Genomic DNA, 57671 nt, shown 5'->3' on the forward strand with positions numbered 1-57671 from the left:
GAAAAAACCAAACTCATTATACCCACCTACAAAAATTTTTCCACTTGCATCAATCTTAACCGATCGAATCGCCTCAGAATTCTTCATCCTGAATCTTCTCCAAGTCGTACCGTCAAATTGAAACAAACCATCATTATTGGCAAAGTAAAGATTTCCGTTTTTATCTTGATCTATACCCCAATTTTGAGTGCCTCCTTTATAATCAGCTCGGGTATAATTTTTAATATCGGGTAATCCTATGTTTTTTATTTGCCCTAATAAAGACGAAACGTAAAATAAGAGTAAAATGGCATAAAGGGTAGATTTTAAATGTCTCATAAAAGTAAGCGTAGGTAAAAATTGTTTATAAAAACGAAAACGTTTTCATTTTCTTAAAAAAAATACTCAAACTGGGTTATACATTATTTATATTTTGTTAAAATTACAAAAATGTAGCTTTTAAGACAAATGTAGTGTTTATTTTAGTTTTTATAATTTTTAAAAATATCAATAAAACATATTTAAAATACATATAATCAATATTTTAAAATAAAATTGATGTGTTTTTATAAAGTTTATTTATTTAAATTGATGTGTTTTTGTAAGGAATTTTTATTGAGAATATCAAAAAAATAGCCTTAGTATTGCTGAAAATTAAATAAATAATTAACCTAAATTTTAGAAAAATGAAATTCACAAAAACATTTATTCTCTGTTTTTCGTCACTCTTATTTTCTTTATATGGCTTTGCACAAGAGGCCATAATAAACGGTAAAGTAATGGACGAAAATGGACTATTTGTACCAGGGGCAACAATAGCTGTAAAAGGCACAAAAGTAGCCACTAGTACCGATTTTGATGGTAGTTTTAAAATCAAAGCCCCATCTAATGGAACACTAGTAGTTAGCTTTATTGGGTACAGTACCATTCAAGAATTGATTAACGGTAGAACCAAAATTGATTTCAAATTAAAAACTCAGTCTCAAGATTTACATGAAGTGGTAATTAATGTTGGTTATGGAACTCAGAGAATGAAAAATTCAACAAATGCAGTTGTTAAAGTTAAGTCGGAAGCATTTGAAAATCGCCCTATCATATCTGTTGCTCAAGCAATACAGGGTAATGCGGCAGGAATTAATGTTGTCCAAACTTCGGGAAAACCAGGTTCAAGTTTTGATGTAAGAATTAGAGGGCTTAGTTCTATAAATTCAGAAAACTCACCTTTGTACGTTGTTGATGGAATCCAAACTAAAGATATTTCTGGCATAAATGCAGAAGACATTGTAGATTTATCCATATTAAAAGACGCAACTGCAACAGCTATATATGGTGTGAATGGTTCTTCTGGAGTAGTAATTATAACCACTAAAAAAGGAAAATCAAATAAAAATGATTTTCAATTTAGCTCCTACTTAGGGTTTTCAAAAGCGGTAAGTAACGTAGACGTTCTAAATTTAACAGATTATAAAACATTAATAACTGAAATTAATCCCAATTATTTAACAACTGCAAATGATGCAAAATATGCAGGAAAAAACACAAATTGGCAAGATGAAATTTTGAAGACAGGTATTGATCAAAATTATAACTTTTCCTATGCAGGAGGTACAGATAAAATAAAATTTTATGGAGCTCTAGGATATCAAAAAGTAGAAGGTATAATAAAACCATCAAAGTATAATCGATTTTCAGGCAAGATAAATATAAATGCAAATCTGTATTCTTGGCTAAAAACAGATGTAAGCATGAATATCATTCAATCGGATGGTTCTTTTATTAGTGATAACAATAGTGTAGGACAAGGTGGTGCTATTATGAGTGCTTTAGTAACCCCTTCATTTTTACCTATCTGGGGATCTGAACTAAATATTAGAGAAACAAATACTGATGGATCTTATAAAGACGGATACAAAAATGGTCAATATGCCGAAAACCCCTATCAATCAGGATGGGAAAATCCAGTGTCTTTATTATCTAGACAAAACAAAACAGCTGTAAATAGATATTTAAGCAGTATTAGTTTTGATGTTAACATTATGAATAACCTGATTTGGAAACCAATGGTATCATTAGATTTAACAAGATCCGATAATGTTCAGTTTGTAGACCCTTATAGTAATGTTTGGGGACGAAATGGAAATGACAATCCTTTGTCTATCAAAGGAAGAGGTAGCAACACAATTGATAATAATAATAATTGGAATTTTGAAAACACTTTAAACTATCAATTGAAATTTAGTAATTCAGATTTAAATTTATTAGGAGGTGTATCAATGCAAAAAAACAAATATACTAAAGAAGCAAATTCTGGAACTGGTTTTTCTGTTGATCAAACTCATTACGATATTAATGCTGCAAAAAATCAATCTTTCGAAATAAGAGAAAACGAAGTAAGGAGCCTATCCTATTTTGGGAGAGCAACCTATACCATTAACAACAAATACATCTTGAATGGAGTATTTAGACAAAGTGGTGCTTCTCAATTATCAAAAGGTAATAAATGGGGTTTCTTTCCAGCAATTTCAGCAGCATGGATTGTTTCTAATGAAGATTACTTGAAAGAGTCAAATTCTATTAGTGAATTAAAACTTAGAGGTGGTTGGGGAAAAACAGGTAATTTATCAGGTTTACCAGCTTATTCTAGCTTCGATTTGAATTATACTAATCCTTTAACGAATACGACAACATTAGATCAAATAGGTAATCCTGATTTAAAATGGGAAACAACAACTGATATTAACTTCGGTGTAGATCTTGGATTATTTAAAAATAGAATAAAATTTACAGCAGATATCTATAAAAAAGCCACCAAAGACTTACTTCAAATTATCTATTTCCCAGGGTTTTCAAAACCGTATTACTACAATTCCGGTGAAATTGAAAATAAAGGACTTGAGTTAAGTATAAACACAATAAACTTTACAGGTGATTTTAAATGGAATACTAACTTTAATATTTCTTTCAATGATAATAAAGTAGTAAAATTAGGTTTACTTAAAAAATTACCATTCCAAAATTTATCATCTATTGGAGAAAGCATAATTCTATTGACTGAAGGAAGCGCTTTAGGAACTTTCTATGGGTATAAAGTAGACAAAGTAGATCCTGCTACAGGTTCGTTATTATATCAAGACATTAATAGGGACGGAAATATTACACCAGATGATAGAACAAATATTGGAAACCCCAATCCAAATTTTACATTTGGTTTAAGTAATAATTTTAGCTATAAAGGATTTAGCTTAGATGCATTAATTACAGGATCACAAGGAGGAGATATTTACAATGCTTCCAGAATGGATTTAACATTAATGAATAACTACAACAATCAATCAACTGAAGTGTTAAATAGATGGACTACTTCGGGTCAAATTACTGATGTTCCAAAAGCCAATGACCCAAGTACCTTGCACGTTTCGGACCGATTCATTGAAGACGGATCATATATAAGATTAAAAGCTATCACACTAGGATATCAATTTAAATTAGAAAATTGGAAATTAAATTCAATAAAATTATATCTAACAGGACAAAACCTATATACAATAACTAATTACAAAGGTTTTGATCCAGAAGTTGGAGCTTTTAATAATGCTACAGGAATTGGTCAAGGTATCGATCTTGGTACATATCCTCAAGTTAAGACATTTATTTTTGGGTTAAAAGCCAATTTTTAGAACTAAAATATAAATACTATATAGTTATGAAATTATTTAAAAATTATTTAAAAATATTCACAGCATTGATGCTGATTTTTTTAACATCATGTTCAGATTATTTGGATACAGAACCTATTACTGAAGAAGCAACTTCTCTAAATGGTGGGATAGTAATAAAAAATGCCGTTGATGCGGAAAAAAGAATGAACGCAGTATATGGAACTTTTGGTTCTGGTTATTGGCAATTGGATTATTTCTTGATTGGAGACGGACAATCTGATAATGCTTATATTGGTGCAGATAATCCTGCTGTTTTACAGTATGAAGCTTACCAAATGTTATCAACTAATTCACAAATGAAAGGCGACTGGAATGATCTTTACAACAATATCAATACTTGTAATATTGTAATCAATTACGTTGATCAAGCTACAGATTTAAACGCAACCAGAAAAAACGAAATGATTGGTGAAGCTTCACTAATTAGAGCACTGAATCATTTTCAAGCAGTTCAACTGTGGGGTGACTGTCCGATAGCAAAAGAAGCTATATTTTCAATTTCAAGTGATAACTTTGATGAAGCATTTAATGCTCTATTCCCAGCAAGAAAACCTATTGTCGAAGTATATGCACAAATCATCGCTGATTGCCAAGTTGCAATTCAAAAAGCTCCAGATGCTTCTAATAAATTTAAAGCCAACAAAATGGCTGCCAACGCCCTTCTTGCTAAAGTATATGCAACTATGCCAAATCCTGATTGGACAAAAGTAAACCAATACTGTGATATAGTTATTGGTGGTGGTTACACTCTATTACCTACTTTTGATCATCTTTTTGACAACGCTCACGAAGGAAATTCGGAATCAATTTGGGAAATTAACGGAGATGGATGGGGTAGTCCTATCGGTGCTTGGAATACTTTTATGTTTTTAGGAACAGATTGGAAAAAATTTAATGCTCCTTCCCATACTTTAGTTAAAGCTTATGCAAATAATAACGATAAACAAAGAGTAGCATCAACTATAACAAGAGCAAACGTAGGTTGGGCTGACACCTATTGGCCTTCAACTAACTATCCTTTTTGTTATAAAATGAGAGATACTAATGGTAATCAAAATTTTTATATTGCTCGCTTAGCTGATATTTTATTACTGAAAGCTGCTGCATTAGCTAATAAAGGAGATATTACTGGAGCAATGTCTCAAGTTAATATAATAAGAACAAGAGCAGGAATTGCTTCAATTAGTGCTTCAAACCAATCAGATGCATTTAATAAAATTCTTGAAGAAAGATTAATGGAATTAGCTTTCGAAGGCGATCGTTGGTTTGATTTAAAAAGAATGGGGAAAGCAATAGAATTTCTATCTAAACAAAAAGATGGCAATGGAAATTTATTACCACATGCTAGTAATATCAACCAAAATAGACTTTTATGGCCTATCCCTCAAGATAAATTAGATGCTAATGCACTGTTAGCCCAAAATCCTGGATATTAACATTGTATTTAATCCATCAATAAGCACTAATTAAAAGTTTATGAAATTAAATTTAGTACTTATTGATGGATTACATTTATAATAAATTAGTATTAAAAGAACTAGAATTGTAATCATTTTTTTTTATCCATTTATGCTCGAACTTACAAAATCACACACATTGCTGCAAGAAGAGGTGCTGCCGAAAACGTAACGACCAAAGAAATTTTTGTAGCTACTTCAGATCCATTAAAAGGGAATTCGGTAAAAGGAGGCAACTTTGACAACGCAGCTGATCATACATAATTGAGCAGTTGGCTGTGTAAAAATGCCGTTGGTGTGATTTCTAATACCGTTAAGTTTAATCAAACGGGTAAAATATATTTTGTCATCCGAAGTGGTGGAAACACCTTTACTCCTAGCGGAATCACTATTTCTAAAGTGGAGTTTAGAGGAAAATAAAAATTGTTAGTTATGCTTTGATTTTGGTTAAAATAGCTCATTTTCATATGATTATGGGCTATTTTTTAATAAAAAAAGCACAACTTAGACAACTGATTACTAAATACGTACAACAAGACACAGTAAAACGGAATCGCCATCAAAAACAAGTTTGTCCAAGCAAACACCAAATGCATAAAAGGCGATAACCGATATGCCTCATAATAAATAAAATTTATACCTATGAATAAATCAGCTATATCTCTATTCTGTTTGCTTCTTATGGGAACCCTTTTTGCACAACAAAAGGAAACCAAAGAAAAACAAGTGTTTACAACAGCTGGAAAAAAAGTGACCGTTTACACCACAGCAGCCAATACCAACTTGCGATTAAGTCCTACAGCCCATTTGGTCTTTGCAAAAGCATCACAACCGCTAGAAACAGAAATTTCCATTTTTGTGGAACCTCAACGCAAATTCCAATCCTTGATGGGAATTGGTGGTGCCATTACCGATGCAAGTGCCGAAGTTTTTGCCAAATTGTCAAAAGAAAAACAACAAGAATTTTTAACCGCTTACTACGATACACAAAAAGGCATAGGCTATTCATTGCTAAGAACAACAATTCATAGCTCTGATTTTAGCAGTGGAAGCTATACTTATATCGAAGAAGGCGATAAGGATTTGAAAACATTTTCTATTGCGCATGACAAACAATTCCGAATCCCAATGATCAAGCAAGCCACTCAAGCTGCAGGCGGAAAAATAGTGACCTACGTTTCTCCTTGGAGTCCACCAGCCTTTATGAAAAGCAACAAGCAAATGCTAAAAGGCGGAACACTCTTGCCAGAATATTACCAAGCTTGGGCGAATTATTACGCTAAGTTTATCAAAGCCTACGAAAAAGAAGGAATGCCTATTTGGGGATTGACCATTCAAAACGAACCTATGGCAGTACAAACTTGGGAATCCTGTGTTTTCTCTGCCGAAGCCGAAAGAGACTTCTTGAAAAATTACCTAGGACCAACTTTGAAAAAAGAGGGGCTAGGCAGCAAAAAAATCATTGTTTGGGACCACAACCGCGATTTGATGAACCAAAGAGCCAATGTCATTTTTACCGACCCGAAGCCTCTAAGTACGCTTGGGGAATGGGATTTCACTGGTACGAATCTTGGTCTGGCGGCAACTCCATGTATGAAAATGTAGGCAAAGTACACGAAGCCTTTCCTGACAAAAACCTCATATTTACCGAAGGTTGTATCGAAAAATTCGATACCCAAAAATACCAGTTTTGGCCCAACGCCGAACGATATGGAGCTTCAATGATTCATGATTTTAATAACGGAACCGTCGCTTGGACCGATTGGAATATTCTCCTCGACGACAAAGGAGGACCTAATCACGTGGGGAATTTTTGCTTCTCGCCCATCCATGCCGACTCTCAATCGGGAGCCTTAATCTACACGCCGTCTTATTATTATATTGGTCATTTTGCCAAATTCATTCGCCCGCAAGCGCGCAGAGTAGCCACCGCCTCTAGCCGCAGTAGTCTAATCAGCACTTCATTTCAAAATGCAGATGGCTCTATGGTCACCGTGGTCATGAACCAAAGCGACAAAGAAGTCACCTACAATTTGATGATTGCTTCCGAGAAAACCGTAACCACAATACCACCACATAGTATCCAGACCTTGCTGTATTAATATCAGCAAAACAGGAATAGGAAAAAAAAGAGCGAAACCAATGTTATTAAGTTAAGGGTTAAATGATAAAATGATTGCTGATTTTTGAGTAACGATTTTTGATTGCTGATGTATAACATACTGAAAAGCATTTAATTTTTATTCACTTACTCTAAAATCAAAAATCAAAAATCGTTAATCTTCAATCAAAAATCACTTAACTTAATGACATTGGGAGCGAAACATCAGGCAGTACCTGTAGGCAACGTTCCCGCCATCCTTCCTAAGCAGCCGAGCCGAACCCCGGCTCAGCTGCTTATCCCTCCTGTCGGGGCTAGGCAGCTATCAATTGTGAATTTTTGGAACATTATAGGACCCTCTATTTTTCCAAAAAGTAATCATAACCCATAAAAAACAGTACTAATGAAATCTAAATGTATAAAAATTATCCGTTACCTTCTTTTTGCTTTGGCTATCTCCATGCAAATCAGTTGCTCATCACCTAGCGATGGCGGAGATCCTACTCCCACTCCTACCCCAACTCCCACTCCACCAGTAGGCAAAAACGAGGTCGATTACTGGCTCACCAAAGGCGATCAATCCGTACGATTAGCCAAACAAAACAAAGTGCTTACATTCGGTACTTTACCCAATACTTATCCTTCTATCGAAGTAAACGACGCCCAAACTTTTCAAATCATCGACGGATTTGGGTATACACTAACGGGCGGGAGTGCCGATGTCATCAACCAGCTGACTCCTGCCAAGAAGAAAGAAGTATTGCAAGAGCTATATGGTGCTTCCGAAACTAGTATCGGCGTGAGCTACATTCGTATCAGTATTGGAGCGTCAGACATGAATGCTACTCCATTCACTTACAATGATCTTCCTGCAGGCGACACAGATTTGGCTTTGTCAAAATTCAGTTTGGCCCCAGATAAAAATGGCGTGATTGCTCTTTTAAAAGAAATCCTAGCGATCAATCCAGCCATCAAAATTTTAGCAACGCCATGGTCAGCGCCACTTTGGATGAAAGACAAAGCAAGTTTCGTTGGTGGCAATTTGCAAACAAAATATTATGAAGTATACGCAAACTATTTTGTAAAATACATCCAACTCATGAAAGCTGAGGGCATCATCATAGATGCGATTACGCCACAAAACGAACCTTTACACGGAGGTAATAATCCAAGTATGGTAATGACAGCGCAAGAACAAGCTAATTTTATCAAAAACAATTTAGGTCCTGCTTTTAAAACAGCTGGAATCACGACTAAGATCATTGCTTATGACCACAATTGCGATAACATTCAATATGCCACTACTATTTTTAATGATGCAGGAGCAGCTCCATTTGTAGACGGATCTGCGTATCATTTGTATGCTGGAAACATCAATGCACTTTCTTCAATTTACAATGCTTTTCCTACCAAGAATGTATATTTCACAGAACAATATACTTCTTCAGATGGTAATTTCGGAGAGGATTTAAAATGGCATTTAAAAAATGTAATCATTGGCTCTATGCGTAATTGGAGTAAAAATGCATTGGAATGGAACCTAGCCAATAACAGTTCTTTCGGACCACACACTAATGGCGGATGTACTACTTGCAAAGGTGCTTTAACGATAAATTCTAGCGAATCTTTCGATCGAAATGTTGCCTATTATATCATTGCCCATGCTTCTAAATTTGTACCTGCAGGTTCCGTTCGAATTGGCAGTAATATAATAGGAAACTTAAACAATGTGGCTTTCAAAACACCAGCAGGAAAAAAAGTTTTGATTGTAGAAAACGATGGCAATACTAACGAAGTTTTTAATATAAAAAACAATGGAAAATGGGTGACCACCACACTTGATGCGGGTGCTGTAGCTACATTTGTTTGGTAATTTTTCTTCGCAACCCTTTTAGAGTATCAAACTTTAAAAGGGTTATTTAAAACAGAATAAAAATGAAAAAAGTAATTTTTATACTTCTTGCTTGGCTACCAACAGTCGGATGGGCTCAAGGCTTTTTGCATAGAGACCATCAAAAAATTGTGGATGGAAAAGGACAAAATATAGTGCTTCGAGGCTTAGGTCTAGGAGGTTGGATGGTGCAAGAAGGGTACATGCTCAAAACGGGCAATTTTGCTGGACCACAATATAAGATTAAGGAAAAAATTTTAGATGTAATTGGCGCAGAGGCCACCGAAAAATTTTACCAAACCTACAAAGACAATGGCATCACCAAAAAGGATATTGATTCCTTGGCTGCTTGGGGATTCAATTCGGTGCGATTGCCCATGCATTACAATTTGTATACACCCGCAATTGAAAATGAAAAAAATGGTGAAATCACCTGGCTTGAAGAAGGTTTCAAACGCACCGATGCTTTACTAAAATGGTGCGAAGCCAATAAAATATATTTGATTTTAGATTTGCATGCTGCTCCCGGAGGTCAAGGAAAAGATGCTGCAATATCAGACTATGATGAGTCAAAACCATCGCTCTGGGAGAGTGCTACTAATCGCAATAAAATGATAGCTTTTTGGAAAAAAATAGCCGAACGCTACAAGGACAATCCTTGGGTGGGCGCCTATGATATTATCAATGAGCCCAATTGGAATTTTACTGGAACCAATGCCAATGGCTGTGACGAAGCTTCGAATGGTCCTTTGCGCTCTTTGCTAATGGAGACTACTCAGGCCATTAGAGCCATTGATAAAAACCATTTGATTTTTATCGAAGGCAACTGTTGGGGCAATAACTACAACGGAATTTTCCCGCTTTGGGATGATAACTTGGCTTTGAGTTTTCATAAATATTGGAATACCAATGACCAAGCTTCCATTCAAACGATGTTGGATTACAGAACCCAATACGACGTGCCTATTTGGTTAGGTGAAAGTGGTGAAAACTCTAATGTTTGGTTCAAAGAAGCCATTAGTCTAGTAGAGCAAAACAATATTGGTTGGGCTTTTTGGCCAATGAAAAAAATAGAAAGTATCGCTGGAGTAACTTCGGTAATTCAGCCGCAAGGCTACCAGCAATTACTGGAGTATTGGAAAGATGGAAAATCAAAACCAAGTCCAGCTTTTGCCAAAAAAGTCCTAATGGAATTAGCAGATAATTACAAGCTCGAGCACGTAACTATTAGACCAGATGTGGTAGATGCTATGTTTAGACAAGTACAAGATCCTAGTGCAAAAGCTTTCAAAAAACACCTACTTCCAGCTCGTGTTCCTGCCACGCATTATGACTTGGGCACACAAGGAGTAGCTTATTATGATACCGATTTTCAAAATATCGATGGGACAAAGTTTACTCCGTACAACAAAGGTTTCATAGGAAGAAATGATGGCGTTGATATTGTTTCTTCAAACAATAAAGAAAGCAACGGTTTTCAAGTAGGATTTATTGAAGCGGGCGAATGGTTACAATACACTGTAACTTCCAAAAAGAAAGCTACGTATTCAGTTAGTATTACTTATGCGAGTGCCACAACAGAGGGGCAAGTGCATTTGGTTTTTGGGAACAACAAAAAAACAGAAAGTGTTCTGCTTCCCGCTACAGGGAATAATGAAAAGTATAGCTCAGTTAGGATTTCTAATATTGCTTTAGAAAAAGGGGAAACACCCGTACGGGTCGTTTTTGAAAAAGGAGGAATCCATTTTACGTATTTACAATTTAAAATAATGAACTAATGATGAAAATACACACTTTTAATGCAAAAATAGGTTTCGTTTTGGGCTTGTTTTTATTGGTTTTTCTTTCTTGTAGTGGCTCGGGTAGCGGTTCTGAAGAGCCTGTTATTCCAACACCTTCCAATCTTTCGGTTACCGCAACTATTGTGGGTGCCGATGCGCAAAATCCTGCCGGTGACGGAAGCGGAAAAGTTAATTTCAAAATCAAAGCGACCAATGCTACTTCATACAAACTATTGATTGAAGGCAAAGTGATTGATGTAACCACTACCGATTATGCTTATGCTTTTAAAACTGTAGGCACGAATAGTTATACAATTTTAGCTTCGGCTTATAATGGTGCGCAATACATCAATACTACTATTTCGGTAACGGTAAAAGTTGAATCAAAATTGGTTTGGTCTGATGAGTTCAACGCAAACGGAGCTCCTGATCCTTCAAAATGGAACACTCAAGTTTGGGATCCAGGGCACGTAAACAACGAATTGCAATCGTATACCAATCGTTCTAAAAATCTAATCGTTGAAAATGGCGTTTTAAAAGTTACGGCTTATAGAGAAGATTATGGCAAAGGTAAATTTACTTCAGGTAGAATCGAGAGCAATGGCAAATTTGAGTTTACCTATGGAACGATTGTCATCAGAGCCAAAGTGCCAGTTGGTGTTGGAACTTGGCCAGCAGTTTGGATGCTTGGCGCCAATATTGGAACAGTAGGATGGCCAGCTTGTGGAGAAATAGACATTCTAGAATCGGTTGGAAAGAATTTGGATCAAAATCATTCCTCACTGCATTCGCCTGGACGTTCTGGAGCGACTCCTGATACCGGAACCATAAAAGTACCGAACAGCAGCACCGAGTTTCATATTTACAAAGCCAATTGGTCTGCTTCCGAAATCAAATTTTATGTAGATGATGTGTTGTTTTACACGTTTCAAAATTCAGATAAATTTCCATTCAATAAAAATTTCTACTTGATTGTCAATTTGGCAATGGGAGGCGTTTGGGGTGGAGACGTAGATCCTAATTTTACTTCATCTACTTTCGAAATTGATTATATTAGAGTTTACAATTAATTGATTAAAGAAACTGGATATTACTTGTATACGTAACATTTTTGTTAGAAAGAAGAAGTGTAATCTCAAATAAATATAAAAATGAGAAAAATTAAAAAAAAAAAAAATAGGATTAGCCACATTACTTGGGCTTAATCTATTTGGAATTGGTCAAATGTCGACAAGCAATTACCAAAAAAAGGTAAACCAACTAATTGATTCCTAAAAAAATGCAAAACTTGCATATCGCCTTGGAGTTGGTACATTTTGGCAAGGTGCTGTTGGTGCAGCAGGTTGGATTATTAGCGGTGCTGTGGGTACTTGGATTGGGTGGTCCTTGGGGTGGTTATGTAGGTTGTGTACTAGGTACAGAGGCGTGTACATACTAACTCATTAACCATTTAACACATTAATAGAGTAAATATTGCAAAAAAATAACTGCATTATTTAGTCTGTTAATTATTTATAAAAAAAAATAAAAAAATGAATGAATCAATATCATTTCTTATTATAAAAGCATTAAAAATCAGTATCATTTTTACCTTATTACAAGCTATAATACTATATATCCCATATTTATTTATAGGGAAAATCAAAAAGAAAATTATAAATAAACTATTGTTTTTCAATTTATTTGACTTTATATTATCTGGAATATATTTATTTAGCATTGTATTATTCTTTGAGGGACTAGATAGTATTGACGACAACAATACGTTTGCGTTAGAGTATCCGTATATAAGTTTTATAATCAAAGTAATTGCTATGGTATTGGCGAATAGTTTTTTCGTACTCATCTTTCCTACAATACTAAAAAATCAAAATAGAAGATTAGAACCATTACCAAAATATAGTAATCAATTATTGGAAAAATTTGGAGTTAACATTCCAGTATATACAACTAAAAAAAAATGTATAAATGCTTTTGCAGTAGGAATAATCCCAACGAATAAGGTTATTGTTTTAGGTAGTGAAATTATTGCCAAATGTAGTGATGACGAGATTGATGCTATTTTATATCATGAATATGCACATCATAAAAACAATGATTTATTGCACTTTTATTTACTTCTTACATTTTCCTGCTTGTTTTTCTTATTGTTTAGAGAAAATTTCATTTTATTTATTAAAAACATAATACCAAGGATTAGTGAGGGTAGTGCAATTGCAATTTTTGGTGGTCTAAATGGATTGATTTTTGGTGCTATACTTTTTTCTAAGTTAAGCCATAATGCTGAATATAAAGCAGATATATTTAGTGCTAAAAACACTAAAAGCACTACAATGATTGACGCTTTAAAAAAAATATCAATACTCACAGACCATCTTATTGATAAAGGAGGTATGACACATCCAAGTATAGAAAAACGAATTAACAACATTATTAAATACCAAAATTTATAATGAAATATCTTACTTGTCTTGTTTTTTGGTTATTAGGAATATTTTTAGCATTATCATTACATTATTCGTTTCTTACAAACAATAAGAATACTCAAACTCATAAACCTAAAACACATATCACACAAGTTATAAAAAATATAAATCTAAAAACAGGTACTTATTATAAAAGAGCAACAGATTTATTTTTACACAATCTTTTTGTTGCTTTTCTTTTGTCTATTGGAGGACTTATAACTGCTGGTAGTTTAAGTTTAATTGTACTCTCTTATAACGGTTTTATAAATCAATTAATACAAACAAATTCTTTTATCTGATGAAAAGCAAAGCAAACATTATCCTTGGACTTTTAGTACTGTTGATTGGAACAACAGTTTCGGCACAATCTTTAAAAGTGATGACTTATAATATCCGTTTGGATATAGCCAGTGATGGGCTCAATGATTGGTCGCACCGAAAGGACTTTTGGATTGCGCAAATACAGTTTTATGCCCCAGATGTTTTTGGGGTACAAGAAGCAACACCCAATCAAGTAACCGATTTGACGCAAGTTTTTGCTGAGTATACCAAGGTAGGAATTGGTAGAGAATTGGAAGGAAAAGGAGAAGCCTCTTGTGTGTTTTTTAAAAAAGACCGATTTGATCTCCTACAATCCAATACCTTCTGGTTGTCTGAAACGCCTAATCAGGTTTCTTTGGGATGGGATGCTGCGTGCAACCGAGTATGTACTTATGTTTTATTGAAAGACAAAAAAAGTAAGCAATTCCTTTGGGTATTCAACACGCATTTGGATCACAAAGGTCAGGAAGCTCGTACCAAAGGGATTCAGCTTATTTCAAAAACCATAGCCGAGCTAAATACTAAAAATTACCCCGTTATTTTTATGGGCGATTTCAATACGACTCCCAACGAGAGTAGAATTTTGGAATTGAAAAAAGTGATGGAAGATGCCAGAGAACTATCCCAAGAAAAACCTTTTGGACCCGAGGGAACTTTTAATGGATTTCGTTATGATGTGGCGGTGAAAGACCGAATTGATTATATCTTTTTGTCAAAAAATAGCGGGTTGACGGTTCAAAAATATGCGGTTTTGACTGATGCTAAAGACTTGCGCTATCCTTCGGATCATTTTCCAGTTTATGTAGAATTAGTAGCTAACAAGAAAAAACAGAAATGAAGTACCCCATTACTATAATTGTTTTTCTTTTGTTTTGGAGTGTTTCCTTAAACAGTCAAAATCAAAAAGAAACTAAAAAAAGAAAATCTCTAGTTTCAATGATTCAGCCTAAAGCTACTGATTTGGTCATTTCCCGAAGTGACTATAAGGACAAACTTTATGGTTTTTGGTTAGGACAATGCATTGCCAATTGGACAGGTTTGGTTACCGAGATGGACAAAATAGGCGATATCGGGGAGATCAAAACGGGTAAATTTTATACCCGATTGGATTGGGGAAAACCAGATCAGCCAAGTATTTGGGGACAAGGTGTGCCGAGCGATTTGTCTAAAAACATCGATTTTGTTTTTGTAGGTCCTGAGGGCATTTGGGGTTCCGATGATGATACCGACATCGAGTATATCTACCAAGAACTTCTTTATACCAAGCAAAAATCAATCCTTTCAGGCGAAGATATAAGAGAGGGATGGTTGCGGCATATTAAAAAAGAAGAGGAAAATTATTTGTGGGTTTCCAACCAAAAAGCATTTGATTTAATGCAACTTGGAATGATTCCTCCCGCTACTGGAGATCCAAAGAATAATCCTGAATACGAAATGATTGACGCACAATTGACCACCGAAATTTTTGGTTTTTTTGCGCCATCAAGACCAGACATTGCTCTAAAAATGGCCAAACTTCCCATTCAAAATACCGCTAGATACGACTCCGAATGGATTGCTAATTTTTATGTGTCTATGTATGCTTTGGCTTCTGTTGCTGATACCAAAAAATCAAATAAGGACAGTATTCTTTGGATGGCTGAGGTTTCGAAAAAGCAACTTCCTAAAGATTCGTATGCTAGCAAAATGTATGATTTTGTAAAAAGCAGGTATTTGGAAAACATACCTTGGGAACAAACCCGAGATGAGATATACCAACGCTATCAAGTCGAACAAAAAGACGGGTACGATATGACTTCAAAGAATCGGTATTGCAATGGCTGCTTTGCTTCTGGAATTAATTTCGCCTCGAGTTTAATCAGCCTTTTTTATGGAGAAGGCAATATCGTCGAAACAATCAAGATAGGAACATTAGCAGGTTGGGATTCTGATAATCCTACAGCTACTTGGGGAGGTTTATTAGGATTTATGTTGGGTAAAGAAGGTATTGAAAAAGCCTTTAATCGAAAGTTTTCAAATCAATTTAATATTCACAGAACCCGAATGGGATTCCCAAACAACGGCATCGACACTTTTGAAAATATGGCTCAAAAAGGAATTGAAATTATCGATAGAGTTGTTCAAGAAGAAAGTAAAGGAAGCGTCGATTATAAAAAGAATGTGTGGATTATTCCACAACTAAATAAGTACTAAAAAAATGAAAAAGGTAATACTACTGCTATTTTTGGGGTGCAATGTGCTGGTTTTTGCACAATCCAAGAATATCGATCAAAAAGTCGAGGCGTTATTGCGACAAATGACTTTGGAAGAAAAAATAGGACAGCTCAATCAATATACAGGTGATAATGCTGCTACTGGCCCTATCACCATTAATCCCAACAAAAAAGCCGAAATCAAACAAGGACTAATCGGTTCTATGTTGAATATTTTGGGAACCAAATATACGCGTCAATACCAAGAATTGGCCATGCAATCGCGTTTGAAAATTCCGTTGTTATTTGGTCAAGACGTCATTCACGGATACAAAACCACCTTCCCTATTCCTTTGGCTGAAGCCGCTTCATGGGATTTAGAAGCCATGGAACTTTCGGCAAGAATTGCGGCTATAGAAACAGCGGCTGCTGGAATTCACTGGACGTTTGCGCCTATGGTCGATATTTCTAGAGATCCAAGATGGGGTCGTGTGATGGAAGGTGCTGGAGAAGATACGTATTTGGGTTCTAAAATTGCTTATGCAAGAGTTAAAGGTTTTCAAGGAAATTTAGGAGACGTTACTTCGGTGATGGCTTGTGTAAAACACTTTGCGGCCTATGGTGCTGCGGTGGGCGGACGCGACTATAATTCGGTAGATATGAGTGATCGAATGTTGTGGGAAACCTACTTGCCTCCTTTCAAAGCGGCTTTAGATGCGGGTGCAGCTACATTTATGAATTCGTTTAATGACTTGAACGGAATTCCAGCCACTGGCAATGCCTATTTGCAACGCGATATCCTTAAAGGGAAGTGGAATTTTAAAGGTTTCGTAGTTTCAGACTGGGGCTCTATTGGCGAAATGGTCAATCACGGTTATGCAAAAGATAATAAAGAAGCAGCATTGGCAGCGATTACAGCGGGTAGCGATATGGATATGGAAAGCAATGCCTATCGTTATCATTTAGCACAATTGGTAAAAGAGAAAAAAGTGCCAATGGCTTTGATTGATGATGCGGTAAAACGGATACTGCGCAAGAAATTTGAGTTGGGATTGTTCGATGATCCGTTCAAATTCAATAATGAAGAACGCGAACAAAAAGCTTTAAACAATCCAGAACATCGAAAAGTGGCTAGAGCAATGGCGGCCAAAAGTATTGTTTTGTTGAAAAACGAAAAAGGAATTTTACCACTTTCAAAATCGACCAAAACCATTGCATTCATTGGTCCTTTGGTGAAAGAATACAAACAAAATATGGGCTTTTGGTCCGTAGAATTACCCGAATTGGATTATACCAAAGAGATTGTTTCGCAGTGGGATGGATTGCAAAATAAAGTTGGTAAAGAGACACAACTCTTGTATGCCAAAGGTTGCGACATCGAAGGTGACAATACAAAAGGTTTTGCAGAGGCTATTGCCGTGGCCAATCAAGCAGATGTGGTGATTTTGAGCATTGGCGAACGAAGAGATCAAAGTGGTGAGGCCAAAAGCCGTAGCAATTTGCGTCTGCCAGGAGTTCAAGAAGAATTAGTAAAAGCCATTCAAGCTACGGGCAAACCAGTAGTAGTGTTGATCAATGCGGGTAGACCACTTATTTTTAATTGGACAGCAGATCAAGTGCCTGCTATTTTATATACTTGGTGGTTGGGTTCTGAAGCGGGGAATGCCATTGCCGATGTGTTGTTTGGGGATTACAATCCTTCAGGAAAATTGCCAATGTCTTTTCCTAGAGAAGAAGGACAAATTCCAATTTATTACAATCACTTCAATACCGGAAGACCAGCGCCGAACGAAACGGCTACGAATTATGTTTCGGCTTATATCGACTTAAAAAACAGTCCGAAGTTTCCTTTTGGTTACGGATTGAGTTATACTACTTTCAAGTACTCCGATTTGCAACTGTCTAAAAAAGTAATGAAAAAAAATGAAACCATTACAGTTTCTTTTACCCTTACCAACACTGGAAAATTCGATGGAGAAGAAGTGGTGCAATTGTATCTAAAAGATCAAGTGGGTAGTGTAGTGCGTCCGGTAAAAGAGTTGCGTGATTTTCAAAAAGTGTTTTTAAAAGCAGGAGCTTCGCAAAAGATTACGTTTACTGTAGATAAAGAAAAACTAGCTTTTTATAATGCCAAATTAGAATGGGCGCCTGAACCGGGTGCATTCGAAGTGCAATTAGGAGCTTCATCCGCAGATATTCGCTTGAAAGACAATTTTGAATTATTACAATAACCTTTTAAATAAATGAAAATGAAAAATCTATTTTTTTTACTTGTAATGCCTTTTATCCTTTTCGCTCAAACAAAAAAAGATACCATCAGAGTATATTATTTGGGAGGGCAATCTAATATGGAAGGCTTTGGCTATGTGAAAGAGTTACCAGATGCCTTACACAAAAAAAACAACAAAGCATTTATTTATCAAGGCAATCCAGTGGGTGATAATGATGCCAATGGCGGTTTAGGAAAGTGGGCCGTTTTGCAGCCTGGTCACGGAACGGGTTTTGCTTCGGATGGCAAAAACAACACGCTTTCTGACCGATTTGGGGTTGAGCTTTCGTTTGTTCAAAAATTACAAGAGGAATATCCCAATCAAAAGATTGCCATTATAAAATATGCCCGAAACGGTTCAGCAATTGATAGTAGCGGAAACAATTTTTATGGCTCTTGGGAGCCTGATTTTAGAAGAGTAAAAAATCAATACGATTTTTTTTTAAAAACAGTGCAAGCAGCTATGGCTGTTAAAGATATCAACGGCGATGGTGTTGAAGACGTCTTAGTGCCTAGCGGAATTCTTTGGATGCAAGGAGAAAGCGATGCTGATAAAACGGAGCAAATTGCGAACCACTATTATGACAATTTGAAACGATTGATGCAACTCATTCGTGCCGCTTTTAGAAACAATGATTTACCTATCGTCATCGGAAAAATATCCGATTCTGGAGATGATACCGATGGAAAAGTTTGGGGTTTTGGAGAATTAGTCCAATACGGACAAGAAAAATTTGCCCTTACGGAACCCAACGTGCGTATTGTGCGAAGCACCTCCAAATACCTTTACTCAGATAAATACCATTACAAAAGCGAGGGATATATAGATTTGGGAAAAGAATTTGCCAAAGCCATTGTAAATCTTAACAAGAAAGATAACAATCACCCAGAAATGCAACACCATTAGTACAATTCAAATAGAGGATAATAATTAAATTTTATTATGCTGTAAAACATAAAGTTACATTTTCTTATTGATACTTGTGACCTTCGATTTGTAACTAATGCTAAATTCTAACATGAATGCTAACAAATAACTTTTACATATATGAAAAAAATAATACTATTATTTGTTTTATTAGTTGGGTTGCTTTCGTTTTCTCAAACTGACGCCACAACTGAAAAAAGAATTCAGTCATTAGTAAAAAAAATGACGCTCCAAGAAAAAGTGAGTTTATTACACGGTAATTCTAAGTTTTATGTTTCCGATATTAAACGATTGGGCATACCAGAATGGGCTTTGTCCGATGGACCCCACGGCGTGCGTGCCGAAATAAACCGACACAATTGGCAATATGCTGGTTGGAAAGATGATGCAGTAACTTGTTTCCCTCCCGGTACTGCTATGGCCGCCACTTGGAATTTAGATTTGACTGCCCAACGAGGTTACGTTTTAGGTGAAGAAGCCCGATTTAGAAAAAAAGACGTGCTCTTAGGACCAGGCATCAATATTATTAGAAGTCCATTATGTGGAAGAAATTTTGAGTATTTAAGTGAAGATCCTTTTTTAATTTCTCAATTGACGGTTAGCTATATTAAAGCTTTGCAAAGCAAAGATGTGGCGGCTAGTGTAAAACATTTTGCTGCGAATAATCAAGAAGACAATCGATTTGTGATAGATGTAACGATGAGCGATAGGGCTTTGCACGAAATTTATTTGCCTGGTTTTAAAGCTGCAGTTATGGACGCAAAAGTGTTAACCGTGATGGGCGCTTACAATAAATTTAGAGGCGATTATTGCACGGAGAATTTGTTGTTGGGACGAACTATTTTGCGTGACTTGTACCAATTCAAAGGCGTTTATATGTCGGATTGGGATGCGACTCACAGTACAGTCAATGCGGCTTTGGCTGGATTGGATTTAGAAATGGGAACTAATAAAACCAATTATAACGAATGGTATTTTGCGGATCCTTTAATTAAAGCCGTGCAAGAAGGCAAAGTAAAAGAAAGTGTGGTAGATGAAAAAGTAGCCAATGTGTTGCGAGTGATGATTAAAACAAAAGTTTTAGATCCCAAAAACAGAATCAAAGGAAGCGTGAATACCAAAGAACACCAAGCGTTGGCGTATCAATCGGCAGTGGAATCTATAGTTTTATTAAAGAACGAAAAACAGCTGTTGCCTTTGCCAATGAATGACTTGAAATCGGTGGCGGTTATTGGAGATAATGCGACCAGAAAGCATTGCGGTGGCGGATTGAGTTCCGAAATCAAGCCTTTATACGAAATCACACCATTGGAAGCGATTACCAATAAGTTCGGAAACCAATTGCAAATTAATTATGCGCAAGGCTACAATAAGCAATCTTCACCAGGAGAAGGCAGCAACAAAGGACAACTAAATTCTGATTTTGTCGATTGGAAATTAATCGATGAAGCAGTGGCTCAAGCCAAAAAATCCGATGTGGCGATTGTTTTTGCAGGATTAAATCACGATTTCGATTCGGAGTCGTTTGATAGAATTCATATGCGTTTGCCTTATGGACAAGAAACCTTAATTCAAGAAGTAACCAAAGCCAATCCCAAAACTATCGTGGTAATCATTGCAGGTTCTCCTTTAGAATTATCAGGAATTCAGACACGTGTTCCTTCAATTGTATGGGCGTGGTACGGCGGAATGGAAGCTGGAAATGCTGTGATGGATGTGTTGAGCGGAAAACAATATCCTTCTGGAAAATTACCCATCACTTTGCCAGTAAGTTTACAACAATCACCCGATGTTACTTTAGGGAATTATCCGGGAAGAGACCTAAAAGTGAAGTATGAAGAAGATATTTTGGTTGGCTACAGATGGTATGACACCAAGAAAATTGAACCACTTTATCCTTTCGGCTTTGGATTGTCGTATACTTCATTTGCAATTTCCAATGTGGGAACAGATAAAAAAACCTTCGATATAAACGATACGGTTACGCTAAAATGTACCATCAAAAACACAGGACAACTTGAAGGAGCAGAAGTACTTCAGTTGTATGCTAGTCAACCCGTTTGTTCGGTGCTTAGACCTCAAAAAGAATTAAAAGCTTTTGAAAAAGTAGTATTGAAAGCGGGCGAACAAAAAGAAGTTGCGCTTAAAGTCAAGATAAAAGATTTGGCTTTTTATGAAGAAAAAAATGCCAATTGGAAAGTAGAACCAGGAGAATTTGTTTTTCATTTAGGCACTTCTTCAAAAGAAATTGTAAATGCTGTAAGCATCCAAGTTAAATAAACCATTAAGATTTCTGATAAAAACAAAGAGCGATACTTTCTGTAGGAGAGTATCGCTCTTTTGGTAAATACACGCTCCACTCCTACTCCAATTTGCTATCCGTTGACTAAATTCTTCTCACAAAAAATCCCCCTCCCCGAGTTCCAACAACGCTACTAGACAGCAAGTAATCTTACTAGTTTTCTATTTTGGGCATGCCCCCGAGACACACCACCTTGCTACACCACACCAACCTGCTCCACGGGGTCGGGCTATCCATTATATCTTTGCTGGCTCAAAGAACCGCCAGCAAAGGATGCCATTCCTATCCCTCATGCGAAGTTAGAAGACGGGATTTGTTTTTTGAATTTGAATTTGAAATTATTCAGATTGCATACCATTATTACAGAAAATTTTTATATTTTTTGATAAAAAAATAATATATTTGAAAAAAAATTAAGTGAAGCAAACCTTCGCTTATACAACCAAATATAGTTGTATATACGAAGGTTTGTTTCGTGTATATGCTAGTTAGCGGCAATTTACTAAAACACACAACTTAAATATAATTAAACAACTTGCTTAAAAGTAACACTTTAAGAAACACACCCCGAGTTGAAAAAATATAAAAAATATAAAAAATTAAACAATTATTAAATTTTTTTGTTAATTTCATCATAGTAAAACTTTACTCTATGAAAAAACTATTATTCTTAACGCTTGGAATTTTATTTCTACAAAGTACATTAAACGCCCAAACCAGTGGTATTTATATGTATGGAACCACCTCCGAAGGAGGAGCTAATGGTCTTGGAACCATTTATAGAGTGGATCAATATGGTAACAATTATCAGAAAGTCTATGATTTTGCAGATAGTACTGGTGGTAATCCCGCAGCGGGATTAACATTGGCAAAGGGAAAGTTATATGGCGCTACCCTTTCTGGAGGGACATTGGTAAATGGTGCCACTGATGTTTTGGGGAGTTTTTTCTCTTTCGACCCTATTACCAATACCTTCACGGTTATAAAATACCTCGATAACCTTTCCACTATTGGATGGGTTATTAAGGATGCTCCAATATTGGCATCAAACGGTTTGCTGTATGGACATAGTGAAGCTTCCTATCTAAGTCCTATAGCATTTAATGGTTATGGAAAATTATTTTCATATAATCCTGTAACAGGTGTTTTTAATACAATTGCCACAATGGATGGTATTACAGGTATTGTAGAATCAAAATTAATGCAAGCTTCCAATGGAAAAATATACATGATCTCTAAAGATGGAGGAACTTATAAAAAAGGATCTGTAATGACTTATGATATTACATCAGGCAACATTACCACCCTGTTTAGCTCTAGAGGACACAGCCCTATCACTGAACCAATCCCTTGGCCAGATGACTTTGAGCAAGCTAGAAATAATCCCTTATTTGAAGCGAGTAATGGGAAGGTTTATTTAACCTCTCAAATTGGAGGAGTAGGAAATACTGGAACATCAAGGAGTTTTAACTTATCATCGGGTACAGGAGGGACAATTATCAAGGAATTTACTCAGGCGGTGGCTGGTGAAGGGATTTACCCTTCAGGTGGTTATTTAGAACTTGGAGGTTTTATATATGGCGCTACTTTCAAAGGAACAACCCTAGTTGATAGTTATGGAACTTTTTATAAAATAAATTTAAGCACATCTGAAATTACCTTTATTAAAACCTTAGATATTTCGGAAGGTGAAAATCCAGTAGGCACATTTGTTAAAAGTCCTTCAGCAAATCGTATTTATACAACTTGTAGATTAGGAGGAGCACATGGTAAAGGTACAATTTTAGAATATAATTTAACTACAAATATCTTTACTGTAAAACACTCGTTTAATACTGCCGATGGTATTAAACCTGAAAGAAATGGGCTTACAGTAGTTGATCACTCCACTTTGGGTGTTAAGGATGTAGTACTCGATAATGGGGTAGCGCTCTACCCTAATCCAGCTAGCAATTCATTTACTGTTGGAATGGAAAATATCGAATCCATCGAAATTTTCAATCTTTTGGGTCAAAAAGTGCAAACTGCTAAAAATACGAATACTGTAAATATTGAAAATTTAGCAAAAGGGGCTTATATTGTAAATGTAAATTCTCAAAATAAAACATATACTGCGAAACTGGTAAAAGACTAAGCAGCAAGTTCGATTAGTCATTCTAAGTAAGAGTGACTAATCGTTTTATGTTACTATTTTATCCATTAGTACTAGAATGCTATATTTATAACTTACTATTTATGAAATTTTAAAACTATGAAAAAACTATTATTCTTAACGCTTGGAATTTTATTTCTACAAAGTACATTAAACGCCCAAACCGAAGGTATTTATATGTATGGAACCACCTCCGAAGGCGGAACTAATGGACTTGGAACCATTTATAGAGTGGATCAATATGGTAACGATTATCAGAAAGTCTATGATTTTCAAGAAAGTACTGGCGGTAATCCCACAGCGGGATTAACATTGGCAAACGGAAAGTTATATGGCGCTACCCTTTCTGGAGGGACATTGGTAAATGTTGCCACTGCTGTTGTGGGGAGTTTTTTCACAGTCTGACGTCAGGCTTTGAAAAAACACTTTTTTTTAATATTCATTTTATAAAACTTGAATCATTCCGTTTTATGCCATGTTAGATTTGGGTGTGTTTTAGATAATTTGAACTAAATGAGCTTTAAATAAGTCGTTTTTTTAAAAATAATTACTCCGACCGGTTCATGTTATTAATATTTTTTGTAACCTTCGAGTGTTAACCCTTTAAAATCTATTTCTTATGAAATCAATTTCAAAACCAATTGTTATGTTATTATTTGCAGCTATAGTACCCTTACTTTCGTCTGCGCAAATCATTAAGGAGAAAGTTTATTTTCCGGCAGGTGAATCTTCAACTCTAATTGATGGAGAGTTAAAAGGTGGTCAAACTATTGATTATGTAGTTTCAGGTAAACAAAGTCAAAAGCTAGAGGTTACTATCAATTCGTCGTCGAACGCTGCTTGTTTTAATATACTGCTACCAGGACCAGAAGAGATGTCGGTTTTTAATAGTCAACTTGATGGAACTAAAGCCTCAATGAATCTTGATAAAAGTGGAAATTATACAATTAGAGTTTACCAAAAGAAAAGCTCTCAAATATTTTTTAGTTTAAAAATTGCTTTGTTGGCTGGGCGAGTTTCTGAAAGTTATGACGCAAAAGTTTCAGGAACCAATTTTAACGCAACCGGACAATTACGTTCGGTTTTAGGTTCTACCTCCATGAAGTGCGATTTTGGAGTAATTCGTTATACTAACGGAGGTGAAGTGCATGTAACAATGAAAGGAAGAGGTAAAAGAATTTTTGTTTTTACTGATGGGGAATGGAGCTGTAAATCAAGCAAATGCAAACTTACATATGGTAAAATTAAGGAGGATGAGTGGGAAGTAGTTTGTAATGGAAAAGAAAAATATTATATTCCCGAAGGAGTTATATATGGAGGATAACCTGGATATACAAACAAAAAGTACACATTCAGCTTATTAGACTACAACCAAAAGTTTGAACGAATTTTTTATTTAATAATACTTTAAATCTATGAAAAAACAATTAGCAACATTGGCAATCCTTGCAGGACTAACACTAGTTTCTTGCAACAAAACAACAAAAGAGGCTGAAACAACAGTTACAGAAACGGCAAAAGACACTACTAATTTATTGGTAGGTTCTTGGGTACGCCCTAACCCTATTAATGATAAAGAAGTTGAAGGTTTCACTATGAAAAGCGATGGATCTGCTGAATCAATCAATATGGCAACTTTGCTCTATAAAAAATGGTGGCAAGAAGATGGGAAATTAATACTAATTATGGAAAGTGTTGGAAATGGTACCTCAAGTATAGATACCATGCGATATGACATTGTAAAAAATACAGCTACAGAGTTGGAATTGAAAATGGGAGACTACACAGATAAATATACCAGACAATAAAACTGCCGCTAACACACGCTACAAGCAATTTGGGTATTAGGCTTAATTTGAAATTGGTTTTGTGTTTTAAAAATTAGTTTTTAACCGAGAGTTTTAGGCTTTCTTAATCCCAAACTGCTTGTAGCGCGATAACGTTGGAGGTAATTGGACCGTGCCACTTAGACTACGACGTTTTTTCACAATGAATTTTCGGGATATTTTTTTGGGATGTTTAGAAGAATAAAGCATTTAGGCTTCAAGTCTTTCGATTGGGAATCGTAGAAAGTTCACTTTCAATACGTTTGACAACGTAAAAGACTTGGCTAAGTTATCGAAAATAAATGACAAAGTCAATACTATATTTATTTTTGCTAACTTAAACATCACCAAAAAAATAGAGCCCTAAAACCCCTATTATTGACTTCGCCTAGCAGGCTTGCTAAGCGCAATAAATAATTGGTTTCATTGAATAGCATTGTGTTGAAAAAAAAAAAAGAGAGGAGTAGTCTATCCAACTCCGTTACTTAATTAAGCGATGGTTGTGCATAATTAAGTAACTACCCCCAACAGCGGCTATGCAAAATGCCTTCCGCTTTTTTAGATAAAAATAGTACAAATTAAAAAATTTGGCTATTTTAGCTATCATTAGTGAAGCGGCGAAAGAAGGCACTTCGCATAGCCGCAAACGTTAGGGTGTATAGCTCCGTTGAAAAGACACAGCCGACATCAACCAGAAGTTTTGCAACTGAAAAAATAATAAAGAACTAGCTAGCGTGCCGACGCAAATCAAGCTCAGAATCTGACATCGAAATGCGAAAGACAAGCAAATGTGAATCACTTTGCGGAAAACAGAAAGCGGAAAAATTTTTCACTTTTTTTTGAGTTTTAATAGAAAAACATAATTCTGACGACAAACACAAAACAGAAAAGCAACCGAAATTGAAACGTGGAAAAGTTGCCGACATTGGACTGGAAAATTGGAACGGATGAACTTTGGTGCTTTTCAAACGTGTCGCTACACACCCTAACACACGCTACAAGCGATTTGGGCAATTGGTTTAATGGGAAAATTGGTTTGTAATTGGAAGTTTTGGCTAATCAGAAAAATAACGCTAATTTAGGCCCAAACCGCGTGTAGCGCGGGAACGTTAGGGTGTATAGCTCCGTTGAAAAGACACAGCCGACATCAACCAGACGTTTTGCAACTGAAAAAATAATAATGAACTAGCTAGCGTGCCGACGCAAATCAAGCTCAGAATCTGACATCGAAATGCGAAAGAAAAGCAAATGTGAATCACTTTGCGGAAAACAGAAGCGGAAAAATTTTTCGTTTTTATTTTGAGTTTTAATGGAAAAACATCATTCTGACCACAAACAGAAAACAGAAAAGTTACCGAAATTGAAAACGTGGAAAAGTTACCGACATTGGACTGGAAAATTGGAGCGGATGAACTTTGGTGCTTTTCAAACGTGTCGCTACACACCCTAACACACGCTACAAGCGATTTGGGCAATTGGCTTTATCTGAAAATTGGTTTTGTATTTGGAAGTTTTGGCTTATCCGAAAAATAACGCTAATTTAGTCCCAAACCGCGTGTAGCGCGGGAACGTTATAGGGCAGTTGAGCCGAAATTACGCAGGCAAATCCAATTTGAAAATAAACAGTTGTTTCCACCGCAAATTTACAAAGCAGAAGCGTGAAAATTGGAAGCGCCAGCAAACGTTGAAAATAGTATTCTAACGACAAGAAGACGAAAAACGGAAGTGTGAAAATAGAAGTGTGAAAACGGAAGTGTGAAAAACGAAACTTACCAAGAGAAACTTGAAAAGCAGGCTCTAAAGAAAGTGAACAGACGAAGCAAACCTGAAATTGGGACTCTCCTACTCTAACGTGAAAAATGAAAAAGTGTGAAAGCTGGAATTGGCCAACAGAAGCGTGAACAATTTGCGGTTTAATAGTAATTTCGACTAAACAACCGCCCTATAACACACGCTACAAGCAAGCTGGGCAATTGGCTTAATTTGAAAATAGTTTGTATTTGATACATTTGTTTTTAACCGAAAGATTACGCATCTTTAATCCCAGCCTGCGTGTAGCGCGGGAACGTTGTGTGCTAGTTTAAGATAAAATCATCTAAATAAGAAATAATTAATAAAAACAAATAAATGAAAGTATTCATAAGTTGGTCAGGTGAAAGAAGCAGACAAGTTGCAGAATTATTAAATAATTGGATTCAATGTGTACTACAAGCAGTAGACCCTTGGCTGTCGAGCAAAGATATAGATAGAGGCTCTCTTTGGTTTTCTGAAATCACTAGTCAATTGTCAAATACTCATAATGGAATTGTATGTTTAACAAAATCAAACTTAAACAAGCCTTGGATTTTATTCGAATCAGGAGCTTTAGCGAAAGGTTTATCTTCAAATAGAGTATATACTTTTTTAATTGATTTAAATTCAAATGATATTAAAGATCCCTTAGCACAATTCAATCATACAACTCCAACAAAAGAGGGTGTATATCAATTAATAAGAACAATAAATAATGGGTTGGAAGATAAATCTCTAAAAGAAAATATTTTATTAAATGTTTTTGATACTTATTGGCCTCAATTTGAAACTGATTTTAAATTAATCTTGAAAAACACAAAAGATGAAGAAGTTCTTGAGGTTAGACCCAAAGATGATATTCTAAATGAAATTTTATATTCAGTTCGAGGAATGGATAAAAGATTGAGAGTATTAGAAGATGTAGACACCATAAACAAGATAAGTTATAATAACTCAAGTAGAAAAAGAAATGGAAGCTATAGTAATGTAATAAAAGTGCCATTAGAAGAATTCGGCATTAATCCTAAAACCTTACACAACTTAAAATCTTATAATATTAATACTTTAGAAGATTACATTAAAATTGAAAGCGAAAATTCAATAAAATTACCAGAAAGTATCAGAAAAGAGATTCATACAATTATGGATATTGTTGCTTAAAAAACCAGCACACAACACACGCTACAAGCAATTTGGGCATTTGGCTTAATGGGAAATTTGGTTTGTATTTGGAAGATTTGGCAAATCCGAAAGATAACGCTGATTTAATCCCAAACTGCTTGTAGCGCGAGAACGTTAGCAGCAATGCTAAAAAATGAACTAATAGCAAAAATATATTTTAAATAATGAAAATTGATTCTTTAAATTTAGATTACTATTCTGGCTTTTTAGGAGAAAAAGAAATTAGATTTTATACTAATTCTCAAGAAGTTGTCTTTAAAAAAAACATTAAAGAATACGAGAAAGATAAATATTGTGAAATTCAATTAGAACAAGGAGAAAATAACATATATTTTTTTAGTCTTTGGGAAGGATATTTTGATTCATTTGTAAGAGAACTTATCGTTCGTAAAAAAGAATATCAAGAATTGCCAAATTTTATAAAAAACTGGTATGAATGTAAAGGCTGGCGAGATATTGAATCAATTGAAGATTTAATTACTGAAAATGAACTTGAATGGTTAATAAGTTTAGTTCCTGAAATAAATGAACAACATAAACAAAATTTACAAGAAAGTGTCTGGGATTATGATTGTATAAATGATTTGTTGGAGTTTTTTATTTTTATAAAAAATAATTCTTGGGAATTAAGAATATGTGAAGAATAAAAATTGGGAAAACAAGCACTACTGCTAACACACGCTACAAGCAATTTGGGTATTAGGCTTAATTTGAAATTGGTTTTGTATTTGGAAGATTTTGCAAATCCGAAGAATGGGCTTAATTTAGTCCCAAACTGCTTGTAGCGCGGGAACGTTAGTAGCAAGACTACGATTCCGTTTCTTCAAGGTAATCCCAATGTGTTGGTTTTTTATTATCAACTTTTTTTTCTTTGTTTTGCGTTAGCCTCCAAATGTTATTTTTATAAACACCCGTAGTTTCCCATCCTTCTCTTTCTGGCGCACCAATACCACTTGGTTTGTGGTAAACTTTTATTTTTGTATTTTCAGGAGGTTTTTGAAATAATATATTTTTCATTTTTAATAATATTTAGTTTTTAATAATCCGTCCAGCTACTAACAGCTAGTACAACCCAGCAGTAGTATTGGTGATTAATTGTTTTATTTGTGTGTATTTGGTTTGATTTTCGCTTATCCGAAGCACAACGCTAGCTTTCTACTGCCGTGCTGTACTAGCAGGACGTTGGAGGTAATTGGACCGTGCCACTTAGACTACGACGTTTTTTCACAATGAATTTTCGGGATATTTTTTTGGGATGTTTAGAAGAATAAAGCATTTAGGCTTCAAGTCTTTCGATTGGGAATCGTAGAAAGTTCACTTTCAATACGTTTGACAACGTAAAAGACTTGGCTAAGTTATCGAAAATAAATGACAAAGTCAATACTATATTTATTTTTGCTAACTTAAACATCACCAAAAAAATAGAGCCCTAAAACCCCTATTATTGACTTCGCCTAGCAGGCTTGCTAAGCGCAATAAATAATTGGTTTCATTGAATAGCATTGTGTTGAAAAAAAAAAAGAGAGGAGTAGTCTATCCAACTCCGTTACTTAATTAAGCGATGGTTGTGCATAATTAAGTAACTACCCCCAACAGCGGCTATGCAAAATGCCTTCCGCTTTTTTAGATAAAAATAGTACAAATTAAAAAATTTGGCTATTTTAGCTATCATTAGTGAAGCGGCGAAAGAAGGCACTTCGCATAGCCGCAAACGTTAGGGTGTATAGCTCCGTTGAAAAGACACAGCCGACATCAACCAGACGTTTTGCAACTGAAAAAATAATAATGAACTAGCTAGCGTGCCGACGCAAATCAAGCTCAGAATCTGACATCGAAATGCGAAAGACAAGCAAATGTGAATCACTTTTCGGAAAACAGAAAGCGGAAAAATTTTTCGTTTTTATTTTGAGTTTTAATGGAAAAACATAATTCCGAAGACAAACAGAAAACTGAAAAGTTACCGAAATTGAAACATGGAAAAGTTGCCGAAATTGGACTGGAAAATTGGAACGGATGAACTTTGGTGCTTTTCAAACGTGTCGCTACACACCCTAACACACGCTACAAGCGATTTGGGCATTTTGGCTTAATGGGAAAATTGGTTTGTATTTGGAAGTTTTGGCTAATCAGAAAAATAACGCTAATTTAGTCCCAAACCGCGTGTAGCGCGGGAACGTTAGGCGCAAGCAAAAAACACGACAATGATAACAGACAAACCATGGATATCTGGACCAAGAGAATTACTTGTTCACGGAATACAGCATTTAGAACTTAATACTGGTTTTGATAATCGTATTGCAATGATTTCAATTGACAATTCTGTTGAATTGACAATAAAAACTTATCTGGGATTACCGAAAAGAATTACCAAAATTGAAGGCTTAACTAGAAAGCGCTTTGAAGAAGTAATTTCCTCATTTCCAAATTTGTTAGATGGTTTAGAAGAATTCGCAAATGAAAAACTAAATGGAATTGACCTTGGTGATATAGAATGGTTTCATCGTTTGCGAAATCAGCTTTATCATGATGGTAATGGAATTACAGTAGAAAAAGAAAAGGTTGAAACTTATGCAGAAATTGCCAAAATCTTATTTGAAAATTTATTTGGTATTCAAATTGAACAATCTGGTGATGAATTCATAAATCATAACTTAACAGGCGAGTTTATTAAAATTTGGGCTGACTTAGAAAAGTTAACTTCATTTACAGCTGATGATGGTAGAAGAATTTTACCGCTTGAAAGGTTTAGAATTTTAGCTGAAAAAGGAGAACTTTCAAATAGTCAAGCACAAAGGTTAGATGAAATAAGACGATTCAGAAATAACTTAGTTCATGGAATGACTTTACCAACCAAAAATGAATTAAAAAAGGTTGTGGAAGATTTAAAAAGTATTTACAGAAGCGTACAGAACATTGCCAGCGCCTAACAGCCGTTTCTCGCAATTGCGAATTTTGTGGTAAGTTCACGTTTGCGTTTCGCAAGAATTTTTATCTTTAACAGAAAATAATTCGTTCCGAAGTTCGCAACTGACGAGAAGCGGCGGAACGTTATGCCTCAGTTTAGAGAACCGAAACAAAGAAGACAATGAGAATAAAACATAAATATTCAGAAAAACACACATCTGACCCTTCTGTGGCTTTAGAGCATTGGCACGAAAATTATTATCCAAACAAAAAGTATTTGAATTATGAATTCTATGATGTGCCAAAAATTGTTGATTTATACGAAATAAATATCCAAAATAGTGAACCAATTTTTCTAAAATCAACGTTTGAATATTTTGCAAAACAGATGATCCAAAGCGAACCTCATAAATATATTTACAAGCCTTTAGCTGAAAATAGACTTGACGAACATTTGATGCCGACAAATAAACTAAATCAATCATTTTTATTTCGATTTGAAAACATTTCAAAAAGCCTACCCACACCAAAAGAAATAGTACAAAAAATAATTAATTCGACTATATCAAAATGGTCTTTTAAAGCATTTGGTATATTGTTTACAATCATATTTTTGCCTATCGTGTCATTAATTATTTGGGATTTATATAGAGTTGAATTAATAAAATATTGGAAATTTATATTTTCGTAAAACATAATAATTATTTAAAAATACTTCCGACTTTAAAAACGGTGAGGAAGCGAAACCGAAAATTGAAACGTGAATATTGGAATAAATAAAAAACCGAAGGCATAACAGCTACTACAACGGATTTGGGCATTGGGCTTAATGGGAAAATGGTTTTGTACTTGGCAGTTTAGTGATAACCGAAAAATAAATCTTAATTTAGTTCCCAAACCCGCTGTAGTACCAGAACGTTAGCGGTTATTTTAAGGACGACCCGTAAATTGACAAAATATATAAAATGAAAAGAACTAAATATATATTGACAGCGGTAACTTTTGGAGTTTTAATTCTACTGCTATTTTCCTGTGGCGACAATTCAAAAACGACAATCAAACAAACTGACAAGAATATTATGACGAAAAAATCAAACCCAGTAGTATATTTTGAAATTCCAGTGACTGACATTAACAGAGCAATAAAGTTCTACAATACTGTATTTCATTTTGACTTTGACAAAGAAAATATTGACAACAATGAAATGGCGTTATTTCCCTTTTCGGACGAAAACTCAGGAATTTCAGGAGCATTAGCAAAAGGAGAGATTTACAAGCCAACAAAAGACGGTGTTGTGATTTACTTTAAGACAGAAAATATTGATGAGACAATTGAAATGGCTATATCAAATGGTGGACAAATTTTATATCCCAAAACGGACAATGGAATTGGACTTGTTGCCGAATTTGAAGACACAGAAGGAAACAGAATTGCATTATATCAAACTAAATGACGACAGAAAAAACAACCGCTAACAGCAGTTTGGCAAAATGGCGGGTTCAGTGTTGAATTGAACATTCGGATTTCAAATAAACATTAGTGCTTAATTGAAAGTAAGTGCTTCTAAATCCGCCACTTCGCCAAGCTGCAAAACGTTAGGGTGTATAGCTCCGTTGAAACGTTAAATGAATGCAATAAAAAAATATTTTATAATTTGGTGGATACCAATAATTGGATATCTACTTCCTTTTTTAATTTATACGTTAGGAGCTATTTTAAAAAACGATGATGTTATTGACTTCGCTTTAATTGTGTTTTTCATAAACATATTAGCCAATTTTATTTCTTCAATTGTTCAAATTGCGATAAAGAAATGGTATTTCTTAGTTCCTCAAATTTTAATTTCAGGATTCTTATTTTATTATATTTCAATATTTTTCACATTTTCTCCTCCTGATTATTATGGAGCAAACAAAACAATTCCAAAGAATGTAAAAATTGAAAGTCCAATAGAAAGAGAAATTAATGAAAGTGATTTAGCCGCAAACGATTTTAAGTTAGCTTCTATTTCGCAACCTGGAATTTATAATTTTTGCACTAATTATCAACCTAAAGTAAATGGAATATTATATATCAAAGCATACGAAATCACCTCAAATGATAGATTATCAGAGGACAGAATAACTGAGCGGTCAAAAATTTTAATTGAAAATCAAACCGAAAAGCTATATTCTGGTGAATTTACAATTTATGAAGGCTCTTGGGGTGATAAATATGGCGCAAGAATTGAACTTTGGTTCAAACCAAAAAATGAAAAAGAATACAAAATCACAGAAAAAAATTATGTTGTAGAAGGCTGGATGCGCTAAAAAAACTGCTGGTAACACACGCTACAAGCAAGCTGGGCAATTGGCTCAATTTGAAAATAGTTTGTGTTTGATACATTTGTTTTTAACCGAAAGATTATGCATCTTTAATCCCAGCCTGCGTGTAGCGCGGGAACGTTGGCGGTAATGTTGTACCGAAAGACAAGAAATAAACCACATTATAGAAATAATTTTTGGAAAAATAATTAAAAATGCAGAAAACGGAAAGTAGAATTAAAATTATTGGAATATATCAAATCATTGGAGGTTTAATTGGATTAATTGCTACAATACCATTATTGGTTAAATTTGGGTTCACAAATGGAACGACATTTAAAATGTTTCTCCTGTTTTTATCATTGTATTCCTTTTCAGTATTTTGTGGTTATTTACTATTAAAAAAGCAATTTGAAAAAGGATTAAACTATTCAATTATAAACCAACTAATTCAAGTTTTAAGTTTTTCAATTTTGGGTTTTACTTTTAAATTTTACTCAGGTCTATTTCTTAGCTTAGGTTTGAATTTAACAACAGATGCTATTTTAACCTATAACTTTGGACTTACAACTTGGAATTTTAAGCTAATTTCCGAAAACGGAATAATTGAAATTAGTATTAATTTAGTTGCTCTGATTTTAATCAATATCGTATTTAACTTAAAAGAAAAATTGAAAGCCCAAAAAACGCAATCAATTAACAATAACTAACCAGTGAAACGAAAAACACTACCGCCAACAGCTACTACAACGGATTTGGGCATTGGGCTTAATGGGAAAATGGTTTTGTATTTGGCAGTTTAGCGATAACCGAAAAATAAATCTTAATTTAGAACCCAAACCCGCTGTAGTACCAGAACGTTAGCGGTCAGTTGCGAAAAAAAGTAGACGATTAAAATATCATTTGTGGAAAAAATTTTAAATATTTATTTTTATAATTTCTGTCTTTTAGACAGGAGTTTAGGGAAATTAATAACTGTGTATTTAAACCCTTTTGTCTGGATAAGTAATTTTAATAAAATCAGTTTGGGAACAAAAATGTTTTTTGAACATATGGAAAAAAATTTTCCGACATTTTTGAATTATTACAAATATGATGCTAGAGTAAAATTGTTTTTTATTCCTTTCTTGATTTTGGTTAACTCTTTTATTATTAATGTGGTTCTCCTAATTTTAAGAGTGAATTTAGCGAATAGTTATTTTGTCATTCTAATTATAAGTAGTTTAGTATCTTTAATAGAAGCGTTTATATTCGTATTTCAAGAGAATAAATTTTATAACTACCATAAAGAATTTAATAGAACTAAAAAATATGATTTTCCAATAATTACATTCATATCTATTATAGTAATATTTTGTCTTTGGATTTATTCCTTCTTAATTTAAAAAGTTTTAATGAAATGGAATAAGTAAAAACCTTCAGATTATAGCTGACTTTACAGTAAAAGAAGAAACGTAATAGAAATGAGTGTTGTAGTATGTAATTTTTTATAATAATTATATTTTGCCGAAATCAAGCAGTTTGGCGTTATATACTCAGAAAGAAAACAAAAAAATTAAAATAGAAAACGGAATATATAAAATAAACAACCGAACCGCTAACAGCTACTACAACGGATTTGGGCATTTGGCTTAATGGGAAAATGGTTTTGTATTTGGCAGTTTAGCGATAACCGAAAAATAAATCTTAATTTAGAACCCAAACCCGCTGTAGTACCAGAACGTTAGGGTGTATAGCTCCGTTGAAAAGACACAGCCGACATCAACCAGACGTTTTGCAACTGAAAAAATAGTAATGAACTAGCTAGCGTGCCGACGCAAATCAAGCTCAGAATCTGACATCGAAATGCGAAAGACAAGCAAATGTGAATCACTTTTCGGAAAACAGAAAGCGGAAAAATTTTTCGTTTTTATTTTGAGTTTTAATGGAAAAACATAATTCCGAAGACAAACAGAAAACTGAAAAGTTACCGAAATTGAAACATGGAAAAGTTGCCGACATTGGACTGGAAAATTGGAACGGATGAACTTTGGTGCTTTTCAAACGTGTCGCTACACACCCTAACACACGCTACAAGCGATTTGGGCAATTGGTTTAATGGGAAAATTGGTTTTGTATTTGGAAGTTTTGGCTTATCCGAAAATTAACGCTAATTTAGACCCAAACCGCGTGTAGCGCGGGAACGTTACCTGCTATTATAAAGACGATATATTAAAAAATGAAAGACACAGCCCTATACAAAAAATTACAGGAACTTGAGACAAAGGAATTTGGAGAAAAATCATTTCCGCTGTCAAATAACCTTTCAAATAACTTAATTCCAGTAGCAGAAATTCTTTCAAACAGAATTCCTTCATATATGGCAGAATATACTTTGCATGACATTAAACACTGCAAAGCCATCTTAGATAATATAAATAATATAATTCCATCAGACGTTCATTTAAATATTGTTGAATTGACTATTCTATTTCAAGCTGTTATTTTACATGATATTGGAATGGTTATTAATAAAACAAAAGCGATTCAAATAAAAGAAAGAGAAGGATTCAAAAATATATTGCTCGAATACGACAAAGGAGCAGATGAAGATGAAATTCTGACAGAGTATATTCGTAGAACTCATGTTCAAAGAAGTTTAGAATATATCAACAATTTCAAAAAGGATTTCTCTACATATAAAATTGATTTTGAATTTAAAGGCATCGACATTTCTGACTGGGTAAAAAACGTCATTGAAAGTCATAGTCTTCCCATCGAGAAGTTATATGACTCCGAAAAATACCCTACTGAAAAGTTGATTGAACACCATTCTGTAAATATTCAATACTTATCAATTTTACTAAGACTTGGTGATATTTTAGATTTTGATATCTATAGAACCCCTTATTTCTTATTTGTACATATAAATCCGGAAAATAAAATCAGTAGACAAGAATGGGCAAAACATCTTTCTATTGAAGGCAAAAGGTTTAGTGAAAATGAAATTCGATTTGATGCAAAATGCACAAATTCAAAAATTGAAAGAGGAGTTAGAGAATTTGTAAATTGGATAGAAATAGAAAGAAGAGAATCTATTGCACTTCTTGAAGCTAAAGGGCACTCGGAATATAAATTAAATTTAAAAAACAACGTATTAATAAATGTTAGAAACGATGGATCATATATTTATACCGACTTAAAACTAGATTTAGATTATAAAAAGGTTTTGAATATATTAATGGGAACAGAACTATACGATACCCCAGATATATTTATAAGAGAATTACTCCAAAATGCTTATGATGCCTGTAAATATAGACAAGAGCTATGTATAATTGATGGTGAAGCATATGAAGCTAAAATACATATAAAATATGACACCACAACAAATATTTTGGAAATTGAGGACAATGGAATCGGAATAGATACCACCACCTTTGAAAAATACGTGTTAAAAATTGGAAATAGTTTTTATAAAAGTAAGAGCTTCGAAAAGGAGCACCTAAAATTCACTCCAATAAGTAATTTTGGCATTGGAATACTTTCCTGTTTTATGGTTTCAGAAACAATAAATATCCAATCGCTTAAGTATAAAAAAGGATTGGAAAGTTGTATTCCAATAAATTACACACTCTTTCTTGAAGATAGATATATTGATGAAAAAAGAGGAACAAAAGGCTCATTCGGGACAAGAATAACACTTAAACTTCACGAGGCATACAATCTAAAACTGAAAACTAAAAATATTATCGACATAATAAATGAAAATACAGCACACCAAATAATTCCTATTTCAGTTAATATTGATAATAATGAAACTATATTAAGCAAATCAAGCATTGAAGTTCCAGAAGAGTATAAGGCAATTAATGATATTTTGGTTATTGAATTATCAAGTGTCAGTTGGTTAGAAGGTTTTATTGTTATTCATAAGGGTCAACATCAACAAATAATTGCTCAAAATAAAATATCGCAGCAGGGCTTTACCATTACGTCAAAGTCTAATAACAATATTAAGTTGAATATAGGCTGGCTCCAGTTTTGTAGATTTTTTATAAACATACTTCCTGAGAATAAATTAAATTTAAGAGCTTCTAGAAACAGTGTTAAAGAAGATGAAAAACTATTGAATTTGAGAAATACAATTATTGAAACAATAGTTGATTATTTTCAAAAACCTGCAAACACAGCAATTTTACCAATGTTTTTGGATTCGGCAAGAGGAAACGTATTGAGCGGGAATAAAAAGGAATATGAATTTCTGACTGAAAGTATAGATTTTAATCTAATTGATTGCAACACACTAAAACAAGAAAAACTCAATTTTAATAAAATTATCACTCCATCAATAAATAAAGAAATAAGTTTTGCTTTAATATCTCCAATGCTCTTGCAGAAATATTTTTCTAATCCGTCATTTATTAGTGAAATTAAAAAGTACAAGAAAATTATTATTGCAGATAATTTTATCCATTATTTCATCCAGTTTTCGAAACCAATAACAATCGTAAACGAGGTAGTTATTTCAAACATACCTGGTTTAGTTTATAATAAAATAACACTAAAACCTACGAAAATTCTTGAGATTACAGATTATAATCTTGAATATAGTTGGCATAGGTCTTATGATATCAATAGTCAAGGCTCATACGAAAATATTTTCTGTGTAATTGCAAATAATCAATATAACAGCATAGATATTCAGATAAATGAAAAGCATATTTTGGGTGCTTTGCTAAAAAGAACAGATGATCTAACATACACTAAACGTTTCAAAGGTTCATTGAAAACTAATTTAGCACTTGCCTCAATAAACAATACAAAACTTACGAACTACATTGCTCATAATGGAGAATCACACTTCATGGTTAATAATTATTTTGCATATTCACTAAATAGTATTGATTTTATTCAAAGAACTTTTCTTGACGAATTAAATAAATCCCTAAAAAATGATTTGTTAATTCCTTTATCAAATTTAGGCCATATCTCTGAGGCTGAAGTTGACAATTACTTATTAACTATAAATGATTTTCCAACTTGGTGGACACAAAAATAACAGCAGGTAACAGCGGTTTGGCAAAAGGCGGGGTTTCGTACTCCGCAGACACTTTTGTGGTTAAGTCAAATGCACTGCTCCGCACGAGCATTTGTGGTAAAATGCCCGCCTTTCGCCAAGCCGCAAAACGTTAGGGTGTATAGCTCCGTTGAAAAGACACAGCCGACATCAACCAGACGTTTTGCAACTGAAAAATAGTAATGAACTAGCTAGCGTGCCGACGCAAATCAAGCTCAGAATCTGACATCGAAATGCGAAAGAAAAGCAAATGTGAATCACTTTGTGGAAAACAGAAAGCGGAAAAATTTTTCGTTTTTATTTTGAGTTTTAATGGAAAAACATAATTCCGACGACAAACACAAAACAGAAAAGCTACCGAAATTGAAACGTGGAAAAGTTGCCGACATTGGACTGGAAAATTGGAACGGATGAACTTTGGTGCTTTTCAAACGTGTCGCTACACACCCTAACACACGCTACAAGCGATTTGGGCATTTTGGCTTAATGGGAAAATTAGTTTGTATTTGGAAGTTTTGGCTAATCAGAAAAATAACGCTAATTTAGTCCCAAACCGCTTGTAGCGCGAGAACGTTAGCAAACAGTTTAAATTCCCTCACGTAAAAAGAACTCTATCATTTTATCTTCATCTTCTTCCTCTGAAAAACATTTCTGTTTGTATAATTCTAAAGCCGAAAAACAATCATCGTCATCGCATTTCATCATCGGTTCATTATCTAAATAACTATCAGAATAGGAAAGATCGTGTAAATAAAAATCATCATCTGTAAAGCCATCTTTTAGTAATTCTTGTTTGGCAAATAAGCAATTTTCTAATGTGTGAGAAAACCGATTTGCTAACATCGGTTTTGACGCATTGCTTTGTTTAGTGGAATTATCGTTTTTCATTTTCGTTTAGTTTAAAATATTAATATTCGTTTTCATAAGTCGCAACGACGACAAAGCCGAGAACCGTTGTAGGTAATTTTGAACCCGCAGAAACTATGAAACTGAATTATAAAAATTACGAAATAGAGGTTTTTGATGAGCCGAATTACACGCTAAATTCAGTTAATAATTTAAGAACTTACAATAAAGTATATTTTACAGGAAAAGATTACGAAGATAGATTTCAGCCGACAAGCAAACATGGAATTATCATTAAAGAATTAAGTACAGAAATTTCAAGTGCAATAATTTGTGAAATTGGTGGTGGAACTGGCATATTTGAAAATTCCTTTATAATCGAGGATGACAAAATATGGATTCGAGTTTGCAATAAAATCTACTGTTTAGAATTACCAAATTTAGAGTTACTATGGAGCAAAGAATTAGATTACGCAACTGTTTTTGTGTTTCATAAAATTGAAAATGATTTTATAGAGGTCAATATTTAATTACATATAATTTGCTTATGTGTAATATTGTCAGACTTGACCATTCTTTTGATTAAGTTATTGAATATTGTGTCTTTGTTTTGTGAACGATTTATTCTATAACAGAACTCATTGAAATAGCGTTCAATATTTCCCTCACTAACCCATGAATATGTTGTCCTTATCCAAGTTTTAATTTGATGTATCATCGTGTGTAAAGCTTTGAAGTTTTTACCTGATTCGCTCGGGATTTGTGTGATATTATAATCCTTTGCAATCGGTCTATACCCTTTCCAATTGTCAGTGGTTATTTTTGCTTCTTTACCGATGTGATTCTCGAATATCTTTCTGAGTGATTTTGCCGAAAAATCGTTTATTTTTAAAGCATAAAATCGTTTCACTTTCCCCTCAGGGGTTAATTCTACTGCACAAACGGACTTTTTCTTTTTACTATCGTAACTTCTTCCTTGTTTAGATTCTTCATATCCTCCAACCACAAATTCATCTACATGAACAATCCCATCAATGGGATTATTACCACTGGATTTCATAGCTTCTCTTACTTTATGCATAAATAATCGGGCCGTACTTTCCTGAACACCATAGCGCACACTCATCTGCATTGCCGAAAGACTTTTTGTGGTGGTTCCCATTTCAAAACAAATGAAAAATGCTTTTCGTAAACCAAATTTTACTTTGTGAAATAAGGTATTTGCAGTACTGGATTCTGTATCACTACATATGTTACATGTTCTTGAAAAATCCTTACGGATTTGACTCTTTTTATGACCGCATTTTCGACAAGTATACCCATTTTCCCATTTCAAAACAGACAAATATTCTTTGCAATTCTCATCTGTTTTGAAGCGTTCAGCAAACTCTATGAGGTTTTGTCCTTTAAAAATATCCATAAAAAAGCTTTTTTGTTGACTTCAAAGATATGAAACTAAATATTGACCTGTATGATTTTATTACTCACGGCGAAATGGAAATTACAAGATTCACAAAAAACGGAGAAATCGTATGGAGTTTTGGAGGAAGAGATATTTGGGTAAACACAAAAGGCAAAACCGAATTGAGCATAGAAAATGATAAAATAAGATTATTTGATTTTGAGTCGAATGAATATATTCTAAGTTTCAATGGAGAATTACTTGAAGAAAATCCGAATATTATTCGAAAAGAAACTAAAAAATGGTGGAAAATATTTGAATAAAAACTACCTACAACAGGCGTTTGGCAAGATTGCGAATTTTGTAGTAAATTCACGTTTATTTCTCGCAAGAAATTTTATCTTTGATAGAAAATAATCGGTTCCGAACTTCGCAACCTCGCCAAGCGCCGGAACGTTGGAGGTAATTGGACCGTGCCACTTAGACTACGACGTTTTTTCACAATGAATTTTCGGGATATTTTTTTGGGATGTTTAGAAGAATAAAGCATTTAGGCTTCAAGTCTTTCGATTGGGAATCGTAGAAAGTTCACTTTCAATACGTTTGACAACGTAAAAGACTTGGCTAAGTTATCGAAAATAAATGACAAAGTCAATACTATATTTATTTTTGCTAACTTAAACATCACCAAAAAAATAGAGCCCTAAAACCCCTATTATTGACTTCGCCTAGCAGGCTTGCTAAGCGCAATAAATAATTGGTTTCATTGAATAGCATTGTGTTGAAAAAAAAAGAGAGGAGTAGTCTATCCAACTCCGTTACTTAATTAAGCGATGGTTGTGCATAATTAAGTAACTACCCCCAACAGCGGCTATGCAAAATGCCTTCCGCTTTTTTAGATAAAAATAGTACAAATTAAAAAATTTGGCTATTTTAGCTATCATTAGTGAAGCGGCGAAAGAAGGCACTTCGCATAGCCGCAAACGTTAGCCGTTATTTTCGCTCACCACACTAAAAAGAGAATTCATAATGAATACTGAAAACATAAAATCGATATTTAATGATTATTTAAAAACCGAAAATACAAATTACGCTTTAATGCTAAATGGTAATTGGGGAAGCGGAAAATCATTTTTTTGGAAAAATACACTTAAAGAAATAGTAAAACAAAACGAGTATAAAGAAATCTATATTTCATTAAATGGGATAAGTAAAATTGAAACATTAGAACATATGTTATTTATTAAACTAATTCCTTTCATAGGAAGTAAAGAAAGTAGTTTATTGAAAAACACAACAACTCTAGTTACAAACGTTATTAATAAAGCTAGTTCATATTTTCTTAAAAGTAGTATAAGTGATATTTTCAAAGGCGTGAGTGTTGATGCTTTTAATTTTACAAAATACATAATTTGCTTTGATGATTTAGAAAGAAGTCAGATTCCTGTAAAAGAGGTTTTAGGATTTATCAATAATTATGTAGAACATAAAAATTTAAAAACTATAATACTTACTGATGAAAAAGAGATTGACAAATCTCAAAAAGATAAAAGCTATAATAACATTAAAGAAAAATTAATTGGTAGAATAATAAATTTCAAGCTCGATATAAAAGAAACATTACCCAAGTTATTAATAAAATACAAAACTTCAAATCCTGACTTTTATGATTTTTTAGTAAAACATGAAAAGTATACAACTGATATTTTGGTAGAATACGAACAACAAAACTTGAGAACTGTTAGTTTTTATTTAGAAATTTTAGCAAAAATTCATCCAATAATTTTAAACCAAAATGAAAAATTTATAAAAGAAATAATTCTCTTTTCTATTATAGTTACAATAGAATTCAAAAGCGGAAAAATTACTTCTAAAGAATTTGAAAACTTTGAAGAATTTGCAGGCTATAATAAGTGGTCAATTTTGTCAAGAACTTTGCTTAAAAAAAATGGACCAGATGGAGAACAAACAAAATCAAAAAAAGAAATATTTAACGAAACCTATTTAGATAAAAGACAAGAGGAATATGCTTTTTACCCTTCAATTTATTCTTTTATTCTTTCAGGATATTTGAATGAAGAAGGTTTAAAAACACAATTAACAAATAAAAACAATGCTGAATTTGGCAAACCAGAATCAATTGCATTCAATACTTTGCTTAATTACAAATTTAGAATGCTTTCTGACAATGATTTTGAGAAATTATGTGTCGAAGTAAAATCTTATGCCGAAAAAGGAGATTACTCTTTATATGACTATTCACAAATTGCAAATTTTTATTATTACTTTGAAGAAAATAAATTAATAACGCTTTCTAAAAAAGAAATTAAAGAATTTATTATTAAAGGTTTAACTGAATGTTCAAAGAGAAAAGAAATAAGCCAAAGCGTTTTTGACAATCTATTCCATTTCAAAGCAGACAATGATCAAGTTGCTGAAATCAGGGAATTAATAAAAGAATTTCATAATAAAATTAAAAAAGAACAAGACGCTAAAAAAAGCAATGAACTTATCAAATATATTGAAAACAATGATGAAAAGTTAATAGATGAGATATTCCAAAAATTCAATCTATCAACTGACTTGTTCAAATATATAGTTGCAGATACATTATTCTCAAAAATAGTAAATGCAGAGAACCAAACAATTGAAACCATTACTGAACTACTTGGTTCTCGTTATACTTCTACAAACATTGGAGAATATTTATATAACGATAAAGCATTATTAAAAGACTTGGAAACTTTACTGAATAAACACTTAAACGAAAATACTCTAATGAGACCATTAAAAAAGTTTACAATTAAAAATTTAATAACAGAATTGAATAAAGTTTGTGAACATATTGAAAAAACAAAAAAGAAATAAAAAAAACAACGGCTAACAGCCGTTTCTCGCAATTGCGAATTTTGTGGTAAGTTCACGTATACGTTTCGCAAGAATTTTTATCTTTAACAGAAAATAATTCGTTCCGAACTTCGCAACTGACGAGAAGCGGCGGAACGTTGTAGGCTATTTTGGAAAAAAACCGTATAATTAAATGAAACTGAAGTATAAGAACTACGAAATTGAGGTATTTGACGAGCCAAACTACACTCTAAATTCAGTCGATAATTTAAGATTCTATGACAAAGTTTATTTTGAAGGTGAACATCAAGAAGACAGATTTTATCCGAACAGCAAGCACGCAATTATTGTTAAAGAATTTGAAACCGAAATTTCAAGTGCTATAATTTGTGAAGTTGGCGGAGGAACTGGAATATTTGAAAATTCTTTTATCATTGAGGATGACAAAATTTGGATTCGAGTTTGTAATAAAATTTACTGTTTAGAAATACCGACTTTGGAATTACAATGGAGAAGAGAATTTGATTTTGCTACGGTTTTTGAATTTTATAAAATTGAAAATGATTTCATTACTCGTGGCGAATTAGAAATTAAAAGAATCACAAGAAATGGAGAAATAGTTTGGAGTTTTGGAGGAAGAGATATTTGGGTAAATATTGAAGGTAAAACTGAACTAAAAATAGAAAATGATATAATCAGATTATTTGATTTTGAATCGAATGAATATTTGATAAATTTCGACGGCAAATTAATCGAGGATAATCCTAAAATAATATCAAAAGAACCCAGAAAAAAATGGTGGAATATATTTAACTAAATAAATAAAAACAGCCTACAACACACGCTACAAGCAATTTGGGTATTAGGCTTAATTTGAAATTGGTTTTGTGTCAGTAAGATTTGGCAAATCCGAAAAATGGGCTTAATTTAGTCCCAAACTGCTTTTAGCGCGGGAACGTTGGCAGTAATTTTACCATAAAAACAGAAATATGAAGTATATTATAACATTAATATCAATCTTTACATTTTTTAATTCATCTTCTCAAACTCAAGAAGAAATTTATCAGTTTAAATATGAGATGTCAAAAGAATTTAAAAAACAACCTAATTATAAAATTATATATAAAGAATACAACCCCGATGACATTTATATTAAAACAAAATCTGAAAAAGAAATTTTACAAAATTCAGCTGATGCATTCGCTGAAAAGGCCAATATAACAATTGAGAAAAAAGATAATAATCAAGTTGACATAATATTAAATTCTCAATTTCCTCCTTATTTAAAAGAAGAATTATTCGACCTCGTAAAATTAAATAGCGTAAAGAGCAATTTATTCAATTCAAAAATGGATAAAGTTGAATTGTCAAAATCTTATTTTAATAATCTCGGCGGTAAATTTAAGAATGATTCTAATACGGAACTTGAATATCGGACTATTCAAAATCAAACTATTACACGTAAAAACAAAGAAACAAATTTAAAAGGAAGTTTGTTTTATGAAATAGCCTTTTTGACAGATTACTCAATTTTGAAATTAGATAAAAGTAAAATTGGTTCAATAATTGAGTTAAATAATCTGAAATATGAACTTGTAGAAATTCGTATGAATAAAGTTGTATTAAAAAAGCTTTATGATACAAATTATGAAAATAACATCAAATTATTAATTTTTGACAAAAAAAACAAACTAATTGTATTTGATGAAAATTCAAAAAATTCATTAATTTCAACAGAGGAATGTGAAAAAAATTATTTTGAATTTATATCACAAAATGAAAACTATACATTAGAAGAGTTCAAAAAACAGAATAAGTTTGAAAATGTTATATCTGAAAAAGGTTTGTATTTAGTTTTAGCGGGGGTTTCTAACATTGAAAATGTTTTTATACTATATGAACCAATTTATGGTGTTAAAAAAGAATTTGAAGTTAAAATGAAATAAAAAACTACTGCCAACACACGCTACAACGGATTTGGGCAATTGGCATAGTGGAAAGTTGGTTTTGTATTTGGGATGATTTGGCAAATCCGAAAATAGGGCTTAATTTAGTCCCAAACCCGCTGTAGCGCGAGAACGTTATAGCACATAGCTCCGTTGAAAAGACACAGCCGACATCAACCAGACGTTTTGCAACTGAAATAATAACAATGAACTAGCTAGCGAGCCGACGCAAAGCAAGGCCAGAATCTGAAAGCGAAATACCGAAGAAAAGCAAATGTGAATCACTTTGCGGAAAACAGAAAGCGGAAAATTTTTTCGTTTTTTTTTTTTGAGTTTTAATGGAAAACATAATTCTGACGACAAACAGAAAACTGAAAAGTGACCGAAATTGAAACGTGGAAAAGTTGCCGACATTGGACTGGAAAACTGGAACGGATGAACTTTGGTGCTTTTCAGACGTGTCGCTACATGCTATAACACACGTTACACGCGATTTGGGCATTTGTCTTTATCCGAAAATTGGTCTTGTATTTGGAAGATTTGGCTAATCAGAAAAATAACGCTAATTTAGTCCCAAACCGCGTGTAGCGCGAGAACGTTATAGGGCAGTTGAGCCGAAATTACGCAGGCAAATCCAATTTGAAAATAAACAGTTATTTCCGCCGCACGTTTACAAAGCAGAAGCGTGAAAATTGGAAGAGCCAGCAAACGTTAAAAATAGGATTCTAACGACAAGCAGACGAAAATCTGAAGTGTGAAAACGGAAGTATGAAAACGGAAGTGTGAAAATTGGACTTTGCCAACAGAAGCGTGAAAAGCTGAAGTGTGAAAAACGAAACTTACCAAACAAAACTTGAAAAGCAGGCTCTAAAGAAAGTGAACAGACGAAGCAAACCTGAAATTGATTCACGCCTACTCTAACGTGAAAAATGAAAAAGTGTGAAAGCTGGAATTGACCAACAGAAGCGTGAAAAATTTGCGGTTTAATAGTAATTTCGACTAAACAACCGCCCTATAACACACGCTACAAGCAAGCTGGGCAATTGGTTTAATTTGAAAATAGTTTGTACTTGATACATTTGTTTTTAACCGAAAGATTACGCATCTTTAATCCCAGCCTGCGTGTAGCGCGGGAACGTTGTGGGAGAGTTTCACAGCCAATTCGTGACGAATTGACGCTTTCGTTTTCAATCAAAAAATAAAAGTAGAAACTTGAAAAACATATCGCACGAACGCAGGTTATCTCTAAAAGACTTTTTCGCATATCCGAGTGATTGAATAAAACTTGAAACGTCTTCTCTTGAAATTGAATCAATTTTTTTTAAAATGAAAATAGTAATTAAATTATATTACCTGATTTTAATCACAAATATTGCTGTATTACCAATTATTTTTTTATTTACTGCATATAAGCAATATTGCTACATAACGGGCAATTATACAGAAAAAATGATGAGGGTAGAAAAATGTATTAGTGGATCTAATTCAAAAAGAATTTCGACTTCTATAGAAGGCAAAATAAAACATCAAAAAGTATCATTTGGATTATACGACAATCATTCTTATGATTTTATGTCTTATTTGAATAAGGACAAAGAAGAAATAGCGTTGAATTACGATGATTTAAAACCATTAGAATTAGATGTAAGAGTTGTTCAATTTGGCACTTCAGACAATGTGTTATTTATAAAAAAAGAAGAAACAAGAGAAGAGGCTACAAAAAGGAATTTAACCCCTTGGATTGTGATTGAGATATTTTCGTTTGGAGCATTATTAATATTATATATTCTAAAAAAAAAATTAAGCTATTGCGAAATATCGGAACTAAAAATTGGAAGTTAAAATGCTAAAAAAAAACAAATCGAACTAACTAAAAAACCCTCCCACAACAGCTACTACAACGGATTTGGGCAATTGGCTTAATGGGAAAATGGTTTTGTACTTGGATGTTTAGTGATAACCGAAAAATAAATCTTAATTTAGAACCCAAACTACTTGTAGCGCGGGAACGTTGGAGGTAATTGGACCGTGCCACTTAGACTACGACGTTTTTTCACAATGAATTTTCGGGATATTTTTTTGGGATGTTTAGAAGAATAAAGCATTTAGGCTTCAAGTCTTTCGATTGGGAATCGTAGAAAGTTCACTTTCAATACGTTTGACAACGTAAAAGACTTGGCTAAGTTATCGAAAATAAATGACAAAGTCAATACTATATTTATTTTTGCTAACTTAAACATCACCAAAAAAATAGAGCCCTAAAACCCCTATTATTGACTTCGCCTAGCAGGCTTGCTAAGCGCAATAAATAATTGGTTTCATTGAATAGCATTGTGTTGAAAAAAAAAGAGAGGAGAAGTCTATCCAACTCCGTTACTTAATTAAGCGATGGTTGTGCATAATTAAGTAACTACCCCCAACAGCGGCTATGCAAAATGCCTTCCGCTTTTTTAGATAAAAATAGTACAAATTAAAAAATTTGGCTATTTTAGCTATCATTAGTGAAGCGGCGAAAGAAGGCACTTCGCATAGCCGCAAACGTTATAGGGCAGTTGAGCAGAAATTACGCAGGCAAATCCAATTTAAAAATAAACAGTTGTTTCCGCCGAATATTTACAAATTGGAAGCGTGAAAATTGGAAGTGCCAGCAAACGTTGAAAATAGGATTCTAACGACAAGCAGACGAAAAACGAAAGTATGAAAACATAAGTGTAAAAATTGGACTTTGCCAACAGAAGCGTGAAAAACTGAAGTGTGAAAAATGAAACTTACCAAGCGAAACTTGAAAAGCAGAGTCTAACGAAAGTGAACAGGTGAAGCAAATATAAAATTGGGACTCGCCTACTCTAACGTAACAAATGAAAAAGTGTGAAAGCTGGAATTGGCCAACAGAAGCGTGAACAATTTGCGGTTTAATAGTAATTTCGACTAAACAACCGCCCTATAACACACGCTACAAGCAAGCTGGGCAATTGGTTTAATTTGAAAATAGTTTGTACTTGATACATTTGTTTTTAACCGAATGATTACGCATCTTTAATCCCAGCCTGCGTGTAGCGCGGGAACGTTAAGCGGGAGTTGAAAGCCGAAATTACGCAGAAGAAATCCATTAGAAAACAAGCATTTGTTTCCGCAAGAAATTGACAAAGCTGAAGCGTGAAAATTGGAAGCGCCAAAAGAAGCTGGAAAGTTGAAACCTGAAAAGCAGAAGTGTGAAAATTGGAGTGGAAAAACAGAAACTCGGAAAACAGAAGCGTGAAAATTGGAAACGTGAAAATTGGAAACGTGAAAATTGGAATCTGACAATAGAAACTTGGAAAAAAGAAGCGTGAAAATTGGAACCAAATAACAGAAAACTAAAAGCAAATGTGGAAGTTGAAAATAGCAAACCGAAATACAGAAGCGTGAAAAATTTGCGGTTAAATTGTAATTCCGACTAAACAACCCCCGCTTAACACACGCTACAAGCAAGCTGGGCAATTGGCTTAATTTGAAAATAGTTTGTATTTGATACATTTGTTTTTAACCGAAAGATTACGCATCTTTAATCCCAGCCTGCGTGTAGCGCGGGAACGTTAGGGCGTATAGCTCCGTTGAAAAGACACAGCCGACATCAACCAGACGTTTTGCAACTGAAAAATAGTAATGAACTAGCTAGCGTGCCGACGCAAATCAAGCTCAGAATCTGACATCGAAATGCGAAAGAAAAGCAAATGTGAATCACTTTGCGGAAAACAGAAAGCGGAAAAATTTTTCGTTTTTATTTTGAGTTTTAATGGAAAAACATATTCCGAAGACAAACAGAAAACTGAAAAGTTACCGAAATTGAAACGTGGAAAAGTTGCCGACATTGGACTAGAAAATTGGAACGGATGAACTTTGGTGCTTTTCAAACGTGTCGCTACACACCCTAACACACGTTACACGCGATTTGGGCATTTGGCTTTATCTAAAAATTGGTTTTGTATTTGGAAGTTTTGGCTTATCCGAAAAATAACGCTAATTTAGTCCCAAACCGCGTGTAGCGCGGGAACGTTGGAGGTAATTGGACCGTGCCACTTAGACTACGACGTTTTTTCACAATGAATTTTCGGGATATTTTTTTGGGATGTTTAGAAGAATAAAGCATTTAGGCTTCAAGTCTTTCGATTGGGAATCGTAGAAAGTTCACTTTCAATACGTTTGACAACGTAAAAGACTTGGCTAAGTTATCGAAAATAAATGACAAAGTCAATACTATATTTATTTTTGCTAACTTAAACATCACCAAAAAAATAGAGCCCTAAAACCCCTATTATTGACTTCGCCTAGCAGGCTTGCTAAGCGCAATAAATAATTGGTTTCATTGAATAGCATTGTGTTGAAAAAAAAAGAGAGGAGTAGTCTATCCAACTCCGTTACTTAATTAAGCGATGGTTGTGCATAATTAAGTAACTACCCCCAACAGCGGCTATGCAAAATGCCTTCCGCTTTTTTAGATAAAAATAGTACAAATTAAAAAATTTGGCTATTTTAGCTATCATTAGTGAAGCGGCGAAAGAAGGCACTTCGCATAGCCGCAAACGTTAGCAGAAATTTATCCACAAGAAGACGAATTCAATATTTAATGACAGAAAACAAACCAAACAAACTAAAAAAAATGAAAGATAGATGGTCTTTTGTTAAATATTATTTCATCAGAAACTACTATAAAATTAGAGACATAAATTTTAAAAATATTATATATATAGATAAAAAAACTACTCTTATTTTTCTAATAATTGTGGTATTAAATATTTTATTAAACATCAATGAAGTTCAATTTACGATACAATTTCCCTCGCTTGAAAATTGTATTTCAACAGTGGAAATTTTGATGCGAACAATTGTTGTTCTTTTAAGTATAATTTTTTCATTTTCTCTTTTATCATTCCAAATATTCAATAAATATTTTGGTCGTTTTGCTTTTTATGATTTCTTTAAAAAATCACATTTAAAAGTAATGTTTACGTTATTTATTTTAAATGTATCATTTTTAATTTACACTTTCAATTATCTAAAAACCTGCTTAGTTGATAATTATTTTAGAACCTATGGTAAACTAATTTTCATTGAATCACTTTTATTCTCTTTTCTTCTTGTAATCAGTATTTTCCCAGTAATGATTAATTTGCTATCAAGTTCTCAAAGCAGAATTAATTTAAAAAGACTTTTTAATTCAATTACTGATGAAAACATTTTAGCTTCACAATCGTTTTATAGTGAAGAAATAGATGAAGATGATTATGAAACTAATTCTTTCAAAATTATTACAGAGATATCTTTAGTCGCAATTAAAGATTTTGACCAATCAAGTTTCGAAATAATTATTAGAAGCATTTACATAAAATTTTTAGAAATATCTAAAAGTGAAAAATCTATCGAAATAAAGAGAAGCCTCTATTTTAAATTCAGAGATATTTTTAATGATCTATTTGCCTACGCTTTAAAAGAGAAAAATAGCTTTGCAATGAATAAAATTTTGCAAGCAAGATTTGGAATTGAAAAAGAAGTTATTACAACCAATTTAATAATTGACTATCAGGATAAATATAATGGTTGGGACTTTAATTTTGATTTTGAAGATTTCTACAATAAATCATTTCAAAGTAATGAAGAAATTATCTGCGTTGAAATTGTTGATTTATACAGAGATTTTTTTAGCGAAATTATTAGAGTAAAATTTCCTGACACTTTTAAATATGATTTTGAGAAACCCTATGAAAATTCAATCGAAACAAGTATAGTTGCGACAAATTATAGTTTAATAGAGAAGTTTGTTAAAAGTTCTGGTACTTCAAAAAAGACCTTAATTTTAAAAAAATTATCTAATCTATTTGCCACTTTGGATTTAATTATACTAGAAAGTAAGAATCATAATGATACCAAAAACTACTTATTGCAAGTAAATAACATCCACAAAGAAAAATTTTTAAAAGTGCTAATCGAAGAAGCACAAATAAAAAATATAGAATTTTCTCATTATCCATATGGAATTGTAAATACAAGTGAAATTAAGGAATTAAATTCTTCCATAATTCTAAAGAGCCAGTTAAAATCAATTGATTACTTTTTTCAAAAGAATGTATTAAATAATTTAATTATAAATGACCTCAAAGCTTCAGCTTTTCATTTAATTGCCTTATATGAGACTTACGAAGTTAAAAGCAAAGAATTATTAAAGTTAATTATTAAAAAATTCGATTACATACGAAGTTTAGTAAAGGAAAATGATTCTATAGAAAGAAAAGACGTTTATATTAAGCTAGACAAATATCTTAGTTATATAGAAAATGGATTAAATCAAAAAATTAATGATACTGAATTATCGGAGATATTAAATGATGTGAAGTCAAAATTTGAATACTTAGAAAAATTTAAAAAAGAAATAAAAGAAGAAGGGTATATCCAAGATAACAACCTATTTTAAACTTCTGCTAACACACGCTACAAGCAATTTGGGGATTTGGCTTAATTTGAAATTGGTTTTGTATTTGGTAGATTTGGCAAATCCGAATAATGGGCTTAATTTAGTCCCAAACTGCTTTTAGCGCGGGAACGTTGGGGGCAATAACTAGGCATTGAAATTGTGCAAGAAACTTGGATAGGACGACGGTATTTAGAGGAAATGTTTTTCAACGCCGACAAAAGTTAGATGGAATAATTAAAGTTGGATGTCTTATTAAAAATAGAAAAAAGTAAATGAATAATTTAATTGAGTGGTGGAAAAGTCTAAGTCACAATTGGAAAAAAACTTTTTTAGTAAATCTAGATTATAATGAATCAAAGATAAAATTAAACACTTATCCTGATTTATATAATCAATACAAGACATGTTTCGGAATTGGAATTAGACAAAGGCTTGATGAATTTTTACCTACAATTGAAAATATTGAAAAAATAATTAGTCTTGAAACATTAATCATTGATCATATTGAGTTCAAAGATATAAACCCAGTTAATGAATTTAGAAATCTAAAATCATTAATCATAAACGATACTAAAATAATAAATTTAGAAAATTTAAATCTCTTTAAATTAGAAAACTTATGCTTATGTGGGAATGATCTAAATTCTTTAAAAGGAATTGAAAAATTTAATGAACTAAAAAAATTAAAATTAGGTAATTGTCGCCAACTCATCAATCTAAATGAAATTACTGAATGTAAGAATCTCAAAGTTATTGATTTATCAAATTTAGGAAAGCAAATTATATTAAGACCACTTGTCCACCTCGAAGAAATTAAAATTCTTTATCGACAATTATATCCAAATGAAATTGAGCATATCTATAATACAAAATTTAATAAAAAAAGATTAAACTTTTATGAATTTGATTCTAATGAGTCTTCTTTATTATTAAATTCAAATTACGTCATTGAGAAAGATAATTTTATTGATTTAATCCAATCAAATAAATTTAGAATACAAATAAATGAATACTTGACATGGACATTAATAAAAACTACCGCTAAAACAGATTTCTCGTTATTGCGGTTTTTAGGGGTAAATTAAAGTTTGTTTTAGTTACAAATCTTAAGTCTGAGTTTGCTATATCCAAAAACTTAGTTGAGTAATATGAATTAATATGAGAATGCAGAACAAAGAAATTATAGAAGCAATTGTTGATAAAATAAATGCAGGCTACGATGATTATGGTATTGAAAAATTCCTAAAACAACAAGAAATAAATTCAGATGAATTTATTACACTAATTGAAGCGGCTAAAAATAGAATTCTAGAGCATCAATTAAAGACATACCCAAAGCAAAATAAAAGAGCATTCATTGTATGGCTGTCTTTGTTTATAATGTTTCTTGTTTTTTTCTGTATTATCCTACCATCACTAAATCTTGCTAATGCAGTAATTCCACTTTCAATATTAGGAGCAGTTGGTGTTAGTTTTTCTGGATTTAAATCTATACTGTATTATAAAAGTTGGAAAAAAGACTTTATCGAAAGAGTTGGAAAACCAAAATTTGATTTACAAACCTATTTTCTAGTATCTAGTTTACCAACTATTTTATTCTATTTTATAATTTCTTGGAATTTTATAAGCGGTCCAGGCTATAATCTCTATAAACTAGGAATAACCAGTAAACTAATAAAATCTTTAATTCCATGAATACTTTTGAAAATATGAATAAAATATTGGAATAGAAATTCACTCTTGCATAACTAGCGTGTTGTTACTGCCCCAACACACGCTACAAGCAATTTGGGCATTAGGCTTAATGGAAAAAACGGTTTGTATTTGGAAGATTTGGTAAATCCGAATAATGGGCTTAATTTAGTCCCAAACTGCATGTAGCGCGGGAACGTTAGCGGTTATACTAAAAAAAACAGAAAATGAAGAACAACAAAATTTACACAATTCTAATAATTCTGTGCATCAATCTAACAAGTTGTTCTCAATCGGAACTTCCAAAAAATTTTAAAGAAACAGAAATCCCTAAAGAAAATAGTGAAGAAAGCAGAAAACTCAATTATTCACAAAATGAGTTTCAAGTTAAATACGAAAATGGAATATTGGAAGTTGAAAAATTCACATCTTCAAGAAATACTGAATTAAAAATAGAGAATGGAATATTAAAAGGTTTTAATCACGGCGAATGGGGCGGAAAATTAACCTTTCAGCCGAATGATAAAAAGGAAAAAGAAATTGAAATTAAGACTGGAAATGTTAAGTTTATTTTTAATTATAATAACAAAATTTATTTTATTGAAGGAATTGCTCATATGTCAATTAATGAAGGATTTTTATATGAATTACAAATTGAAAAAAATAAATTTGCTTACAAAAAAATTATAGATTTTGGAGATTGCCCAGAAGCATATACAATATTTGAGAATACTATTTATGTCGCATCTTATCAAAACTTTTATCAAATTGAAAATCTGAAAATTGAACTTTTATACAAAGATGAATTTTGGGGAAGTTTATATCCAAACTCAATTGCATTGAAAAGTGAGGAAAAAGTATTTGTTGGTATTCGTGGAGGAATTGTTGAGCTTAATTTGAAAACAAAAACAAAGAAACTTTACATTCCAAAAGAATAAGTACAACCGCTAACAGCCGTTTGGCTAGATTGGGGTTTTAGGCTGAATTTAAAGTTGGTCTTGTATTTGGAAATTTTGTGCTTAACCGAAATATAAATCTTAATTTAGTCCCCAACCTCGCCAAGCGGCGGGACGTTGGCAGTAATTAACCAGCAGAATCCAGAAAACAAATGAAAATTAAAATCTTCTTATTTTTTTTATTCAGCCTTATATTCTGCAATTGTGGCACTTTAGGTGGTTTTGATAGTAGAAATTTTACCACACCCAAAAAGAATATAGAAAAAGCAATAGACACTTTGTTTGCAAAAAATCCAGAACTTGTCATTCCTGAAAAATGGAAATCTAATGATGATTGGAAAAAAAGAGGTTTCGGATTTTTAGATACAAGAATTTTTTATTTTCAATCAGAGCCTGAAGAAATGTATTATGTATCATTTGTTTCGGATGGAAATGAGAAACAAGATGAAAATGGACCAACTATATTGGCTGTTCGTTCCGTCTTCACTAAAAGGCATAATAAATGGCTAAAAGAAGAAGATTTTGACGATAATGCAAAAGAGCGAATAGAAAATAGATTTGACACTGAAATTATTTCAAAATTGGAAAAATACAGTGGATTAAAAGCAACTCGAAAACATTAACTACTGCCAACACACGCTACAAGCAAGCTGGGCAATTGGCTTAATTTGAAAATAGTATGTATTTGATACATTTGTTTTTAACCGAAAGATTACGCATCTTTAATCCCAGCCTGCGTGTATCGCGGGAACGTTATGCCGCATTGCTCCGTTGAAAAGACACAGCCGACATCAACCAGACGTTTTGCAACTGAAAAGATAATTATGAGCTAGCGAGCGTGCCGACGCAAATCAAGCTCGGAATCTGACAGCGAAATGTGAAAGACAAGCAAATGTGAATCACTTTGCGGAAAACAGAAAGCGGAAAATTTTTTCGTTTTTTTTTTTGAGTTTTAATGGAAAAACATCATTCTGACGACAAACAGAAAACGGAAAAGCGACCAAAATTGAAACGTGGAAAAGTTGCTGACATTGGGCTGGAAAATTGGAAAGGATGAACTTTGGTGCTTTTCAGACGTGTCGCAACGCTGCATAACACACGTTACACGCGATTTGGGCATTTGGCTTTATCTGAAAATTGGTTTTGTGTTTGGAAGTTTTGGCTAATCAGAAAAATAACGCTACTTTAGACCCAAACCGCGTGTAGCGCGGGAACGTTGGCAGTAATATTAAAAGACGTAAACTGCCGAAAAGAAATATGGAAATAAAAAATTTATCGGCAGACAATATAATTAAACTTATTATCGCAGAGCAAATAGTAGCACTTAAAGAAAAAGAAGATTTTGAAAGTGTCGAAAAGAGATTAAATATGTTAGACTTACATACTGTCAAATAACTTTATACTGTCTAACAATTTTTTATTCTGTTCTCTTAGGTATTCAGAATCAAACTCATTAATAAAAATTTCAATAGGTTCTGTTACAAGTTGTTTAGACATAGCTTTTGACTCGGCAGAAGGAAAATTAATGTTATCGTATTCGGAAAGTATTTCAGAATAGATTGATTGAAGCTCTGAACTGTCTTTACAGTTTTGTAGTTTTGTAATTAATGGTGTTATCATAGGGTTGAGAATTTTAACCAAAGATAGAAGAAAATACTTAAATTTAACTATAAAAAAACAGAAACGGTGAAAAATACTACTGCCAACACACGCTACAAGCAAGCTGGGCAATTGGTTTAATTTGAAAATAGTTTGTATTTGATACATTTGTTTTTAACCGAAAGATTACGCATCTTTAATCCCAACCTGCGTGTAGCGCGGGAACGTTATGCCCTATGCCGTTACACATGTCCGAAAACAAATTTCAAATATGAATAAGACACAAAAAAAGAATCGTTTACATGGACAATCTCTTGCAATACAATGGGTGGGAAAGGCACTCCAGAATGTAATTGTTGATGTTCAAGCGGGTGGTAGCATTGCGCATCAATTAATGGGTAACGATAAATCGATGGACGGAGGCAACGGGTTGGAAACCTTAGCACTCGGATGTGATTATGTTATGAACTTCGTTTTACCTTTTTCACTTGAACTTGCGCTTAAATCGCTACTTATCAAAGATGGTAAAGAACCCAGACATACTCACGATTTATTTAAACTCTACGATGAATTATCTGATGAAATGAAGGCTAAGCTCCAAAAAGAATATTTTAATCATCTTAGGATTGCCGGTTTTAATGAAACAGAATCTCTAAACGAACTCCTTCTTAAACATAGAAAAAGTTTTGAACTTGGGAGGTATTTAGAAAATCCCGAGAAGATGAAAAACGACGAAGAAAAGTTGCAGTTGGCAATTTATACTGTACTAGGAATTATCGATCTAAGAAATAGTGATAGCTTAGACTAAGGAAGAATAAGCACAGTGCATAACCGCCGTTTGGCAATATGGCGGGTTTAGGCTTAATTTGAAGATGGTTTTGTACTTGAAAAATTAGTGTTTAACCGAAAATTTAGGCTTCCTTAATCCTCCACATCGCCAAGCGGCCAAACGTTAAGCGGGAGTTGAAAGCCGAAATTACGCAGAAGAAATCCATTAGAAAACAAGCATTTGTTTCCGCAAGAAATTGACAAAGCTGAAGCGTGAAAATTGGAAGCGCCAAAAGAAGCTGGAAAGTTGAAACCTGAAAAGCAGAAGTGTGAAAATTGGAGTGGAAAAACAGAAACTCGGAAAACAGAAGCGTGAAAATTGGAAACGTGAAAATTGGAATCTGACAATAGAAACTTAGAAAAAAGAAGCGTGAAAATTGGAACCAAATAACAGAAAACTAAAAGCAAATGTGGAAGTTGAAAATAGCAAACCGAAATACAGAAGCGTGAAAAATTTGCGGTTTAATTGTAATTCCGACTA

The 57671-nt window shown here is 33.3% G+C and carries 40 protein-coding genes and 2 pseudogenes; 38 read left to right on the forward strand and 4 right to left on the reverse strand.

The window, feature by feature from the left end; genetic code table 11:
• Positions 1 to 318: pseudogene (locus tag BXU11_RS13850) on the reverse strand (regulator); the annotation flags it as partial.
• A 347-nt stretch (positions 319 to 665) separates the two neighbouring features.
• On the opposite strand from BXU11_RS13850, the gene BXU11_RS13855 reads away from it, so the two are divergent.
• From BXU11_RS13855 to BXU11_RS13945, 20 genes and pseudogenes are all read left to right on the forward strand, one after another.
• Positions 666 to 3656, forward strand: coding sequence for a TonB-dependent receptor (locus BXU11_RS13855; RefSeq protein WP_078212961.1), 2991 nt, complete (start codon positions 666 to 668; stop codon positions 3654 to 3656).
• A gap of 26 nt (positions 3657 to 3682) precedes the next feature.
• Entirely contained in the window at positions 3683 to 5134 is a 1452-nt protein-coding gene (locus BXU11_RS13860) for a RagB/SusD family nutrient uptake outer membrane protein (RefSeq protein WP_078212962.1), read from the forward strand.
• Positions 5135 to 5452: 318 nt separating this feature from the next.
• Positions 5453 to 5575, forward strand: coding sequence for a hypothetical protein (locus BXU11_RS18430; RefSeq protein ID WP_255373943.1), 123 nt, complete (start codon positions 5453 to 5455; stop codon positions 5573 to 5575).
• A 261-nt stretch (positions 5576 to 5836) separates the two neighbouring features.
• Positions 5837 to 7257, forward strand: a pseudogene (locus BXU11_RS13865) (glycoside hydrolase family 30 beta sandwich domain-containing protein).
• A gap of 402 nt (positions 7258 to 7659) precedes the next feature.
• Positions 7660 to 9129 carry a glycoside hydrolase family 30 beta sandwich domain-containing protein gene (locus tag BXU11_RS13870; protein ID WP_078212963.1) on the forward strand — a complete coding sequence of 490 codons (1470 nt, stop codon included), beginning with the start codon at positions 7660 to 7662 and terminating at the stop codon, positions 9127 to 9129.
• Between the two features lie 62 nt (positions 9130 to 9191).
• The gene (locus BXU11_RS13875; RefSeq protein ID WP_078212964.1) at positions 9192 to 10925 is read left to right on the forward strand and encodes a cellulase family glycosylhydrolase; all 1734 of its coding nucleotides are present in this window, start codon (positions 9192 to 9194) and stop codon (positions 10923 to 10925) included.
• Positions 10925 to 11998 carry a family 16 glycosylhydrolase gene (locus BXU11_RS13880; RefSeq protein WP_078212965.1) on the forward strand — a complete coding sequence of 358 codons (1074 nt, stop codon included), beginning with the start codon at positions 10925 to 10927 and terminating at the stop codon, positions 11996 to 11998. The genes BXU11_RS13875 and BXU11_RS13880 overlap by 1 nt, the downstream gene beginning before the upstream one ends.
• 462 nt (positions 11999 to 12460) lie before the next feature.
• Complete coding sequence (locus BXU11_RS13885) at positions 12461 to 13381, forward strand: M48 family metallopeptidase (protein WP_078212966.1); 921 nt, start codon at positions 12461 to 12463, stop codon at positions 13379 to 13381.
• Positions 13381 to 13695 (forward strand): stage II sporulation protein M, encoded by a 315-nt coding sequence (locus BXU11_RS13890; protein ID WP_078212967.1) that lies wholly within the window; start codon positions 13381 to 13383, stop codon positions 13693 to 13695. Before BXU11_RS13885 ends, BXU11_RS13890 begins: the two co-directional genes overlap by 1 nt.
• Complete coding sequence (locus tag BXU11_RS13895; RefSeq protein WP_078212968.1) at positions 13695 to 14555, forward strand: endonuclease/exonuclease/phosphatase family protein; 861 nt, start codon at positions 13695 to 13697, stop codon at positions 14553 to 14555. The genes BXU11_RS13890 and BXU11_RS13895 overlap by 1 nt, the downstream gene beginning before the upstream one ends.
• Positions 14552 to 15910 carry an ADP-ribosylglycohydrolase family protein gene (locus BXU11_RS13900; RefSeq protein WP_078212969.1) on the forward strand — a complete coding sequence of 453 codons (1359 nt, stop codon included), beginning with the start codon at positions 14552 to 14554 and terminating at the stop codon, positions 15908 to 15910. Before BXU11_RS13895 ends, BXU11_RS13900 begins: the two co-directional genes overlap by 4 nt.
• 4 nt (positions 15911 to 15914) lie before the next feature.
• The gene (locus BXU11_RS13905; RefSeq protein WP_078212970.1) at positions 15915 to 18140 is read left to right on the forward strand and encodes a glycoside hydrolase family 3 N-terminal domain-containing protein; all 2226 of its coding nucleotides are present in this window, start codon (positions 15915 to 15917) and stop codon (positions 18138 to 18140) included.
• Positions 18141 to 18158: 18 nt separating this feature from the next.
• A complete protein-coding gene (locus tag BXU11_RS13910; RefSeq protein WP_189318536.1) occupies positions 18159 to 19085 on the forward strand; it encodes a sialate O-acetylesterase in 927 nt (308 codons plus the stop codon).
• A gap of 141 nt (positions 19086 to 19226) precedes the next feature.
• Complete coding sequence (locus BXU11_RS13915) at positions 19227 to 21386, forward strand: glycoside hydrolase family 3 protein (RefSeq protein ID WP_078212972.1); 2160 nt, start codon at positions 19227 to 19229, stop codon at positions 21384 to 21386.
• Between the two features lie 674 nt (positions 21387 to 22060).
• Positions 22061 to 23542 (forward strand): T9SS type A sorting domain-containing protein, encoded by a 1482-nt coding sequence (locus BXU11_RS13920; protein WP_078212973.1) that lies wholly within the window; start codon positions 22061 to 22063, stop codon positions 23540 to 23542.
• 117 nt (positions 23543 to 23659) lie between these two features.
• Positions 23660 to 23965 (forward strand): choice-of-anchor tandem repeat GloVer-containing protein, encoded by a 306-nt coding sequence (locus BXU11_RS13925; RefSeq protein ID WP_078212974.1) that lies wholly within the window; start codon positions 23660 to 23662, stop codon positions 23963 to 23965.
• A 214-nt stretch (positions 23966 to 24179) separates the two neighbouring features.
• Positions 24180 to 24884: a hypothetical protein gene (locus tag BXU11_RS13930; protein ID WP_078212975.1), complete on the forward strand. Its 705-nt coding sequence runs from the start codon at positions 24180 to 24182 to the stop codon at positions 24882 to 24884.
• Positions 24885 to 24975: 91 nt separating this feature from the next.
• A complete protein-coding gene (locus tag BXU11_RS13935; protein WP_078212976.1) occupies positions 24976 to 25368 on the forward strand; it encodes a lipocalin family protein in 393 nt (130 codons plus the stop codon).
• A gap of 2145 nt (positions 25369 to 27513) precedes the next feature.
• Positions 27514 to 28338 carry a toll/interleukin-1 receptor domain-containing protein gene (locus tag BXU11_RS13940; protein ID WP_078212977.1) on the forward strand — a complete coding sequence of 275 codons (825 nt, stop codon included), beginning with the start codon at positions 27514 to 27516 and terminating at the stop codon, positions 28336 to 28338.
• 185 nt (positions 28339 to 28523) lie between these two features.
• A complete protein-coding gene (locus BXU11_RS13945; protein ID WP_078212978.1) occupies positions 28524 to 29006 on the forward strand; it encodes a hypothetical protein in 483 nt (160 codons plus the stop codon).
• 160 nt (positions 29007 to 29166) lie between these two features.
• Here the strand turns inward: BXU11_RS13945 and BXU11_RS13950 are convergent, their stop codons facing one another.
• A complete protein-coding gene (locus BXU11_RS13950; RefSeq protein WP_078212979.1) occupies positions 29167 to 29376 on the reverse strand; it encodes a hypothetical protein in 210 nt (69 codons plus the stop codon).
• Between the two features lie 1184 nt (positions 29377 to 30560).
• On the opposite strand from BXU11_RS13950, the gene BXU11_RS13955 reads away from it, so the two are divergent.
• The 6 genes from BXU11_RS13955 (at position 30561) to BXU11_RS13985 (ending at position 38608) form a co-directional block, all read left to right on the forward strand.
• Positions 30561 to 31286 carry a hypothetical protein gene (locus BXU11_RS13955; protein WP_078212980.1) on the forward strand — a complete coding sequence of 242 codons (726 nt, stop codon included), beginning with the start codon at positions 30561 to 30563 and terminating at the stop codon, positions 31284 to 31286.
• Between the two features lie 158 nt (positions 31287 to 31444).
• Positions 31445 to 31954, forward strand: coding sequence for a hypothetical protein (locus tag BXU11_RS13960; RefSeq protein ID WP_078212981.1), 510 nt, complete (start codon positions 31445 to 31447; stop codon positions 31952 to 31954).
• 274 nt (positions 31955 to 32228) lie between these two features.
• Positions 32229 to 32717, forward strand: coding sequence for a VOC family protein (locus tag BXU11_RS13965; protein WP_139363513.1), 489 nt, complete (start codon positions 32229 to 32231; stop codon positions 32715 to 32717).
• Between the two features lie 172 nt (positions 32718 to 32889).
• Entirely contained in the window at positions 32890 to 33573 is a 684-nt protein-coding gene (locus BXU11_RS13970; RefSeq protein ID WP_078212982.1) for a hypothetical protein, read from the forward strand.
• Between the two features lie 209 nt (positions 33574 to 33782).
• On the forward strand, positions 33783 to 34277 hold the full coding sequence (locus BXU11_RS13975) for a hypothetical protein (RefSeq protein WP_078212983.1): 495 nt from the start codon (positions 33783 to 33785) through the stop codon (positions 34275 to 34277).
• Positions 34278 to 35785: 1508 nt separating this feature from the next.
• Positions 35786 to 38608: an ATP-binding protein gene (locus BXU11_RS13985; RefSeq protein WP_078212985.1), complete on the forward strand. Its 2823-nt coding sequence runs from the start codon at positions 35786 to 35788 to the stop codon at positions 38606 to 38608.
• 603 nt (positions 38609 to 39211) lie between these two features.
• Here the strand turns inward: BXU11_RS13985 and BXU11_RS13990 are convergent.
• The gene (locus tag BXU11_RS13990) at positions 39212 to 39514 is read right to left on the reverse strand and encodes a hypothetical protein (protein ID WP_078212986.1); all 303 of its coding nucleotides are present in this window, start codon (positions 39512 to 39514) and stop codon (positions 39212 to 39214) included.
• A gap of 95 nt (positions 39515 to 39609) precedes the next feature.
• On the opposite strand from BXU11_RS13990, the gene BXU11_RS13995 reads away from it, so the two are divergent.
• Positions 39610 to 40002, forward strand: coding sequence for a hypothetical protein (locus BXU11_RS13995; RefSeq protein ID WP_078212987.1), 393 nt, complete (start codon positions 39610 to 39612; stop codon positions 40000 to 40002).
• On the opposite strand, the gene BXU11_RS14000 is transcribed toward BXU11_RS13995, so the two are convergent.
• Positions 39999 to 40892 (reverse strand): IS1595-like element ISFsu1 family transposase, encoded by an 894-nt coding sequence (locus BXU11_RS14000; protein ID WP_078212331.1) that lies wholly within the window; start codon positions 40890 to 40892, stop codon positions 39999 to 40001. The two genes, BXU11_RS13995 and BXU11_RS14000, sit on opposite strands and share 4 nt — an antisense overlap.
• Positions 40893 to 40921: 29 nt before the next feature.
• Between BXU11_RS14000 and BXU11_RS14005 the strand changes: the two genes are divergently transcribed.
• The 11 genes from BXU11_RS14005 to BXU11_RS14065 all read left to right on the forward strand — a co-directional run bounded on the left by BXU11_RS14005 (position 40922) and on the right by BXU11_RS14065 (position 57170).
• Positions 40922 to 41197: a hypothetical protein gene (locus BXU11_RS14005; protein ID WP_078212988.1), complete on the forward strand. Its 276-nt coding sequence runs from the start codon at positions 40922 to 40924 to the stop codon at positions 41195 to 41197.
• 706 nt (positions 41198 to 41903) lie between these two features.
• Positions 41904 to 43742, forward strand: a complete 1839-nt coding sequence (locus BXU11_RS14010) for a P-loop NTPase fold protein (RefSeq protein WP_078212989.1) — start codon at positions 41904 to 41906, stop codon at positions 43740 to 43742.
• A gap of 172 nt (positions 43743 to 43914) precedes the next feature.
• Positions 43915 to 44538 carry a hypothetical protein gene (locus BXU11_RS14015; RefSeq protein ID WP_078212990.1) on the forward strand — a complete coding sequence of 208 codons (624 nt, stop codon included), beginning with the start codon at positions 43915 to 43917 and terminating at the stop codon, positions 44536 to 44538.
• A 172-nt stretch (positions 44539 to 44710) separates the two neighbouring features.
• The gene (locus BXU11_RS14020) at positions 44711 to 45667 is read left to right on the forward strand and encodes a hypothetical protein (RefSeq protein ID WP_078212991.1); all 957 of its coding nucleotides are present in this window, start codon (positions 44711 to 44713) and stop codon (positions 45665 to 45667) included.
• A 1326-nt stretch (positions 45668 to 46993) separates the two neighbouring features.
• Positions 46994 to 47509 (forward strand): hypothetical protein, encoded by a 516-nt coding sequence (locus tag BXU11_RS14025; RefSeq protein WP_078212992.1) that lies wholly within the window; start codon positions 46994 to 46996, stop codon positions 47507 to 47509.
• Positions 47510 to 50306: 2797 nt separating this feature from the next.
• Entirely contained in the window at positions 50307 to 52115 is a 1809-nt protein-coding gene (locus tag BXU11_RS14035) for a hypothetical protein (RefSeq protein WP_139363514.1), read from the forward strand.
• A 272-nt stretch (positions 52116 to 52387) separates the two neighbouring features.
• The gene (locus tag BXU11_RS14040) at positions 52388 to 53200 is read left to right on the forward strand and encodes a hypothetical protein (protein WP_078212995.1); all 813 of its coding nucleotides are present in this window, start codon (positions 52388 to 52390) and stop codon (positions 53198 to 53200) included.
• Between the two features lie 79 nt (positions 53201 to 53279).
• Positions 53280 to 53810 (forward strand): hypothetical protein, encoded by a 531-nt coding sequence (locus tag BXU11_RS14045; RefSeq protein WP_139363515.1) that lies wholly within the window; start codon positions 53280 to 53282, stop codon positions 53808 to 53810.
• Between the two features lie 224 nt (positions 53811 to 54034).
• Positions 54035 to 54745: a hypothetical protein gene (locus BXU11_RS14050; protein WP_078212997.1), complete on the forward strand. Its 711-nt coding sequence runs from the start codon at positions 54035 to 54037 to the stop codon at positions 54743 to 54745.
• A 170-nt stretch (positions 54746 to 54915) separates the two neighbouring features.
• Positions 54916 to 55386: a hypothetical protein gene (locus tag BXU11_RS14055; protein ID WP_078212998.1), complete on the forward strand. Its 471-nt coding sequence runs from the start codon at positions 54916 to 54918 to the stop codon at positions 55384 to 55386.
• Between the two features lie 1247 nt (positions 55387 to 56633).
• Positions 56634 to 57170 carry a HEPN domain-containing protein gene (locus tag BXU11_RS14065; RefSeq protein ID WP_189318537.1) on the forward strand — a complete coding sequence of 179 codons (537 nt, stop codon included), beginning with the start codon at positions 56634 to 56636 and terminating at the stop codon, positions 57168 to 57170.
• The last annotated feature ends 501 nt before the right edge of the window (positions 57171 to 57671 follow it).

The organism is Flavobacterium sp. LM5, from assembly GCF_002017945.1.
Classification (GTDB): domain Bacteria; phylum Bacteroidota; class Bacteroidia; order Flavobacteriales; family Flavobacteriaceae; genus Flavobacterium; species Flavobacterium succinicans.

Excerpts from the sequence above, each read along its gene's own strand:
- BXU11_RS13855 (WP_078212961.1), top strand. The coding sequence starts at position 666 with ATGAAATTCACAAAAACATTTATTCTCTGTTTTTCGTCACTCTTATTT.
- BXU11_RS13860 (WP_078212962.1), top strand. The coding sequence starts at position 3,683 with ATGAAATTATTTAAAAATTATTTAAAAATATTCACAGCATTGATGCTG.
- BXU11_RS13870 (WP_078212963.1), top strand. The coding sequence starts at position 7,660 with ATGAAATCTAAATGTATAAAAATTATCCGTTACCTTCTTTTTGCTTTG.
- BXU11_RS13875 (WP_078212964.1), top strand. The coding sequence starts at position 9,192 with ATGAAAAAAGTAATTTTTATACTTCTTGCTTGGCTACCAACAGTCGGA.
- BXU11_RS13880 (WP_078212965.1), top strand. The coding sequence starts at position 10,925 with ATGATGAAAATACACACTTTTAATGCAAAAATAGGTTTCGTTTTGGGC.
- BXU11_RS13885 (WP_078212966.1), top strand. The coding sequence starts at position 12,461 with ATGAATGAATCAATATCATTTCTTATTATAAAAGCATTAAAAATCAGT.
- BXU11_RS13890 (WP_078212967.1), top strand. The coding sequence starts at position 13,381 with ATGAAATATCTTACTTGTCTTGTTTTTTGGTTATTAGGAATATTTTTA.
- BXU11_RS13895 (WP_078212968.1), top strand. The coding sequence starts at position 13,695 with ATGAAAAGCAAAGCAAACATTATCCTTGGACTTTTAGTACTGTTGATT.
- BXU11_RS13900 (WP_078212969.1), top strand. The coding sequence starts at position 14,552 with ATGAAGTACCCCATTACTATAATTGTTTTTCTTTTGTTTTGGAGTGTT.
- BXU11_RS13905 (WP_078212970.1), top strand. The coding sequence starts at position 15,915 with ATGAAAAAGGTAATACTACTGCTATTTTTGGGGTGCAATGTGCTGGTT.
- BXU11_RS13910 (WP_189318536.1), top strand. The coding sequence starts at position 18,159 with ATGAAAAATCTATTTTTTTTACTTGTAATGCCTTTTATCCTTTTCGCT.
- BXU11_RS13915 (WP_078212972.1), top strand. The coding sequence starts at position 19,227 with ATGAAAAAAATAATACTATTATTTGTTTTATTAGTTGGGTTGCTTTCG.
- BXU11_RS13920 (WP_078212973.1), top strand. The coding sequence starts at position 22,061 with ATGAAAAAACTATTATTCTTAACGCTTGGAATTTTATTTCTACAAAGT.
- BXU11_RS13925 (WP_078212974.1), top strand. The coding sequence starts at position 23,660 with ATGAAAAAACTATTATTCTTAACGCTTGGAATTTTATTTCTACAAAGT.
- BXU11_RS13930 (WP_078212975.1), top strand. The coding sequence starts at position 24,180 with ATGAAATCAATTTCAAAACCAATTGTTATGTTATTATTTGCAGCTATA.
- BXU11_RS13935 (WP_078212976.1), top strand. The coding sequence starts at position 24,976 with ATGAAAAAACAATTAGCAACATTGGCAATCCTTGCAGGACTAACACTA.
- BXU11_RS13940 (WP_078212977.1), top strand. The coding sequence starts at position 27,514 with ATGAAAGTATTCATAAGTTGGTCAGGTGAAAGAAGCAGACAAGTTGCA.
- BXU11_RS13945 (WP_078212978.1), top strand. The coding sequence starts at position 28,524 with ATGAAAATTGATTCTTTAAATTTAGATTACTATTCTGGCTTTTTAGGA.
- BXU11_RS13950 (WP_078212979.1), bottom strand. The coding sequence starts at position 29,376 with ATGAAAAATATATTATTTCAAAAACCTCCTGAAAATACAAAAATAAAA.
- BXU11_RS13955 (WP_078212980.1), top strand. The coding sequence starts at position 30,561 with ATGATAACAGACAAACCATGGATATCTGGACCAAGAGAATTACTTGTT.
- BXU11_RS13960 (WP_078212981.1), top strand. The coding sequence starts at position 31,445 with ATGAGAATAAAACATAAATATTCAGAAAAACACACATCTGACCCTTCT.
- BXU11_RS13965 (WP_139363513.1), top strand. The coding sequence starts at position 32,229 with ATGAAAAGAACTAAATATATATTGACAGCGGTAACTTTTGGAGTTTTA.
- BXU11_RS13970 (WP_078212982.1), top strand. The coding sequence starts at position 32,890 with ATGAATGCAATAAAAAAATATTTTATAATTTGGTGGATACCAATAATT.
- BXU11_RS13975 (WP_078212983.1), top strand. The coding sequence starts at position 33,783 with ATGCAGAAAACGGAAAGTAGAATTAAAATTATTGGAATATATCAAATC.
- BXU11_RS13985 (WP_078212985.1), top strand. The coding sequence starts at position 35,786 with ATGAAAGACACAGCCCTATACAAAAAATTACAGGAACTTGAGACAAAG.
- BXU11_RS13990 (WP_078212986.1), bottom strand. The coding sequence starts at position 39,514 with ATGAAAAACGATAATTCCACTAAACAAAGCAATGCGTCAAAACCGATG.
- BXU11_RS13995 (WP_078212987.1), top strand. The coding sequence starts at position 39,610 with ATGAAACTGAATTATAAAAATTACGAAATAGAGGTTTTTGATGAGCCG.
- BXU11_RS14000 (WP_078212331.1), bottom strand. The coding sequence starts at position 40,892 with ATGGATATTTTTAAAGGACAAAACCTCATAGAGTTTGCTGAACGCTTC.
- BXU11_RS14005 (WP_078212988.1), top strand. The coding sequence starts at position 40,922 with ATGAAACTAAATATTGACCTGTATGATTTTATTACTCACGGCGAAATG.
- BXU11_RS14010 (WP_078212989.1), top strand. The coding sequence starts at position 41,904 with ATGAATACTGAAAACATAAAATCGATATTTAATGATTATTTAAAAACC.
- BXU11_RS14015 (WP_078212990.1), top strand. The coding sequence starts at position 43,915 with ATGAAACTGAAGTATAAGAACTACGAAATTGAGGTATTTGACGAGCCA.
- BXU11_RS14020 (WP_078212991.1), top strand. The coding sequence starts at position 44,711 with ATGAAGTATATTATAACATTAATATCAATCTTTACATTTTTTAATTCA.
- BXU11_RS14025 (WP_078212992.1), top strand. The coding sequence starts at position 46,994 with ATGAAAATAGTAATTAAATTATATTACCTGATTTTAATCACAAATATT.
- BXU11_RS14035 (WP_139363514.1), top strand. The coding sequence starts at position 50,307 with ATGAAAGATAGATGGTCTTTTGTTAAATATTATTTCATCAGAAACTAC.
- BXU11_RS14040 (WP_078212995.1), top strand. The coding sequence starts at position 52,388 with ATGAATAATTTAATTGAGTGGTGGAAAAGTCTAAGTCACAATTGGAAA.
- BXU11_RS14045 (WP_139363515.1), top strand. The coding sequence starts at position 53,280 with ATGCAGAACAAAGAAATTATAGAAGCAATTGTTGATAAAATAAATGCA.
- BXU11_RS14050 (WP_078212997.1), top strand. The coding sequence starts at position 54,035 with ATGAAGAACAACAAAATTTACACAATTCTAATAATTCTGTGCATCAAT.
- BXU11_RS14055 (WP_078212998.1), top strand. The coding sequence starts at position 54,916 with ATGAAAATTAAAATCTTCTTATTTTTTTTATTCAGCCTTATATTCTGC.
- BXU11_RS14065 (WP_189318537.1), top strand. The coding sequence starts at position 56,634 with ATGAATAAGACACAAAAAAAGAATCGTTTACATGGACAATCTCTTGCA.